Below are 55316 nucleotides of genomic sequence, written 5' to 3'. Positions count from 1 at the left end.
ACGAACTGGTCAGGCGCTTTCTGCGGGCAACCGGGGACTCCCGCAAAGTCGTTCCGGACGTGCACGCACGCTACTTCGGCGCGGTGCTCGACGATCAATCGCTGACCCCCGGCAAGCACCCGCGCCTGGGCGCGATTCGTTTCGAGGACTGGCTCGCCCGGTCCTGACGCCGGGATTCGCCCTCATTAAACAGACGCATAAGGAGATTTGCCATGTTCACCCGATATCTTCTGGCCGCTGCTTTCGCAGCGCTCTCGATCACCGCGTCGGCCGCCGACAAGCCCGCGGGCAAGGTGACGGTCGTGTTCGACCGGCCCATTCCCAATATCCCCGGCAAGAGCATGAAGGGCGTGGTTGTCGAATATGGGCCCGGCGCCGCGTCGCCGGCCCACACCCATCCGAAAACGGCCTTCATTTATGCAACGGTCCTGGAAGGCTCGTTTCGCATCAAAATCAAAGACAAGCCGGAAAAGATCTACAACGTCGGCGAAAACTTTGTAGAGGAGCCGGGCTCCGTGCACGAAGTCAGCGCCAATGCCAGCGATACCCAACCTGCGCGTTTGCTGGCGGTGTTCGTCCTCGACTCCGATGAAAAGGTGCTCGTCACGCCCATCGGCAAGTGACTTCACACACGCGCTGATTGACACGCGATAGCCGGGCGGCAGGCCACTGCCGCCCTTTGGCTGCTGCGTTTCCCGGTATTGAACAGGTAATGAGAGAAATGAACTCGCTCCAGGACAAGGCCGCCATTGCCGCCGGCGCAAGCGCCGAAAGCCCTGTCGCCGTGACGCGCCGCAGCAAGAAAAAAACCATCGGCCGATTGCTGTGCGTCGCCGCCGTTCTGGTCCTGGCTGCCGGAGGGGGCGTGGCTGTTTTCAGCGGCGCGACCTCCACCGATAACGCTTATGTGCGCGGCGACGTGACCTCGCTCGCCGCCAAAGTGGCCGGGTACATCACGTCGGTAGAGGTCGAGGATAACCAGACCGTCCGGGCGGGTGATGTCCTGTTTCGCATTGATGATCGAGACTACCGCGCTCGGCTGGCGCAGGCCGTGGCGAATGTCAGTGCGGCCCAGGCTCGCCTGAGTCATGTCGATGCCCAGACCCAGCTTCAGCGTGCCCTGATCCGCCAGGCCGAAGCCCAGCGACGCTCAGCCGCCGCCGAGATGAATCTGGCGACCAAGACCCATGATCGCAACCGCAAACTGATCGTCAGCAACGCGGTCAGCCACGCCCTTGTCGATGAAACCGCCGCCGCACAATCCAGAGCCGAGGCGACGGTATCGGCCGCCTCGGCATCGGTCGAGGCGCAACAGCAACACATCGCCGTGCTGGTTACCGAGCGCGAAGCAGCCGTTGCGGCGGTGAATCAGGCGCAGGCGGCGCGGGATCTCGCCCAGATCGATTTCGACAGCACCGTGGTCCGCGCGCCTGTCGATGGCGTTATCGGTAATCGCCAGGTTCGCGTGGGTCGGTATGTGACGACGGGCGTGTCGTTGCTCGATATCGTGCCGGTCCATGATGTGTGGGTCGTGGCGAACTTCAAGGAAACCCAACTCGAGCATATTCGCCCCGGTCAACGGGTTCGCATCACAGTTGACGGCTATCCGAACGAGGCACTTGAAGGCGTGGTCGACAGCTTTGCACCGGGCAGTGGTTCGGCGTTCAGCCTGCTGCCCACGGACAATGCGACCGGTAACTTTGTTCGTGTCGTCCAGCGGGTGCCGGTGAAAATCCTGTTGGCCCACAACCCGTTGCCGGGCCGCATCGTGCCGGGCCTGTCTGCGCGGGTCGAGGTTGCGCAAGGAAGTGGCTCGTGAGCCCGGTGGCCACCGCCACGCCGGGCAATGCCAGCGTGACGAACGGCCTCCTGCTCATGGCGGGCATCCTGCTTGCCGCGCTGACGGAAGCGCTCGCCGGCACCGTCCTGTCGCTTGGCCGCAGCGACATCATCGGCGATACCTATGCAACGCCCGATGAGTTCGCCTGGCTGGATATTGGCTACACCGCGTTCAAGTTGATCGGATTCATGACCGCTCCTTGGTTGGTGAGCCGTTTCGCTCCGCGTCAGGTCCTCATCAGCGCCACTTTGGTCATGGGCCTGGCGTGCGCCGTTGCCGCCATGACGGCTCGGCTGGATCTGCTGGTAGCGCTTCGAGTTATCCAGGGCTTCGCCGGCGGCACGCTGCTGGTCGGGGGGCAGGTGATCATCTTTCGCGCCTGGCCGCGAACACATCAACCCATCCTTCAGGCGCTGTTCGCCATGGGCGCGGTTGTCGCGCCCGCCACCCTTGCGCCGGCCCTTCAAGGATGGTTGATCGATAGCCAGTCCTGGGCCTGGATTTTCTTCAGCGTTGTTCCGCTCGCCCTGGCGGCCAGTGGACTTTTGCTGACCGCCGACGCCCCGATGCCGACCAAGACACGGCATCGTCCGTTTAACGGGGTTGGCTCCTGCCTGATCTGCGTCACCTTGTTGTGTTTTACCTATGTGCTCAGCCAGGGCAGCCGATGGGACTGGTTCGAGGAACCGCGCATCCTGTGGCTGACCGTGATGGGGGCTGCCGCGCTGCTGGCTTTTCTAGGTCAGCAGCTGTTGAGCAAAGGCCAGGGTGTGCTCGATTTCACCCTGTTCAAATCGAACGATTTTACCTTCGCCTTTATCGTCAGTTTTGTCGCCGGTGCGGCCTTGTTCGGCAGTGCGTTCCTGATTCCGGCGTTTGCACTGTCAGTCCTCGCGTTCACACCCACCGATGCCGGCCAGCTGCTGTTGCCCAGTGGCGCCTTTTTTATCGGGGCGTTGCTGATTTCGGCCTGGCTCATGCAAGCCCGCCGCGTTCCGCCGTTCGCCACCGTGCCCTTCGGCATCCTGATGATCATGGTTGCGATGTGGATGCTGTCCGGTTCCACCCGTGAAAGCGGCGCCGACGACATAATGGCGGCCATCCTGTTGCGCGGGTTGGGTCTTGGTTTTCTGTTTCTGTCGATCACCCTGATCGCGTTCAGTGACCTCAACAGGCGCAACCTCGCCAGCGGCATAGGGCTTTTCAATACGGGGCGCCAGTTGGGTGGCCTGATGGGCGTCGCAGGGCTTCAGACGCTGATCGAGCATAACGTTGTCGCCAACTCGGTGGTCCTTGGCGCCAGCGTCACTCCGGGCGGGGGCGCGGTCATCGAGCGACTGACTGCCACGACAGCGATGTTGTCGGCCAAAGGAATGGATGCAGTGGCTGCGGGTCGGGCGGCGATGAGCCTTCTGGGTCGTACCGTCACGGGTCAGTCCACCGTGATTGCTTTCGACAGCGCATTTGTTGCCGTGACGCTACTTTTCGCAGTCGCCGCGCCCATGCTGGTCGGCATCAAAATCGGGTTGGGGCGATACGCGAAGCGGCGTGCTGCGGTGTCACCTCAATGAAGGCCACTCATTTGTTTGACGCAAGAAAAAGCCCGGCTGATTAGGCCGGGCTTCTCGTTGAGTACCGCGATAGAGCCATTCATTCATACAGCGCGGCTTTCGATCAGACGGTCGGAACCACCTTCGGCAACGCGGTTTTCGATCAGACGGTCAGAGCCACCTTCGGCAACGCGGTTTTCGATCAGACGGTCGGAACCACCTTCGGCAACGCGGTTTTCGATCAAACGGTCGGAGCCACCTTCGGCCACACGATTCTCGATCAGACGATCCGAGCCACCTTCGGCGACGCGGTTTTCGATCAGACGGTCGGAACCACCTTCGGCCACACGATTTTCGATCAGACGATCCGAACCACCCTCAGCCACACGGCTTTCAATCAACCGATCCGAGCCGCCTTCAGCGACAACCGGGTGAGCGGACGAAGCGGCAAAAGCGTTAACTGCAAAAACCGAGAAAGCGATGCTGAGGAAGAGTTGGCGTTTCATGGTGGTGTGCTCCGGGGTGTAGTTGTTTGGTATGGAGGCGATGTTACGCCGCACAATTTTTAAGAGAACTTCATTGAATTAATGGTGACCATTGACGAAACCAATACATGGAAGAAGGTCCATGTTGTCCCAGTGATGGCATCTGGCTACGCGTTGCTTGATTGGATCCACAGTGGCACCCTCAGCGCCCGTTGCACCAAGGAGCCAGGTGATCAAGGAATGAGTGGATACGTACCCAACCCCCCGAAAAACTTCCGATACGACGAAGCCAAACCCGTCGACATCCACGCCAGACGCTGGGCCGAGTACGAGAAATACGGCAAGGCACCGGCGGCAGCGAAGGAGAAAGTCCGCGTCGCATTGCGCATCGGCGTGTTCTTCGACGGGACGCTGAACAATGCGAGCAACTCGGCTTCAGGATTGCTGTGTGGCGCCCATCATCCGATTTTGCCTGCGGATGTAGATGCGAGCTGCAAGCCGTATATGGCGGATCCGGAGGGGAGTTATGGGAATGATGTGAGTAATGTTTCGAAGTTGTTTGACCTCTATCCGGAATCGAAAGACGTACAGGGCGCAGGCTCGGTCAAACTAGCGTTGCGAAGCCTCTACGTTGATGGGATAGGCACAAGCGCCGGAACCGAAGACAGCCTCCTGAATGCAGCCAGTGGGCGGGGAGCAACGGGTGTAGCGAGTAAGGTGCAGCAAGCGTTCGCGGACCTGAAAACATTGGTCAAGCGAGTAATCGAGAGTAATCCTGACAGCGAAATCACCTCGCTCACCTTTGACACGTTTGGTTTCAGTAGAGGCGCCGCTGCGGCACGGCATTTTGCAAACGAAATCGTCCGTTGCAAACAAGGGCCATTGGGAGAAGTGTTTAGAAGTAACCCCAAAGGTTTCAGCTCCAGCTTTGGCAGCCAATACAACAGCGAAATCATCATGGGTTTTGTCGGCCTGTTTGATACTGTTCCCTCTGTCGCGGGCTTTACAAATATGGGCGATATCAAAAGCCCGGTGGCTCCTGGCATTAACCTGTACCTGGACCGAAAATACTTCACCGATGTCGTGCAACTGACGGCTCGTGATGAACATCGTGCGAATTTTGCGTTGAGTAGTGTCGTTCCTGCGCATCCGGAAATTCCCCTGCCCGGTGTGCATTCCGACATTGGAGGTGGTTATCGCGAGGAAGTGGAAGAGTGTGTATTGGTGAGCCCAATGCAGGCCCTCACAATCAGTAAAGGTGAAGACATTCGTACCACCTCCATTTATCGAGACGCCCTTCAAGAGAAAGCCAAGTGGATTGCTAACGGCTGGCCAGATGCAATGCTGGAGGTTGTTACTCCCGCGCCATCTGAGTTACCGGTGGCGGAACAAGATCGTTTGGGGGGCAAAAAAGTCCGAGCCTATGCGGGCTTGCAACTAAAAAGATCGGTGAGTGGAAAGTTGTCGGTGGTATCTCTGCGCTTGATGCACAAGTTGGCGAAGGAGAAAGGCGTCCAGTTTGATGATGTTCCGCAAACTCCTGAGTACGCTGTCCCGGCAGAGCTTCAATCGTTTTGTGACAACGTCCTCGCAGGTCAGTACAAACCATCACCTGAAGAAGAAAGGTTGCTTAGGCTTAAGTACATCCACATGTCTGCTAACTGGAACAACCCGATTGGCGGCAGCCGCGAACGTGGGATGAAAATCCGCTACACCAATGCTCCAACGGATGACGGAGTCCGTGTTCGCCACCCACATATTGCTGACCCAGGCTGGAGATTATTTTGATGCGAGCAATCGTCATTTTGTTGTGCGCATTGCTGGCGACAGGTTGTCAGGCAACTGAGCCATTGTCGGGCAAGGACGATCCGAAAAATCCTTGGTGGAGTCTCAGTTTCAACGAGCCGTTCTACATGAAGGTTTGGGTAGAGGACAGCGCTGTTGAAGACATCAATGGCAAGCTGTTCAACCGCACGGGCGGAGGTCGTGCATCCGGGGGAGAGCCCGAGAATGGAACCGAAGCGGCGCGTGGATGGGGTGAGCATATCGGTGGCAGTATTCGGGGAGTGGTCGGCGCTGACTTGCCTAAGCGCATATACGTACGTTGGCAGTCCATCGTCGAGCCACAAACCTATCATGCGTGGGTGGATATTCCCGAAGAGGCGCGTCAAATGATGCACGCCTCTGTGAACGAGCGTTGCGCGACGAGACCGCAGGAAGCTGCCAATTACCGGGCGGCGATGTATGTCGGATTGGCTCCCGGCGGCATTGTGCAAGTGTGGGTAGAGGATAAATGCCTGAAAACGATCAAGGTCGCACGGGCCCAGGCTGAGATAGAACCGTTAGGACCGAGTCAGGGAAAGAGCGAAGGGAAGTATGCCTATCCAGTCAGTGAAAAGGCGAAGCGCTACATCGAACAATTCGGCATCCCGTACGGCAGTTGGTAACCCCCCCCACACAAACAAAAACGGGCGCCTATCAAGGCGCCCGTTTTCATTTCGGCATAACGCAATCAAGCCTCACTAATCTGACTGACACTCGTCACCTGCCCATTCCAGACCATCTCGTAATGCGCCGCCTGAATCACCGATAAAACCGGTTTCGGCGTCATCAGCGCCCAGCAATCACTGCCGTGCCTTCGCACCGAGTGGTAACGAAGCCCAGGACACCCCGCCTCTTTGACTGACTTCCCTAAACGACGGGAGTGCGTGTAATCGTCCGGATCGTAAACAGGGTCGGTAATCGAAAGGGATGTCGCATCTTTCATCCCGACCTCTACAAAAGAGCAGGACAACCCGCGGAAAACGAACCGCTCGTAGTTGAGGCTCGGGACATTCGACCAATACAGGCTCTGATGATGCTTCACTTCTGCCAGTGCCGTTTCCAGGGTGTCCGCCAGATACAACACTCCAAAACTGCCATCGCTGAACCGCGAGCCTGCCGGGTTGACGTGGGTAAAGGGGGCCGTCGCATAAGAGCAGCCCGGAATGCCGAACGGAATTTCACTGCGGCGAATCAGCTCAAGGCGACCCACTTCATTTTTCAGCCTCGGGTTGGTGAGCTCCTGGATCTGATACAGCACTTCAAACGCGTCCGCGTCTGCCACGTCATCAAACAATGCCACCGGGGGGAACTTGGAATTGACCAGTCGATAGGCCTGCAATGGCTCGCCGGCAAGTGCTGCCAATTCGCTCAGCCTCACCATTGCGCGCCCCGCAGCACGTCGATGCGCCGGAAGGTTTCATACAAGGAAATCATATCGCCCTGAGCCATGATCTCGAGCGGGGAGCGGCCGTTGAAGAATTCGTTGTCGTTGGTCATCGACGGGAAGCCGTAGACGTTTTCCGGGTTGTCGAACACCAGGCGCAGCGCCGCGTGGATGTTGAGCACGAAACTGATGCGCTGCATCTGGTCCGCGTCCAGCGCCACCGCCCACTCGGGATCGCGTTGGCGGGCGCGGGTGTAGGTGCTGCGGGAGATGCGCAGGATTCGGCAAGCCTGATCGCTGGAGGCGCGCCATTTATCGAGAATGCCGACAGCGGCGCGCAGGCCGGTTACGCACTGGCTTTTGGTGAAGGCTTGTTGCTGGAGGGCAACGGCCATGTTCATGACCTCAAATTGAATCTATAGATTCAAAATTAGGTAAAAAGCATCTGTAGAGCAAGTTCGTTGCGACCAGTGGTGGCTGCTATCGTAATAAGCCTTCCGGTCACACGAATTCAGAGGAGGCGCACCATGGACTCTTTTACCGGCGGTTGCCTGTGCGGCAATGTGCGAATTGTGGCATCCGGGCGGCCATACCGGGTCGGCCTCTGTCACTGTCTCGATTGCCGCAAGCATCATGGCGCGCTGTTTCACGCCTCCGCGATATTCCCCGAGAGTGCGGTGACGATCACCGGCGAAACCCGCGACTATGCCGGGCGTTTTTTTTGTCCGCGCTGTGGCTCCTCGGTTTTCGCCCGCACCGACGACGAAGTCGAAGTGAACCTGGGATCGCTGGATGCCCCTGACCAACTGACGCCCACCTATGAAAGCTGGATCATTCGCCGCGAGCAGTGGTTGCCGCCGTTTCCGCTGACCCGACGCTACGAACATGACCGCGAAGGCTCGGGACGTTTTGAGGGGTAGCCCCGAAACCTGTAGGAGCTGGCTTGCCAGCGATGAGGCCCACGAAATCAACGCAATGTTCAAGGCCCAATCGCCAGCAAGCTGGCTCCTACAGGATCTGTGTACTTCGGCAGGCATCAGAGTTGTGAATGCCACCGACCAGACACCCCGGAACCTGTAGGAGTTGGCTTGCCAGCGATGAGGCCCATGAAATCAACGCAATATTCAAGGCCCAATCGCCAGCAAGCTGGCTCCTACAGGGGTTGTGTTCTACCAGCGGCATCAGCGTTGTGAATGCAATCGACCAGGCACCCCGGAACCTGTAGGAGCTGGCTTGCCAGCGATGAGGCCCACGAAATCAACGCAATGTTCAAGGCCCAATCGCCGGCAAGCCGGCTCCTACAGGGGGTGTGTTCTACCAGCGGCATCAGCGTTGTGAATGCCACCGATCAGACACCCCGAAACCTGTAGGAGCTGGCTTGCCAGCGATGAGGCCCACGAAATCAACGCAATATTTAAGGCCCAATCGCCAGCAAGCTGGCTCCTACAGGGGCTGTGTTCTTCGGCAGGCATCAGCGTTGTGAATGCAACCGACCAGGCACCCGGGAATCTGTAGGAGCTGGCTTGCCAGCGATGAGGCCCTCGCAATCAACGCAATATTCAAGGCCCAATCGCCAGCAAGCCGGCTCCTACAGGATCTGCGGTGTCACGAAACCAGTGATTGCAGCTTTTTCATAATCCCGACGCTTGGATCTGTGTTTTTGGCTGAGCCGGATTGTTCGTTGTCAGATCCATCTGTCACCACACCCGCGAGGATTTCAGCCAGGTTGTGGAAATGCCCGGTCTTTTTCTCGGCGGGGTCCAGGCTCGAGCTCTGATTCAGCGCCGCCTCCAGCGACAAATGCTGGGACAGCCACTCCGGCTTGGCTTTCTCTTCGGGGCTCATGTTGTCCATGAAATCCAGGGCGGCGCGGGCCCGACCGTAAGGGTCGTTGATAAACGGGTCTTTCCAGTTTTTTTGCTGGTCCGCCGGGCCACTGTAGTAACCGGTGGCGAGGCGCGCCTGTTGGCGCATCAAGGCTTGTGCCGAGGCTTGTTCCTCTGCGGTGAAGGTCCCGCCCTGATTGGTGGCGACGGCGTTCAGCGAGCGTCGATCCAGATCGCCCATCAGTGCATTCCGGTCTTCATCGCTGCTGGTGTACGGTTTGCCGCTGGCTTTCATCAGCGCGTATTTTTCATCCATGCGCTTGCGGGCATCCACGGCCACTTCGGCAAACGTCTTGTCCTTGGAGCTGGAGACCGCGCCAGGCTTGGAGGCACCGAGGACGAGTGCGTCGGCGTTCATGCCCGAACGCACCGGAAAGAACGGCGCGTTGCCGGCGATCGAATTGCTGTAGGCGGTGGAGGTGCTGGACAGGCTCACCGAATCGTCGTTCGGTGTCTTGGCCGGATCATCCTGAGCCACGCGTTGCTGTTGCGCAGCCGCCGCAGCCTTCGCCTCGGCGGCAGAGGTGTAGGCCGACATCGCCGCATTCGTTGAAGTCGAAGTTGAAGCAGTGATCATTGTTCTTCCTTGACGAGAGCGGCTCGCAAATGGCCGCATTGGATCGCTTTGTATCGGACAAGATACGCAGTATTTGTGAACCTATCACTCATGCATGCGTATCAACACAACTGGCGAGTCAGCGGGTAGGTGACAGCTCGTCGCTGGCCAGGGTCCGATCCACCAGGCGCAGACTGTTGCGTCCGCCGCGCTTGGATTCGTAAAGCGCGGCGTCGCCTTGCTCGATCAAGGCGGCCAGGCTCGACGGCGGCTGGTCGAACAGGTTGGCGCCGATGCTCAAGGTGACCGGTTCAGGCGTGGTGAATGCCTGTGCGGCGGTCTGGTGAAACCGGTCCCGCAGCGCGTTGCCCAACCCGACGACTCGCTCACTCGATGCGTCATTCAGCAGGATGACAAACTCGTCACCGCCCAGCCGGGCCGCCAGTGCACCGCCGGGCAAAACCGCCCGAATCATCTCGCTCAGCGAAACCAGCAATCGATCGCCGGCCGTGTGGCCGTAGAGGTCGTTGACCAGTTTGAAGTTGTCGATGTCGATCAGCAGCAGCGCGCCCGGTCGCGTGCCCGAGACGTTCTCCAGCAGGCGCGGTGCCCGCACTTCGAGGGCGCGGCGGTTGTACAGAGCGGTCAACGGATCGCGTGCCGCCAGCCGTTCAATCCGTTTCTCCCGCCGGTAGCGTTCGGTGCCGGTCATCGAGAGCGCGATCAGCATGATCGCCATTGCACCCTCAACCAGCGAAATCTGGATGATCTCGCCACGAAAGGCCGCCAGATCGATCAGCGTGCCTGGCACGACCACCGATATCGCCTTGGCCAGATAAAACAGCCCGTGGGTCAGCAGCACATAACGCAGTTGCACCGCGCCCACGCTCAAAGACTTGCCATGAGGGCGCAAGAGGAAGCTGGCCCTGAGCGTCGGCAGGGCGACCAGCAGCGAATTGGCCACCAGCATGATTTTCGACCACGACGCTTCGTCCGGCAGCAACAACATGGCAAACCAGGCTGCAAAAATCAGGTACCAGGCACGAGACAGGCGCACCTGCGTAAAACGCGCGACGCCCAACAGGAACAGAAAGTGCGCCGTCACCAACAGGCCGTTGGCGAACCAGATACCGATCAGCAATAGGCCACTGATGCGCAGCAAGGCGAGGGTCGAACCCACGGTGATCGTGGCAAATCCTGCGCTCCAGAACAGCAGCGAGGGTTCGCGAATGCTGCGCCACTCGATCGCCAGATACAGCGCGGCGGCGGCTGCGAGGGCGATAGAGAGTGTCAACATCGTTGGAGGGTCGAGCGCCATAGCCGGACGGGTCTGCCTGATCTGCGGGAGAGGGCTGTGATTGTAGCGTTCAAGACTGTTTTTCGCAGGGCTCGTCATCCGTATATCGCACTGTCGATTTCCCGGCGTCTCGTTCGACTACGGTTAAGGAATGCGCCTGATCGTCGGTGTTTCCTGCAAGAGCGCTGTCACGAAGACCAACCGGGAGAAGACCATGCGCACGCTCACTGTTGCCGCTTTCATCAGTCTTGATGGCGTTATTCAAGCACCCGGCGGACCCGAAGAGGATCCCGGCGGCGATTTCCGTTTCGGTGGCTGGATCGTGCCTTACGCCGACGAAGCCTCCGGCCAGGCCATCAACGAGCTGTTCGCGCAGCCGTTCGAGTTACTGCTGGGGCGGCGCACCTACGACATTTTCGCGGCGTATTGGCCCGGCAAAAACGGCCATCCCATCGGCGACCTGTTCAACCGCGTGGCCAAGCACGTCGCCACGCATCGACCCGATACGCTCGACTGGCAGAACAGCCGTGCACTGAAAGGCAACCTTGCCGACGCGATACGCGTGCTCAAGCAGCAGGACGGCGCCCGTTTGTTGACCCAGGGCAGCAGTGATCTGGTGCGCCAATTGCTGGCCGCCGGGTTGGTCGACGAGCTGCGGTTGATGACGTTTCCCGTGGTCCTGGGGCGTGGCAAGCGCTTGTTCGGCGACGATGCGCTGGCGTCGGCGTTCACTCTGGCGCACTCGATCACCACGCCAGCGGGTGTATTGATCAGCCGCTACGAACGCAGCGGCGAAGTACGTACGGGAACGTTCGAAGACGTTGACTAGGAAAAACCGCCACCTTCTTTTGGAGAACAAAAATGGTCAGCAAAAACACGATTTGCCTGTGGTATGACGGCGCCGCGCTGGACGCCGCGACGTTCTACGCCGAAACATTTCCGGACAGCGCGGTGAACGCTGTCCACCGCGCCCCCGGCGACTATCCGGCGGGCAAGAAGGGCGACGTCCTGACGGTCGAGTTCACGGTGATGGGCATCCCGTGTCTCGGGCTGAACGGCGGGCCGTCGATCAAGCACAACGAGGCCTTCTCGTTTCAGGTGGCGACCGACGATCAGGCCGAGACGGACCGCTTGTGGAACGCGATAGTGGGGAACGGCGGCGAAGAAAACGTCTGCGGCTGGTGCCGGGACAAGTGGGGTTTGTTCTGGCAGATCACCCCTCGGGTGCTGACGGCGGCGATCACCGATCCCGATCCCGCCGCGGCCAAGCGTGCATTTGAGGCGATGATGCAGATGGGCAAGATCGACGTCGCGGCGATTGAAGCGGCGCTCAGGGGTTAGCCGGGTTAAACAAGCCACGAGGGTGAGTTTCACCCTCGTGCCACCGCCGGCACCTCTGTTTGCTTCTCGCCCGATGAAACATCGTGCAGGGAGATCTTCGAAGTTTCCGGCAACGCCAGGCCGCCAACCAATGCCAGCACTGCAATCGCAATCAGATAGAACGCCGGCGAGAGATTGCTGCCGGTGGTACTGATCAGCCAGGTCGCCATCAGCGGCGCGGTGCCACCGAACAGGGTGTAGGCCATGTTGTAGGTGATCGCCGATGCGGTGTAGCGAGTGCGCGTCGGGAAGGTTTCCGAGAGCAGGGCGGCGGTCACCACGTTACACAACACGGCGCCAATCGCCAGGAGCATGACGCCAACGATGGACGCTGCGAACGAGCCGGAACTGGCCATCATGAACGATGGATACACCGCCACGATTAGCAGCGCGCAGGCCGTCATCACCGTCATGCGCCGCCCGACCCGGTCCGAAAACAAGCCGGCCAACGGGCACATCAGTGCGGCGAAGATCAGTGCAATCAGCGACACCAGCAACGCCGTTGCGCGACTCAGGCCGCCCGCGACCTGCAAGTAAGTCGCGAAGTAGGTGGTGAACATGTAGAACGACAGGGCCGTCAACGAGATGAACGCACCCAGGCAGCAGATGGCCGAGCCATGGTTGCGCAGGGTCTCTTTGAGCGGTGAGTGCGCGACGGCATGTTGCTGGGTGACGGCTTGGAACGCCGGGGTTTCATCCATTTTCCAGCGCAGGTAAAGACCGACCAGGCCCAGTGGCGCGGCAATCAGGAACGGCAGGCGCCAGCCCCAACTGCCCATGGCTTCGGCCGACAATGACGCCTCAAGTGCGTAAGCCACCACGGCTGCCGATGCAAACGCGGCAAAGGTCGACACCGGAATGAAACTGCCATACCAGGCTCTTTTATCGCTGGGGGCATGTTCCATCAGATAGGCGCAGGCACCGGCATATTCGCCGCCCGCGGAAAAACCCTGGGCGCAGCGGATCAGGCTCAGCAACACCGGCGCCGTGACACCGATGGCGGCGTAGGTCGGCAACAAACCGATCAGGGTCGTCGCGCCCGCCATCAGCAGGATGGTCATCGCCAGGGTACGCTTGCGACCGATCCGGTCACCGAGCATGCCGAAGAAAATCCCGCCCAGAGGCCGAAACGCAAAGGCCACGGCGAATACCGCAAAGGTTTTCAGCAGCGCAGCGCTGGCATCGCCGCTGGGGAAAAACTGTTGGGCGATGGTCGTCGCCAGAAAGCCGTAGACGGCAAAGTCAAACCACTCGACGAAATTGCCGATGCCGGCGGCGACAATCACTTTTCTCAGGGTTTGCGGGCTGACCTGCTCTGTCGCGGCGCTTGTCATGCTGAACCTCGATGTCTCATGGGTTTAGCGTTCGATTATCGCGGCAGTCGCTGAAACGTCTCAGCTCAAAAGTGTCGTCGGCATAGTCAGGACCGACTCAAAAGTGCGCCCAGGCCTCAGCGCAAACTCCACGACACCCCTACATACGCCGCCATACCTTCGCCCGGCGTCGACCGTGCCGCGTCCAGACCTTTGTCGTCGTAGCCCGGCGTGACGGTGGCGGCGTAGTGCTTGTTGGTCAAGTTGCGTAGGTCCAGCCAGGTCTGCCAGTCGCCCTTGGGGGCGTTGTAGCCCACCGTCGCGCCGAACAGTGCGTAAGGGTCGGCGTAATAGCTGTTGGCGTAATCGACCGCAGTTTTCGACACCCACTGCGAATTGAGCCCGGCGAAGAAACCCTGGGGCCAGTCGTAGCGCAGTTCGCCCTGGTAGTAGTGCATCGGCAAGCCCGGCAGGCGGTTGTCGCCGAAGCGGTCGTCGTCGCGGTAGTGGAAGTCGCTGAAGGTGTAGCTCTGGCGCAAGCTCAGTTGGCCGCCATCGCCGGACGACCACAGGTTGCTTTGCAGGCTGGCTTCCACGCCTTGGTGCACGGTCGGGCTGGCGTTGAGTTCGTAAGGCGTCACGGCATTGGCATCCGGCAACACCGAGAGCAATTCGTGCTGCACCTGAGCGTAGTACCAGGCCAGGCTCCATTGCCCCATCGTGCTGTCGCCGCGGCCGCCGAGTTCCAGGGTGGTCGCGGTCTGGTTTTGCAGCTTGACCGGATCGCGCTGGGCGCCTGTGGCGACACCGCTGCCTGCCGGGAAGCGAATGTTGGAGCTGTAGATCAGCGACCACGGGTGCGGCGCTTCGACCGAGCGGCTGAGATTGCCGAACAGCTGCAAGTCCGGTGTGAGTTGGTAGCGCAGGCCCACGCGTGGTGCGTAGTCCCAGTCGTTGAGGCTGGTTTTGCCGCCACCTTCAGGGAAGGTCACGGCGCTTTCGCGGCGGGTGTAAATGGCGGCGAGGCCGGTGGTCAGCCACAGGTCGTCGGCGATCTCCAGGTCATTGCCCATATGCAAGACCGTGTCTGAACCCTGGTAGGTGAAGTTGCGAATGGGCGTGCCCGGCGCATAGCCGGCGGTGTTGCCGGTGGGGATGCGCACTGATTCGCTGGCGCCGGCATTGGGCAAGTGCTTCGTCACGCGCAGGCCCAGCGTGCTATGGCTTTCCAGGCCCCAGAGGGTGTCGCGACGCTTATAGTCGAAGGTGCCGCTGACGTCCGTGTACGCCACCTTCAAGCGGTTGGGGCCCTCACGCAAGTCCATCGGGTAGTCATGGTAGACAAGACCGGTCTGGATACTCGAATCGTCATCGATGTAGTAGGTGGTCTTGTTGCCGAAGAAGGTGCTGCCCGGTTGTTCGCGACGGTCGTCCCGCGCCACGTAAGCGGGGTTGGCGGCCCGTGGGTCGTGCTCGATGGAGTGCTTGGTCACCCGCCCGGCGAGGTCGTTGTCGGTCTGGCGATAGCGCAGGTAGAAACGCGTTTCCAGCTTCGGGTTGAAGCGATAGCCGAAGTTGGCGATGACGCCCTGGCTCTCGCTGGCCGTGTGATCCTGATAGCCGTCGGCGCGCGCATCGGTCGTGGACACGTAGTAGTCGAAATCCCCCAGCACCTGCCCGGAACTGACCTGACGCTGCTGATAACCGTGGCTGCCCATAGCGTAGCGCACTTGCAACAGCGGTGCGTCGTAGCCGGTGTGGCTGATGTAATCGATGGCTCCGCCCAAGGCCAGCGCGCCCCTGTCGAAACCGTTGGCGCCGCGCAGCACTTCCACATGATCGAGCCACAGCGGCTCCAGCAACTCGTAGGGCGTGCCGCCCGGGCCGGTCAGCGGCAGACCGTCGAGCATGGCGTACAGCCCCGAGGCATGGGCGCCCGGTGCACGGTTGATCCCCGAGCCACGGATCGAAATCTTCACCCCTTCATTGCCCGCAGACTGGGCATAGACCCCCGGCTGATAGGCCAGCACATCCTGGTTGCTGGCCACGCGGCCCTGAAGGGGGCGGCGCATATCGACCACATTGGTGCCGCCAGGCACCTGGGCAAGCCGGGCCTCGGCGTCCTCGATCGTCTGGTCTTCGCCGCGCTGCTCCTCAGCCTGAATCAGCACCTGTCCCAGCTCCAGGCCTTGGGCCTCCTCGGCCATGGCCGGACAGGCAAGCGCCAGCCCCAGCAGCGCAGCGGGCAGGGAATTGGGCGAGGGCATGAGAGAACTCCAGACAGATAGAAACGGGCAGTGAGAACTGCGACGTATGAACTAACGAATGGAACACATGGCAATTTTGCTTTTTTGCGAGGTCAACGTTCATCCGTTTCGGTGCAGCCATCCTGACCCTGCGCCGACAGGCTGCCGCACAAGAGAAGTGCGCCTATCCACGAATGCCTGCTGCGGTGGCTTTCCTGTTCGTGATCACGTCACTTTTGCTCGGCGATCAATCCTGAAAGAACTTCAGCTGAGGTGGTGGTGTGCCGAAAATGGTGGGTCCAGAGGCTGATACCCAGTTGCCCGGAGCGGTCCAGGGATGAACCCACCGTGAGGTCGGTGACGAGCGTCGGATAAAGGCCGGCGTCAAACAGTGCAAAGCCTGCGGCCAGGACACAGGTATCCGTCTGGATACCGCAAACCAGGACGCGGTCCGGCTTCAGGCGCTTCAAATAGTCCATGGTCTCTGGCGACGGTGCATAGCCGTGCTTGACGAAAACCTGCTCTGTTTTTACCGCGCTGCTGTCGAGCGCCGCAGGGTGCCAGCCGAGCTGTTGATGGAACGGCGTGCGCTGCTCGTCATGCAGCTCAACGGTCGCCACCGCCGGGACAACGTCCGCGAGTTTTTGAATACCCTTCACGAGCCATTCAGGCGGCGAGAAGGTGGATTGAACATCCACAACGAGAAGAACTTGGCGCATGGTCTGGATTCTCCATTCGGCGCGCTACATTATCACCCCGTGCACTCAGCGCCAGTGCACAGCAGGTGTCTGATTGACAGGACTGCTACTCATATCAAGGAGACACCAAGATGGTCGAAGAGATTTTGAAATCGAAGCTGGTCAATTTTCTGGTGCCCGACGCCCGAGTGGACTACGACACCGTGAGCGATCTGTACGACGAGGCGGGGAGTGGCGATGTGGACGCGCTGGCCGATGTGCTTGAGGTCTTCAGGCACGCATACGGAGGACTTTGGGTTGGCGGGAAGGTGGAGGTGACTCACTCCGTGGTTCGCTTGAGCGCCAATGCCCTGAACCGTGCCATTCAGGATGGAACGATGGATATTGAACTCCCGCTGACATTGGTCCGCAAGGTCAGCGTGGAAGGTGGGTTTGTCACGAAGATCGTCCGACTGGACACCGACGTTGGCAGCGTTAAATTCCGCTGTTTTGGTGCGAAGGACGTCGCCTCGCTGATCGAGAGAATGACCCACTCGACAGCTTCGATCCTCGCTCGGTAAGCAGGCGTTGTGGAAGGTGCCAGCGCCGCTGGAGAGTGGCGACAATGCCACTCTCGTTCGCCAGCCTGTGCAGTGTTGGTGTGGGGCAAAAACCCTGTGCAATGCTGGCCTTGTCACTGGCTTAACCCAACAGCTGCTCGCCGAGCAAAACGACCGCGAAGATGATCATGGCCGTTCCGGAGAAACGACTGACACACCGGGCCGCGGCGGGGCGTGCTTGCAATACGGCCTGTGAGCCGAATCCCACGAGCAGATAAATCACGCCACAACTGACCGTGTGGATGAGCCCCAGCGCAATCATCTGCATCGGCACAGGCCAGGCCGCTGCCGCGTCGGTGAACTGAGGCAGCAGCGCCAAAAACAGCAAAAACACTTTCGGATTCAGCCCGCTCACACAAAGCCCCTTGATCGCCCAACGCTGCCAGGAGCCCGGCGCCTGAGCATCATCTGAGTGCGGCGTAGCGGGGCGGGCGAGCATGTTGATACCCAACCACAGCAGATAACCGGCCCCGGCAACGGTCAGCACCGACAAGGCAACGGGGTGGTTGGCCACCAACGTGCCGACGCCCGCGGCAACGATCATCGTGGCAATCAAATGACCGGACAACAGCCCGCCCACGGCGGGTATCACGACCCGGCCCTTCAACCCCGCCGAAATCGCGTAAGCCCAATCTGCCCCCGGCGTGATGACGAACAGAATCGACACCGCCCAAAAAGCCACGAAAACACTCAAGGTCATGGCGCTAACCACTTCTGCTGCTGATACACCGTGCTCTGCATCGTCCTGCTCCGAAAAATATGGATGCGAGGAAGAATAAGGAAATCTTGTTAGAATTTACTTTCAAAGATGATCATCAGAGTGCGTAGAGTTGGGAGAAAATTCGAAATGGACAGGATTGATCGCAATATTCTTTCTGAGCTGCAAAAGGACGGTCGCCTGTCGGTCACCGAACTCGCCGAACGCGTGGGCCTGAGCCTTTCCCCTTGCCATCGACGTGTTCGAGCATTGGAGGAGTCGGGTGTGTTGCTCGGCTACCGAGCCCAATTGGACCCAAGCGCATTGGGCCTTAACTTTTCCGCAATGGTGTTTGCCACGTTGCGCGAGGGCGACCGCAAAGCGGTCGAGGCGTTCGAGACGGCGCTCGTCGACATCCCGCAGGTGGTCGATGCCCAGCGGTTGTTCGGCGAACCGGATTATCTGCTGCACGTCATCACTCAGGATTTGCCGGCCTTTCAACGGCTCTACGATGAAAGCCTTTCGACCTTGCCCAATGTGCAGCGGCTGACGTCGACGCTGGTCATGAAACGGGTGGTGCAGGACAGGCCTTTGCCCCTGTGATGAGAGAGGCGGGGGAATGGGAAGCACACGATCCCGCGTGGATTTCAGGATGGTCGATGAACACGTAATGCTGGCTTAATTCATGTCCGGTGTTATCGCCTGCGTCGGAACCTGACGACGGGTTGCTGACGACTCAAATCCCATCGTAAGAGCCATTTGCAGCGACTACACTCCAGCCCATGAAACGCTATCTGCGGTTTTGCATCATTTTCATGATCAGCCTGGCGCTTCCCCTCAGCGGGATGGCGGGCGTTCAGGCACCGACAGAACCGTGCCCCATGAAGACGATGGGCATGGCGATGATGGACGGCATGGGAATGGACTGCTGCAACGACATGAAAAGCCCCACCGAGCACGGCAAGCCTTGCAAACCAGGCCAGGAATGCAAGACGGGCGGCATGCTGCAAGTCTCGATTATCAAGCCTCCCGTCACCGTATTCAGCCCCGTAGCGCTTTCCTTCTTTAGCGATTCCCTGCCCGTGCAAACCCCGTCCGGGGTATGGCGACCGCCCCGCGTTTGATTCCTGTCCCACATCGAACCTCATTCCGCATTAGCGGGATGACCTGGCTGTGCGCATGTCTTTTGACGCGCGCAGTTGATGATCACAGGAATCGTAGACATGAACTCCAAGTGCTATTGCACAGGCTGGCCCCTCGTGGTCGGCCTGGCGGCAAGCGTACTGGCATTGCCGAGCTTCGCTGCCGCACTGACACTCGATGAAGCGTTGCGGCTGGCCGAAAACAATGCGCCGTCACTGACCGCACAAGACGCCAGGATTCAGGCTGCCAGCAGCGCAGCCATCCCGGCGGGTGAACTACCTGATCCCAAGCTGCTTCTGGGGGTGCAGAACTACCCCATAGGCGGTCAGGATCGCTGGAGCCTCGACGAGGATTTCATGACCATGCAAATGGTTGGGGTCCGGCAGGAGATGCCGAATAGCGACAAACGCAAAGCCCGTATCGAGGTCGCCGATGCGGCTGTTGATCGCGCCGCCGCCGAGCGTCGGGTCGAACGTCTGAAGGTCCGCCAGTCCACCGCGCTGGCCTGGATCAGCAGCTATTCCATCGAGCGTAAAGATGCGTTGTTCCAGGACTTCTACAAAGAAAACCGCCTGCTGAGCGATACCGTCCGGGCCAGGATTGCTGGCGGCCGCGCCCAGCCCGCCGATGCGGTGACACCCAAGCAGGAAGCCGCTCAGTTGGCAGAGCAGCAGGACGATCTGATTCTGCAGCGAGCCCAGGCCCGAGCCGCCCTCAAACGCTGGATTGGCTCAGCCGCCAACGACAAGCCTGTGGGCAGCCTGCCTGAATGGCCCGTCGATACCTCAAGCTACTCCCATCAACTGCAACACCATCCGGAGCTGGCAGCGTTTGCGCCGATGACCCGCGAAGCGCAAGCCAGGGTTCGTGAAGCCGAGTCGGAGAAGCAATCGGATTGGAGTTGGGAGCTTGACTATCAGCATCGTGGCCGACAGTTCGGCGACATGGTCAGCGTGCAGTTTTCCTGGGATCTGCCGTTGTTTCCTGACGCTCGCCAAAACCCGAAAATCGCAGCCAGACACGCTGAACTCAACCAGCTTGAGGCCGAGCGCGAAGCCTTGTCACGCGAGCACACCCAGCAACTGGAAAACCAACTGGCTGACTACGAGCGCCTGAATCGTGCCGTGCACCGAAACCATGAAAGCCTGTTACCGCTGGCCAAGGAAAAGGTCGAACTCAGCATGGCCAGCTACCGGGCCGGCAAAGGCGATTTAGACACCGTTGTGAGCGCCCGACGTGAACTCATCGAAGTTCGGCTCAAACAAATCGACGTGGAAGAGCAGCGCGCGCTGACCAGTGCACGTTTGTATTTTGCTTACGGGGAGGCCAGCCGATGAAACTTGAAAAATGGAACGGGGCATTGCTGGTTAGCCTTTCGCTGGCATTGGGTGTTGCCGGTGGTTACGGGGTCGCGCACCAGCGTATGAGCGCAGCGCCAAATGCCGTGGCGGAGCAAGACATCAATGCTGTGCCCGAACGCAAAGCCCTGTATTGGTACGACCCGATGTACCCGCAGCAAAAGTTCGACAAACCGGGCAAGTCCCCCTTCATGGACATGCAACTGGTTCCCCAATACGCCAGCGGCGCAGGAGATCGGGCGACTGTCAGTATCGACCCGGGGCTGACCCAGAATCTCGGGCTGCGTTTTGCGACTGTCACCCGTGGAACCTTTCATTCCAGCCTCGACGTGACAGGTGTCCTGGCGCTCAACGAACGTGATGTTGCGGTGATTCAGGCACGCACCGCTGGCTTTGTGGAGCGAGTCTATGCCCATGCTCCCGGAGATGTGCTGAACGCCAACGCGGCGTTGGCGGATATTCTGGTGCCGGAATGGGCTGCGGCTCAGACAGAGTTCCTTGCCCTGAAGCGTAACGGCGACGCTGAGCTGCTGGCGGCGGCCCGCCAGCGACTGCAGCTCACCGGAATGCCGGCAGCGCTGATCACTCAGATAGAGCGTAGCGGTAAGGTTCAGCCGTACCTGACGCTGACCAGCCCCATCGCCGGTGTGTTGCAAGCGTTGAACGTACGCACGGGCATGACCGTGGCGACGGGCGACACGCTGGCACGCGTCAATGGCTTGAGCAGTGTCTGGCTGGCCGTGGCCGTTCCAGAGTCGCAGACCGGATCGATCACAGTGGGGCAGACGGCCGAAGCACGGCTGCCAGCCTTTCCGGGGACTGTGCTCAACGGCGAGGTCAGCGCTATTTTGCCCGAGACCAGTGCGGACAGTCGCACCCTGCGTGTGCGGGTGGAACTGCCCAATCCGGACGGACACCTCAGGCCGGGTTTGACGGCGCAGGTGCGCCTGAACCGTTCGAGCGAACACAGTGTGTTGTGGGTGCCAAGCGAAGCGGTTATTCGCACGGGGCGGCGGGCCTTGGTGATGCTCGCCGAAGACACCGGCCACTACCGCCCGGTAGAGGTGCAACCCGGACAGGAAAGTGATGGCAAGACGGCCATTTTGAAAGGACTGGAAGAAGGCTGGAAGGTGGTTACGTCTGGCCAGTTCCTGCTGGACTCGGAGGCCAGCCTCAAGGGTATTGTTGCCAGCACTGAGGACGAGTCGCCACCCAGCGCAGCAGCCTCCGGTATTCATGAGACGGATGGGGACAAATCGGGGAGCCAGCCATGATTGCGGCCCTGATTCGTTGGTCAGTCGCCAACCGGTTCCTGGTGCTACTGGCGACACTGTTCGTCACGGCGTGGGGCATATGGTCAGTGCAGAGCACACCCATCGATGCGCTGCCGGATCTCTCGGATGTTCAGGTGATTATCCGCACTCCCTTTGCGGGGCAAGCGCCGCAGATTGTCGAGAACCAGGTGACCTATCCGTTGGCCACCACCATGCTCTCAGTGCCGGGAGCCAAGACGGTGCGTGGTTATTCCTTCTTCGGTGACAGCTTCGTTTACGTGCTGTTCGAAGACGGCACTGACGTGTACTGGGCCCGTTCGCGGGTGCTGGAATATCTGAGTCAGATACAAAGTCGGTTGCCGGCCAGCGCCAAACCGGCGTTGGGACCGGATGCAACGGGGGTGGGCTGGATCTATCAGTACGCACTGGTGGATCGCAGCGGTGGACACGACCTGGCGCAACTGCGCGCGCTTCAAGACTGGTTCCTCAAATTCGAACTCAAGACCCTGCCCAACGTTGCGGAAGTGGCCACGGTGGGGGGCATGGTCAAGCAATACCAGGTGCAACTCGATCCGCTGAAACTGGCCAGCCTCGGCATCACTCAGACAGAGGTGACCGAGGCTATCGGCAAGGCCAATCAGGAAACGGGTGGCGCGGTACTGGAGATGGCAGAGACCGAGTTCATCGTGCGCGCTTCCGGTTATCTGAAGACGCTCAATGACTTTCGGGCGATCCCGCTCAAGTTGGGGGCGGATGGTGTGCCGGTGACCCTTGGCGATGTCGCCACTATTCAGTTGGGGCCGGAAATGCGGCGGGGCATTACCGAACTCGACGGCGAGGGCGAAACCGTCGGTGGCGTGGTGATTTTGCGCAGCGGCAAGAACGCTCGCGAGACCATTGCGGCGGTCAAGGCCAAGCTCGACGAACTGAAAAGCAGCTTGCCGGCCGGAGTGGAAATCGTCACCACCTACGACCGCAGCAAACTGATCGACCGCGCGGTGGAAAACCTCAGCCATAAGTTGATCGAAGAGTTCATTGTCGTCGCGCTGGTTTGCGGGATCTTCCTTTGGCACTTGCGCTCATCACTGGTGGCGATCATCTCCCTGCCGGTGGGCGTGCTGATGGCCTTCATCGTCATGCGTTACCAAGGGATCAACGCCAACATCATGTCCTTGGGCGGGATTGCCATCGCCATCGGCGCCATGGTCGATGCTGCCGTGGTGATGATCGAGAATGCCCACAAGAAGATTGAGGCCTGGCACGCGGCCAATCCGGGGGAGGAACTGAAGGGCGAGCGTCATTGGCACGTCATGACCGAAGCAGCGGCAGAGGTCGGCCCGGCGCTGTTCTTCTGTTTGTTGATCATCACGTTATCGTTCATTCCGGTGTTCACCCTGGAAGCTCAGGAGGGGCGACTGTTCGGACCGTTGGCGTTCACCAAAACCTATGCGATGGCCGCGGCGGCGGGGTTGTCGGTGACCTTGGTGCCCGTGCTGATGGGGTACTGGATTCGCGGGCGAATTCCCGGTGAGCAACAAAACCCGTTGAACCGCTGGTTGATCAGGATCTACCAGCCGGCCCTGGAGGCGGTGCTGCGCCGTCCCAAAGTCACCCTGCTGGTGGCTCTGGTGGTGTTTGTCAGTGCGCTATGGCCGATGTCGCGCCTGGGCGGTGAGTTTCTCCCGCCTTTGGACGAAGGCGATCTGCTCTATATGCCTTCCGCTCTCCCGGGGTTGTCGGCACAGAAAGCTGCGCAGCTGCTGCAACAGACCGACCGCCTGATCAAGACGGTGCCCGAAGTCGAGCACGTGTTCGGCAAAGCGGGGCGTGCCGAAACTGCCACCGACCCGGCACCACTGGAAATGTTCGAAACCACCATTCAATTCAAGCCACACGAGCAATGGCGGCCCGGCATGACCCAGGAAAAACTGGTGGAAGAACTGGATCGCGTGGTTCGGGTTCCAGGGCTGACCAATATCTGGATACCGCCGATTCGCAACCGTATCGACATGCTTGCCACCGGCATCAAAAGTCCGATCGGAGTGAAAGTCGCCGGCACCCAGTTGACGGACATCGATGCTGTCACCCAGGCGGTCGAACGGGTGGCCAAAGGCGTACCCGGTGTCAGTTCAGCGCTGGCGGAACGCTTGACCGGCGGCCGCTATATCGACGTGGATATCGACCGCAAGGCCGCCGCTCGCTACGGGCTGAATATCGCTGATGTGCAGTCCATCGTGGCCGGCGCTATCGGTGGTGAAAATGTCGGGGAGACCATTGAAGGGCTCGCACGTTTCCCGATCAACGTACGTTACCCACGGGAGTGGCGTGACTCGCTTGGTGCCCTGGAGCAATTGCCGATCTACACGCCGTCAGGCATCCAGATCACCCTGGGGACAGTGGCCAACGTCAAAATCAGCGACGGCCCGGCGATGCTCAAAAGTGAAAACGCGAGGCCTTCAGGCTGGGTCTATATCGATGTGCGTGGCCGGGACATTGCCTCAGTGGTCGCTGATTTGCGCCGCGCCGTAAATGAGCAGGTCAAGTTGCAGCCTGGCATGAGCCTGAGCTACTCAGGACAGTTCGAGTTTCTCGACAGAGCCAATGCACGACTCAAACTGGTGGTGCCAGCCACGCTGTTGATCATCTTCGTGCTGCTTTACCTGACGTTTGCGCGCTTCGATGAGGCGTTGCTGATCATGGCCACGCTGCCATTCGCGCTGACTGGCGGGGCATGGTTCATCTATCTGTTGGGATTCAATCTGTCGGTCGCCACCGGTGTCGGCTTTATCGCCCTGGCCGGTGTTTCTGCCGAGTTTGGCGTGATTATGCTGCTCTATCTGAAAAACGCCTGGGCAGAACGTGAAGACCTCGGCGACAGCACTGAGCGCGGGCTGGTTGCGGCGATTCGTGAAGGCGCTGTGCAGCGTGTTCGCCCCAAGGCCATGACCGTGGCCGTGATCATTGCCGGCCTGTTACCCATCCTGTTGGGCAGCGGAACCGGCAGTGAAGTGATGAGCCGCATTGCCGCGCCCATGGTCGGCGGCATGATCACGGCTCCCTTGCTTTCCCTGTTTGTCATTCCGGCAGCCTATCGCCTGATGCGCCGCCGACATCTCGTCATTGAATCCACTCACCTTAAAGGAAACGTCGTATGAAACTGACCCATATTGCAGTGGCAGGTGCCTTGGTTGCATTGTCTTTCTTGGCTCGTGCAGAGGACATGCCGGGTATGAAAATGGACGGTATGGAGGGCATGCAGACAAAAGAGACAACGCAGGCGCCCGTCGCTAATGCCAGCGGAACGATCAAGGCTATCGATGCTGCCAGACACACGGTGACCATCTCCCACGGCGCAGTACCCGCCGTGCAATGGCCGCCGATGACCATGGCCTTTTCCGTGACGGATGATCAGCTCGCCGGGCTGTCGACCGGAGACCGTGTCTCGTTTGTTTTCCAGGTCGAGGGTGGCCGCGCGACGATTGTTTCAATCAAAAAATAGGGCCGCGGTGGTGCAAGTGGCCGGCACATTTTGTGTGCCGGTCGTAAGGACAGCTGACTTCAAGACGTGCGCGACTCACGTGTTGCGCTGCTCAAACCCATAGCCGTTACACCGATGCGCGAGAACACCAGCCACACAAACAGCAGCACACTGCAACCAACAAGAATGGAAGCGACGCCAATCAACGGCTCAATGGCCGCGACGCCCTTGAGCCGCAACGTCAGTGCGCCGAGCATTACCGGGACGCCAATGTTGTACATCCAGAACTGTGCGGCAGCCGCGCGCCCTTCGGTGATTGACGGGTGCGCTGTGCCGATGATGCCGAACAGGGCCATCGACACCCATCCCAACAGATTGACATGAGCATGTACCGCGAAAAGCGAGTGGTCGCCGGAAGCGCCCATCGCCACGCCCAGCATCACGCCAATGGCGAAGTAGAGGGCGGCGAGCCGAAACCAGGTCCGTGAACGGGGGTTGTGATTCATGGCATTCACCTCATGCGCCCAGAGGCGCGCTCAATTGCTGAAATATAACGGGCGACCTCTTGTCGGTTGGTTGTTGCGTGCCTATTATGAGACTCAAGTCTCATGAATAGACAGAGTCTCATATATTCCATGTCGATCCCGAAGTCAACCCCGTCTGAACCCGGCGGCGATTTGCAAGGCCGCGCCAACCAGAAACTGCGAACGCGTCAGGCGCTGATCGATGCCGCCATCGCCTTGCGCGACGAGGGCCAAAACCCGACGGTTGCGCAAGTGGCCGAGCGCGCGATGGTCTCGCGCGCCACGGCCTATCGCTATTTTCCCTCGACCGAGGCATTGATCAGCGAGACGGCAGCGGATCGTGAAATGAAGCCGCTGGAGAGCTTCTGGCGACCGGGAGATGACCCGGTCAAGGGCATCGGCCTGGCCGCGAACGCGTTGAACAAACTCTTGATCGACGACGAGATCGGCCTGCACGTGATGGAACGTTCGTTCATGTCGGTGTGGCTCGAAAGCGAGACCCACGAGCCCCTGCGCCCTGGCCGGCGCATGAGCTACATCGAACCGATCGTCGACTCGCTGAAGGACGTGCTCTCGCCCCGTGCACGCAAACGACTGAAGCAGGCGCTGTCGATCGTTATCGGCACCGAGGCGTTGATCGCCGTGCGCGACATCAGTGGCGCGAGCGTCGAAGAATCACTCGACACCGCTGCGTGGGCGGCGAGGGCGCTGGTTCGACAGGCGTTGGCGGAGAATGAAGAGGCGCGGCGAAAGCGCAATTCCGTGTAGGTCGGGTTGCGGATTTCTTCTGCGCGACACTGAGTTGCCTGTGTTTGCTCAGGTAATGTAGGTGGCGGCTTTTGGCCGATAGTGGGCAGGAGTCATGCCGCAGAATAGCGATGTCAGATCTTTTTATAGTTGAACAAAAAACGGGCGCCTTCAGCGCCCGTTTTCATTCACTCCTTCGCCTGCGCCCGCAATCGCCGACCAATCACATCCATCAAGTCACAGCCGTCGCGCAACGGAATGGCAAGCAATTTGGAGAAGTCCGACAACACCACCGTGTCGCAACCAATCTCGGCACGAAAGGCGATGTTCTCCAGCACCTGAGTAACTGCGCGAATTCGGTAGTCAGCGACGGCTTGCAATACGTCGAGTGGAGCTTCGGTGTCGATGAGCAGGGAAGCCGGAACCAGGTCGATTCCAGTGAGGGGCATGTATCGATTCATTTGAAGATCTCTGTTTGATTGGCTCAAAGGCCGTCACTCAGTCGTCGCCAAACGATTTGTATGGTCAGCCCACCTCCTGCAACCACGAGCGATGAGCGGTAAAGCATGCTTGCGCTAATGTATCCGGGCTTATGGTCGGCAATGTTGCCGCCTGGCCCTTGATGAGTAGTCGCTCCTGCCTGTCCTTAAAAAGGGTGCCAGCTTCGAAAGCTGATTCGTTTGCCAGGTTTTCAAGCAGGAGTTGAGCTGTTTATCGTCATCATCTTGTCGTCGCAAAAGCCGGTAGTGAATGTCGATCAAGTCATGGATTGTGCGTTGTAGCTAACTCCGTGAGCTAAAACAGCCCATACGATCCTTGCCAATTTATTGGCCAAAGCGCAGGCAACTTTATTCGGGTGCTTTCGTATCAGCAGGTCTCTGCACCAAGTCCCCAAAGCATCGGTACGTTTATCTATGTGCACCAGAACGGCACGCGAGCCTTGAATCATAAGCTTTCGAAGGTATTTATCACCGCGCTTGCTGATGTTTAAAAGGACAGTTTGGTCGCCTGTTGAATACTGCCTCGGCACTAGTCCCAGCGAAGCGGCGAAGTCTCGCGACGAGTGAAAATTGGAAGCGTCGCCGACGTCGGCCAGCAGCGCGCTAGCGATGATCGGGCCGATGCCGGGGATGCTCATCAGGCGTGTTCCCGCATCATCAGTGTCCATTTGCTCTTTGATACTCCGGTCAATCGCCTTAATCTCGTCGTTGAGCCGTTTCATCTCTTCCAGTAGATGTTCAATAAAGGACTTCAGCTGCTGCGGTAACTCGGCGGCAGGGTCGTCTAGAATTTGGTGAACCTGATTCATGGCCGCTTTTGTTGCAGGCAATTCGATCCCGAACTCAAGCAAGAACCCGTGAATGCGATTTATCGTTTGAGTTCGGTGGCCTACCAACGCCTCCCGAAGACGGTGCTGGGTTGATAGCACCTGCTGTTCAACGGTTTTGATGGCAACGTAACGTGTTTTAGGACGGGATGCGGCTTCGCAGATTGCCTCAGCGTCGATGTAGTCGTTTTTGTTGCCGGTGACGTAAGGTTTCACATGTTGAGGCGCAATCAATTTCACTTGATGACCGAAAGACAAGAGCTTCCTGGCAAGCCAGTGTGAACCGCCACAAGACTCCATCGCTATGGTGCAGGGCTTCAGCCTCGCGGCAAACTCAAGCAAGCGGTTGCGATTGAATTTCTTGCGCAATACTTCCTTGCCTTTGGCGTCGTGCCCTATTAGATGAAAGGTGCTTTTTCCAATATCCAGGCCGAGCAAGTCCAAGATGTCCATGAGCGGTCTCCGCAAGTCAGTGAGAACCCCGATAAGTTTAGATTTAACGGGGGTCCCGTACTGGGCTGACCATCTCATTAGGGTGGCAGCTGTGCGCAGGTTGGCGAACCGGCACAGAGAACACCGGCAGACCCGAAGGCCTCCCGCGCACAGCCGCCATTACAGCGGCTTTGCGGGTGCGACGACCCCTGCAACAAAGCGTAGAGCCCTCGCATGTCGCCAAACCCGAATCGCCATTTTGGGCGACGGGGTGGACTTTAAGGTTCATCGGAACGGCGGGCAAGGTGAGGAGTTCCGAGGTTTGTGTAGGAATTTTTATAGCGTCCTAGGAGCGTTATGCCTCTTCCGTTGGCGAGTGTTATCGGCCAGAAGCAGCCACTCAAACACCGAAACCCTTGCCTAATGCCTTATCGATTAACGTAGCCTAAAGAGTTAACCGATCCGCCTTAGCCAAATACCGCTCATCGTGCAGCGGACATCGGATTTTATGGTATTCAGGCTGTATCACTCATGGAAGACAGCGCGCCGATACTTCTTCCGAAGGCCCACGAATTTTTCAGCAAACGGAGTCACCTACGTGGACGTCATCAATCAGTTACAACCCGAAGAGTGTGCAGGCATGGAGGATATTCGACGCGAAATCGATGCCCTTGATCAGGTTGTTATCAAACTGTTGGGCAAGCGTTTTCACTATGTACTGGCTGCTTCGAAGTACAAGACCTCAGTGACTTCGGTGCATGCTCCGGAGCGCTTCAAGGCCATGTTGGCGACACGACGCGAGTGGGCCGAGGCTGAGGGCCTGAGCCCGGATGCAATCGAGAAGATGTTCAGTGACCTGGTGAACCACTTCATTGCAGAAGAGATGAAACACTGGGCGGCGCATCAATCCCACACCTGACTTTAGTGTCCAAACTGTCCGCCATGGGGCGTCAACCACCCTTCCTGTCAGCTGCAATCGGCCAGAAGCAGCCGGTGGACGGAGCGATAGCAAATGAGTGGCTATGCTTGGTCTACTGCCGGAACTGATTGAGCAGATTGGGCTTTCCGTCCATGGTGTATAAACCCCTTCAGCGGTCACCCGACTGTCACAATGCCCGGCCTGGTCAGGGATAGACGACAGAAAAAGGAATGTTTTCCACCAAGCCCGTGAAGGCGTTATCACCCCACTTGGGGTCTATTTAGAGTTAGGCCCAAAGAGGAAGTCCGCCATGACTGTAGTCGATCGCCTCAGGTGTTTGCGCGTCGTTCTAGTTTTGGCTGGCCTCGCGTGCCTTGCTCTCTACCCACTTATGTTGTCCTGGCCGTCCGGCTGGGCCTGGCACATCGGTCACTCGGACTACCCGATGATGATCGTTGGTATCTACGCCACACTTGGCGTGTTCTTGATCCTGGCCGCACGCGATCCATTAGCCAATCTGAGCCTAATCTGGTTCACCGTGTGGTCTAGCGCCGTACACGGAGGAATCATGACCGTCCAGGCGGTCACCCAGCCGGGACAAATGGGGCACTTGGCAGGTGACGTGCCGGCGCTCTTCATCGTGGCGTTTGCCTTGGCCATCTTGACGCCCCGCTCGTAATTGACTGCTAGACCCCGATCACACAATGGGGCCTAAGAGCAGGTTTGACTGTCAGGATCGAGACTAGAGTCGCGTTTCTACGCAAAATTTTGGTCTGCAGATCAACCAACGCCGACAGATTTTACGTAGCAACGCAGCCTTCAAGACTGTGTCCACGCTTTTTCACAGAAAAAAGGGGGCAGAATTATTTCTGAAAAAATAAATCTGTCCCCTTTAAGCGCTTTACAGCGCTTTACGGTCTTTACGCACCTTTACGCAGTGCGCAGCGTTATGCGCCGTAGAGCGGCCAGCGTATTACCTTTCCGGGTTATGCGCCCTACAGGACTAACGATGGTTGCAATAGCGTTCGGTCAAGGACTGCACGCGGGTGACGTAGGATTGCGTCTCGGCGTAGGGAGCCCCCCGTTTCGCTCGACCACGATGGGGAATGGGGGGCGGATCTATTTTGAGCGCAGTAAATAAATCCCCCCCCATTATTCGTAATTATATCTTGTCCTCTAGCTTGGCCGCTTGAGGCACGGTGACCAGACTCTCTAATTTTTCTTTCAATTCATTCTTGGGTATCGCTTCGGACACTTTACTTACGATAGGGTGTGTTTTTAATCTAATTTCTCCAGTCACCTTTGCTAGCCTGAGGGCAATTGCCACAATCAGCGAAAGCGTTGACAGAATCTTAAGAAAAAGGAGATAGCTTTTATATGTGCTGGCAATTTTTCTAATATCCTGAATTGATTGCGCCTGATTTTCATATTCAGTAAATGCTTGTTTAAAATTCTTCACCTTTGCAGCAAGAACCTGGCTTTTTATTTTTCCAGTATCTACGTTTACTATTTCAAAATGCATAAAAATACTCGGATCTACTACAGTGCTTCTGGGTTTGGTAGGACGAATTATTTGAAACGTTTTGCAAGCATCCGCTAGCTCGGCACCTAAATTATTGGAATCTTCATCATTGTCCGCGGGAGGTGTTTGCAGGCAAATTGACGAACCGCTTAGCTCCGACGCGGCAATATTTAGATTCTGAGCATCAAGGCGACCGAAGCTTTCTTCCATGCTTAAGCTAGCCATTTTAGAATCCAAGCCAATCTGAATGAATTGGAGCATTAGCCCCATCGAGCCTATAGCTATCCAGACATAGTCGACTTTTTTCCAGCCAATATCATCCAGCCGCCTTAGATACGTACGGCTTCCAGAAACGTATAGCCAACAAAACAAGATATAAAGGCCCAAAATGCCTAATATCACGAAGAGTGTATAACCAATCATTTCGCAAACTAACGAAAAATCCATATCACACCTTTTCCTGTAGAAATAAACAGTCCTTTTTCGGCCGCGATATTGATAGCTTGAGCTCAATAAGTCCTTCGCATTAAAAAGTACAATCGAACTTTGCATTTGGACGTGGTTTTCACCGAGCAATAGGGTTGCGGTGGAGGACCAGCCCTGACATGGGGTGTTCTGCGGGGACGGCGGGCGTTCAATCGTTGGCACGGAAAGTAGACCTACTTTGGTACAAAGCAGCTATTGTCGACCGGTTGAATCCACAGCCAAAAGCGGACGTTGGTGGCAGGTGCTACGAGTTTGGCTGTCGGTGCCGGGCATAGAGTATTGAACCGCTCACTCCCGACGTTCCTCTCATTTGCAGTTCAAAAATATTCGGATACCCCTTGATCAACTCACTGAGTTTTTTATAACCATGGGTGCGGGGATCGAATTCAGGTCTCAATTTGCTGATGTTGGTGCCCAGCGCACCCAAGTGAGCCCAGCCGTCCTCGTCGGCAATGTCATCCAGGATCTTTGCAATGAAACTTACGGGTGCCTTGGGTAGCTTCTTTACCTCTAGGGTACTGGCGACTTTGACGGCCTGGATTGCGGCGGATGACTCGGGATCGGGTCGATCATGCCCATTGCTCGAAGCAACAAGCGCTTCACTGCGCAGCAATTCGGTATAGATGAACTTGTCGCAGGCTGACACAAACGGTCTTGGGGTTTTTTCTTCACCAAACCCGTAGACGGTCAAACCTTCTTCACGTAGCCGCGAAGCGAGGCGTGTGAAGTCACTGTCGCTCGAAACCAGGCAGAAGCCGTTGAAGCGTCGGGTGTACAGCAGGTCCATTGCGTCGATGATCAAGGCGCTGTCTGTTGCGTTCTTACCTTTGGTATACGCGAACTGTTGGATGGGCTGAATCGAATGGTCGAGTAGCACCTTTTTCCATCCACCCAACTGAGGACCAGTCCAGTCGCCATAGATCCGCTTGACGTTGGCGACGCCATACTTGGCGATCTCTTCGAACAAACCTTCAACAATTGCTGCGGGGGCATTGTCGGCGTCGATCAACACTGCCAAATGTTTTTGGGTGGGAGTGGGAGCGTGGATGGCCATGGGTCGTCCTTGAGTTGAGGGCTCCAACATACCGTTAAATCACGGATGAACAAAGGGGCCACGGCTTCGCGCTAGTGTGATGTTCGCGAAATAACTCTCTCCATACGTGCACTAGACTTCAGGTGCCATTCCTACCTTGGAGAACTCCTGGTGAGCGCCCTGAAAATTACGCACCGGCGAACACACGATGTAATGGAAGCTCAGGTACGTGGGTAAGTTATTTTGAAAACAGCATGATCGGGATGTCGGAGTATCGAATTCTGCACTAATACTGGAAATCAGCATGCGACATGCATTATGAGTACCTTAATATTAGGATCTAGCGATAAACATCCAGACGAAGAAAATAAGCTCTAGTACAACCAGAACGGCCAGCGCCTTATTAAAAAATTTGAATGCTTCACCTATAGGCTTTCCTGTGGCCTTTCTGTAATCGACAAATGAGTGGGTCGCGAATGCTAGTGCCGGTATAAAACCTAACAAGAACCACGCAAAATCAGCCATTAGCGACACTCCTCAACCTTTCTTTACGGAAGCTCAGATCAACTTGCAAGGCACCTGCCACGAGTTGAAAGTCCCATGACGTTCAGCGCCAAGTTGTCGCGAAAGCATCCTATTCTCGGGCTTTCAGCTCATTTCTATGCGCTACACGCGCAACTCACCCATACCCATCAGCCATCCACAGGTTGGACACGGCGAACAGAGTGGCCAACTGAGCGGTGTTCTTCATCACTCCACGATAGCGTACCTTCAGATAACCGAACTGGCGCTTGATCACCCGAAGCGCGACCTCCCCGGTACGTTTGGAACGCAGAGGGAGAGGAAATCTTGAGCAAGATCCGGTGAGCACACGATGTGATGGAGGCGAAGGTGCGTGGGTAAGTTATTTCGAAAACAGCACACTATAGTGCGTGTTTACCAACGGCTACGAGTTTGCGGTAATGTGCAAAACGGGACCGGTTAAACAATGACTTTCAATCGACCGACAGCGGTCGGTAGTCAGAGGCTGCTTTGGGTCGGTTGCGTCCTTCGCGACAGACGACATTCGACCCATTGCTGCCGGTGGCGACAGGCAGCAATCGAAAGACTTCATTCGTCACGCTACCTGGAAGCATCACGCAAGAGATGACGGCCCTGGCCGCATAACCCTAACCCTAACCCCAACCCCGTGATCACCGAGTGACTCATCCTGCCCGAGGTCGGGGTGATTGGATTCTTGAGATCGGCCTGTATGACGTCAGCGGCGATCTAGTCGTCGTAGTCACGGAGGCTGCGATGTTCAATGCGTGTCAGTTGAATGAATCTTAGGATGTCTGTGACAGCGTTCTCGGAGCTACACACAATCGATGGGAGTACGGGCTATTTCAAGCAGGGACTAGCAAGGATTAAAGCGCCAGGACTCAGGAATGCAATCGGGTGAGTAGTCCTCTTCGGCTTCTAAACAAAAGATGCAGTGATAGCATTTTGATCTAAGAGTTTTTACTTCACCCGACGCGCCTAGTCTACGCTCGCATTATTGTTACTTCGTCAGGGGCAGAGTCGAGTGGCGTTCATTTTGGCGCGATTGTAGATAAGGACGGAGGTACAGTCGCCGACGCTGTCAGCGTGTCCAATGATGCGATCGAAGATTAAAGGCTTGGTCTTTTATATAAAATCAGGATTTTGAAAAATAAAGTTAGGGTGATGGGGTAGGATATTCAGCTGTCACTTTTGGTGTCAGTTGCAGCTGAAGTAAAATCTGATAGCGGAAGGGTGATTGATTGTGTGCTAATTCCTCTTGGTCGCCATGTTTCTGGAAGTGTGAGGGGTCGATAGCTATGAGGTTTTATTTTCTGATTGCGTTAGTGTTAACTACTTTGTCGGTATGGGGTAGGGTTGTGACTGAAAGTCAGCAAGTGAATTATTTTTTGGTGGACGGTGTGAAGTATTGTTTAAATTCAGATTTGATGTCGAAAGGAGTTAGTTCTAAAGATGGGGATCAGGCGGTTTTTATCAATGGTGTAAATGTCGTTGGTAGTAATATTGGGAAGGTTAAGGTGTTTGTTGATCGCAATGATATTGGCAAGAATGACCCAGGCAGGTCTGCTTTCGAATTCATCAAAAGTTGGGGTGGGACCTTGGAGGTGGTAGAAGCGACGAATGATTTCGTGGTATATCGCTCTGATGAGGTTGCCCGCAAGAAAGAATGGATTTTTAAAGACTTGCGTGATGATGAATATTTTTACTATGACTGTATATTTCAGCTTACCTGCTCTATTAATGGGACTTATGAAGGGGGAATTGGATTGCGAGTGGATTTTAATCCTGGCGAGAAAGTACTTTCTAATAAAGAAGTTTTGGGGGTTTATCGGGCGATTAAACAAATAGTCTTCGGGGCTTTCGCGAACCACCAATGTTGAGCTCATCGCTAAAGTAGGTTTGTTGAAAATGCTACTGCCAAACTCTGCAGCAGATCTTTGGCGTCTTCTTCGAGTAAATCCTCGGTAAATGCTGCAGCGGCAAGTCTTCTGATTCTTGTATGAATTTGGGAATGACTGCTTATGGCCGATTTCTGCCTTCCACGACCGGCTGAAATCGACCCTCAACTGCCTGTCAGGACCGGTACGGAGCCTACTCAGCCATGATCAGCTTGTAGCGCTTCTGGTACTCATCATAAGGGAGGCCCTGTTGTTCAAGCTGTTTGAGCTGTCGCTGTTGGTACGCGTCTTTAGTCATGAGCGCGGCACCGGTCCCGGAATTTGACTCCTTAGCTCCCTTCAAGCCTGCGGCACCGTTTGGAAACAGCTGATTGGTCAGCTCTGTGATTTTTTTCTCAGCATTAATGAATTTATCAATGACCCGGCCGCCCCCCCAACGCGAGTCATATTCAGCTTGGCCCACCTGCTGGCCGTACTGATAAACGCGGATATCTGCATAGCTCATGTAAATAGCTAAGTCCCACGACCAGGTACCGATATAAGTCGTTGAAAGAGGACAGCTGGACGGGCTACTGCCTGGCGGAAGCCGACGCGTATGGAATCCTTTGTTTTTGAGCAGGTTTTCATAGGCAGTGTTGAATCCTTCTCGCAGTCCTTCGGCGGGGATCAGACAGATCTCTGGCGTCATCTCGGAAGACAGCTCAGCAGGCGTCACGGTTTGCTTGATGCTGCAGCCAGATGCCAAAAAAGTTGCTGCCAGGATGATCGGGATATAAAGAGTGCGCATGGCGACCTCCGTGTCATGAATGAGCCTCGGAAGGTATCACGGGTCTTTCCGGTCAAGCTGAGTTGTTTGTGGTTGTGCGTTCACGACCCATAGCGGCCCTTCGCGGAGGGCAACTAACGGTCAGAAGCAGTCACTCAGTGCGTTTACAAAAGGAGGGACGATTCAATTTCACATTCAACTGACCTTGCTGCGATACCAGACGGCAGTACGTTCATTATCAGCCTGGAATTTTCGTATTTCGAACTGCCGTGATTCGTGCAGGACATGCCTCCAGCTGCTGCAACCGTAGCGCTTGGGCGTCTGTTCGGGATAGGTACCACCAATCCAGCGAATGGATGCTTCCAGTCGGGTCCAGCCACCTTCGGCAAGCTTCGTTTCTGCTTCACGTAAACAGCAGCAAATCCCACTGCCAGGTCAATCGACTGAGCCATCCACCCGGATACCGTCGAGCGCATCTTCAAATGCTTGGCTCTGTATAAACGAAGCCATTTTAGCTCGTGCCTCAATCATGTTTTTGGCCCAACGTTGCAGATTCAGACAATGCCGATTGATGGTTTCGTAGCTTTCCTCCAGAAAACCATCCGCCGCCTGGCAGCCCGATTCAGACCAGAGATCGAAACGCTCAATGAATTGGTGAACCAGGCTATTGCGCAGGTCAACCATCTCCTTGAGATCGGCCTTCATAGCCTCGTAGTCCTCGGCTGTCATTTCCAACTGGTGTCGATGCCTGAGCCAGATCTGGTCACCGACATAGGCTTCAGTCTGTGACTCTTCTTCATTTGGGTGCGGCGGGGTCAGAAAGCTTTCGGTCAACATCCCCATCAACGTACCTATCGTCATTTTCTTTGCACATTTGACCTTATGGCGACGGATCTCAGAAATCTGATCTACAAGACCGGTCAGTTCGCAATGCACGACAATGGCTTTCAGCTGCCGTTCGTATTGTTGCAAGCGCAACAGACAGCGTCCGAGCTTGCGCTGCACTATGTGTTGAGTAGCAGGTACATCATCCGAGGGCACGGTAGTGACTTCATCCATGATTAACGACTCAGGCATAAGTGGTAGGACTGGAGCGTTCACCGCAATACGCTTGCCCTGCCAGGAAGGCTTGCAACGCGTAAATCGGACGCCTATCAAGCTCAGTGTAGGTTGAGTCAATCCGTTCGGACTATTTCAAAAGAATTAGTCGATATCTGCGTCTGTGCAGGCTTTCATCGAACAAAACCGAGACGTCTATGCGTGACGACTCGCAGCGTCGGCCTGGCTTGTGTGACAGTCGGTGCGCTTTAGCGGATGACTGAAATGAGCCCGCAAGGAGGAAGAAATACGTCATGAACGCCCTACTGGAATTACACGGTGCGCCCACAGGCAATTGCATCCGGGCAGCCATTGCCCTCGAAGAAGCGGGGCTGGCGTACACGGTTCGACTGGTGGATCTTTCAAAAGGCCAGCAAACAGGGGCGGACCATCGCTCCCTGAATCCGGCTGGAAAAGTCCCGGTATTGGTCGAACGAAAGGGCGCTGAGCCTGCCTTTGTGCTCACTCAGTCGAACGCGATCATTTTCTACGCTGCCGAAACGGCTCCAGAACGGCTCTTGCCCATTGCCGCTGGCCACAGAGCTACGGTGTATGAGCGATTCTTCTTCTTTTTGACCGATGTCATCGCACCGGGCCATTCGGCGTTTTTCCTTCGCGGCCAAGGGCTCAACGACGGCTCTGCGCGGCTGGTCGAGCGCATGTTTTCGTCAATTGAGTTGGCTGAGCAGTTCGTCAGTGCTGATGCTTATATGGCGGGAAGCTGTTTCTCCATCGCGGATATCGCGGCCTACAGCATCATGTCGTCAGTGGAGGCAGATATCCCGTGGGATCGCTTGCCCAAGCTTCGCCGCTGGTACGAAAGGGTAGGTGTTCGACCCAGTGTGGTCAGGGGATTTCAGGCATTCAGCTCGCGGTAAACTGTTGGCGTCCGGAAGTTTTAGAGGCTTTTTGCTCAACGCATGCTTCAGTCCTGATATTCGTTTGTTGAACTCGGGCTGACAGCACCTATCTAAAAATGTGGGGTAACGTCCCACACAAAGATGCTGACTGGCTCTCAGGGATCGTGCGGAAACCGCAGTTGCTGGTTAATGCTGCAGATTTATGGCCGTGCCGGTTGGCTGGCCGCTCCAATGGGCGGCCGGGAACTCACTGGATATTGCGTTCGATAGGGACATGACTGCGCAACTCCAAGCGGAGGTGCATCATGCTGATCAAGAAATGTTTGTTGGCTCTGGCAATTGGCGGGGTCCTGTCGGCATCGACTGTTCTAGTGCCTGATTACATCAGTAGTTTCTCCAGCGTGTATGCCAAAGATGGCGGCAGCGGTGGTGGTGGCGGTAACAGCGGAGGCGGTGGTGGTCACGGTGGCGGCGGCGGTGGCTCCGGTAGTGGAGGCTCCGGAGGCAGTGGTCACGGTGGCAGCGGCCATGGAGATGGTGGTGGTCATGGTGCAACAGGCCATGACGGTGATGGTCATGGTGGTGTTGCCGGGAACAGAGGCTCAGGCAACGCGCATGACAACGATGCCGCAGATGCAGCCAGAGACGCTGCCAGAAACGATGCAAATGCAGCCAGAGATGCTGCCAGAGCTGATGCAGATGCAGCCCGCGATTCTGCAAGGGCTACTGCAAATGCGGCCAGAGACGCCGCCAGAGCTGAGGCGGATGCAGCCAGGGATGCTGCAAAAGCTGCTGGCATACCAGGCGCAGATGCAGCCAGAGATGCTGCCCGGGCCGCTGCCGATGCAGCCAGGGACGCCGCCAAAGCAGAAGCCGATGCAGCCAGAGATGCTGCCCGGGCTGCTGCAGATGCGGCGAGGGACGCTGCCAAGGTAGAGGCAAACGCAGCCAGAGAGGCTGCCAAAGTTGAAGCGAGGGACGCCAGAGAGGATGTGGCGGACGCCCCGGACGCCCCGGACGCCCCAGACGCGCCGGATATCGACGCGGTTGAGGTACAAAACTAGGCCTGCACGTTCTGCAATGAACACGGCAGGCATACCCGTAGCAAACGTCCGAGAATTTGAAGGACGTATTGGCAATTAATCGCAAGCCCCGAAGCGTCACGGGGCTTGCAACTTCTTTTGACCGATTTCTGCCGGCGTTCATCGGCAGCATTGGGTCGAAAACAGCCTCTGGCTCTCATGCCTGAGGGGGCGCCTGTACCTTATAAATACCCGTCAGCGACAAAGAGTATCTGCCAATCCTCTGGCCTGCTGAGTCGCAGCCTCACGTGCATCAAGATCCACGTCTTCCCCCAGGATGGTCTTCTCCACAATTACCGAATGCACATCGGTCACGCCGATGAATTGCAGCCAGGCTTCCACGTAGGGCTTCTGGAAGTCGAAGCGTTCCGCCGGTGTGATCGACTGCGCTGAAAAATCCAGGCCTCGGGCGTACGCCACTACGGCGATTTTGTTGTGCAGCATCCCTTCCAGACCGCGTTCCGGATCGAAGCTGAACAGGATGTCTTTCTGCGATACCAGGTCGATGAAGTGCTTGAGCTTGTACGGGATGCTGAAATTCCAAAGCGGTACGGACATCACGAGTACATCCGCGTGATGCAGGTGCGCAGCCAGGTCCTTCAAGGTGTTCCAGGCCTCCTGTTGCGCTGGGCTCAAGGCAGTGCCGTTGAGTCCTGCGTATTTGGCTTCCATTGCCAGCTCATCGAATTCCGGCAACGCCATGTTCCAGAGGTCGAGGGTGATGATGTCGGTGTCCGGGGTGTTTTCTCGATAACGCGCAATGAAGCTGCGGGCGACTTCAAGGGACGCCGAGCGCTGCTTGCGTGGAGAGCATTCAATATGGAGCAGAGTAGTCATGGCACGCCTCGAGTGGTGGGGTAGGGAGGCATTGCAACATAGTTATATTTGAAATATAAATCGTAAATTACTAGTCGATTAATCACGTAAAAAACTATGTTCGATTCGCTGCTACTCAAAACATTTGTCGCTGTGGTCGACGAAGAAGGCTTCAGCCGTGCAGCGCAAAAGCTGCACCTGACTCAGTCTGCGGTCAGCGGCCATGTGCGGCGATTGGAAGAACAGATTGGTAAACCCCTGTTGACGCGTACCACCCGTTCCCAGCAACTGACGCCCGATGGCGAGCGCTTGCTCTCTTATGCGCGCACGATCCTTGTGCTGAACCGTGATGCCTGGGCGGAACTGACGCGTACGCCATTTCACGGGCGGCTGCGGATCGGAATATCCGAGGATTTTGTCGAGTCCCGACTACTGCGCGCTTTTCAGGATTTCGCGGCGCAGTACCCTGGGATGGAGATCGACGTGCAGGTGAGCATTCCCGGTACGTTGCTGGCGCTGATGAAGCAAGGGCATCTGGAGTTGGTCATCGGCTCACTGTGCGAAACCAGCGATGCGGGGAAATTGTTGTGGCAAGAGCCGCTGGTGTGGGCCTGGTCGGCGCAACCCGTCACCCGGTTACCGACGCCGTTGCCGCTGGCCCTGTTCCCCGAGCCGTGCCCTTATCGCGAGGTTGCGTTGAAGCGACTTGCTCAGGCGGGGATCGCCCAACGCACGGCGATGTTATGCAGCAGCACGGCCGGGTTGCGGGCGGCGGCGCTTGCAGGCTTCGCTGTTGCGCCCATGACACTCAGTCAGTTGGGGCAAGGGTTGGTGGTTCTTGGGGCTGAACAAGGGTTACCGGAGTTGCCGGATGCAGAGTTTCGGCTGTTTACCTCGCCTGAAGCGGATCAGGCGATGGTGGCGGCGGTTACTCAGCTCATCGTGGAGTATTGCTCCACGCGCAGGGCTTAACGGTCATTTCAAAGGCCAGGTATTGAATGCGCCTGGTCGATGACCTTCATTGGTTGCGGACGCTCAGACTTCGTTTGGGAAGCACTGAGCGAACATCCGATTCATACCTCGTCGAGGTTTTCAGCCTGATTTCTACAGCCTGGTGTTACAGGCAGATTTAACGACGATAGTAGCGGCGATCGTCCTCGTAGCGGTGCCGCATGGACCGATCCTGATGACGCTCCCAATAACGATGGCGTTCGGCATCCCGGCGGGCTTGCTCTCTACGCCACTGTTCTCTACGCCAATCGTCTCGGCGCCAATTGTCTCTACGATCATGCCAACGGTCGTCATGCCAGTATCGGTCATCATGGGCAAGCAACGGCCCTGGCTGGTTGCCGGCCATACTGGCCACGGTCGGCCAAGGGCTGCCCGCAGCCTGGGCCGGCGCCTGAACGGCCGCCACTTCAGTTGCGAAAACAGGGGTTGAGGTCTTCATCTGTGTTGCTGATGCCGAGCCCACTGCCGCGAACGCGAACAGGCCGAAGAGCACCATCCGTAGGTCATGGAATTTCATGAGCGAAGACAACCTCTGAATTGACATGTTGATGTGTAGCCATCTGGCTGCGGGAAGCCTGCGGGTAGCGCTTACCGAGCGAATGTGCCTGTCCACATAGACCTGTAAATAGGGAAAAGTTCTAGGACGCCGCTGTTTAAATAGCCGGCGGTCTCACTGTTCGACCCCTTTTTGAAGTTTGCTTTGTCCATGCCCGCTTCTGGCCGTTTTCTGCTCTGCGTGAAGTGCAGCAATAGATCATGCTTAGATGTTGGGGGGGGTAAAAAATAGTACTGGTTGCGACGGTCGATGCAGCAGGAGCTTCAGGGTATTGGCCAGGTCAATAGCGGCCCTGTATCGGAAATGCCGAGCAGCGCAGCAGGCCCAATCCTACCTGGTGCGCGGTTGAGTTTCTGAGTGTCCGCTTTTGCAAACTTGCCATTCGTCACGAGCTCGTGGCGAAGTCAGCATTGTTTCAATTGAAGAGTGACATGACCCCTTACTCGTTACTGCTCAAGCATCAAGCTACGCCAAATGATCATAGGCTTTTCTACAGGTGCGACTTCCGGTTGCAACTGCTCCTGTGTGTGTCTGTTGTGCGGTGGCGGCTCCTCTGGTTCAGGCGCTGGAGTCTGATACTTGGCGGCATGCACGTTATCTACTGACATTTTTTGTAGTGCGCTTATTTGATTGTTACGGTGACTTTGCCTTTTGATCTGCCCTGCTCGACGTACCGCAACGCCTCTGCAGTCGATTCAAAAGGGAAGGAACGATCGATGACCGGTTTGATGACGCCAGCCTCGATAAGCGAGGTGATTTTTTGCAGTTGTGTCCCGTTGGCACGCATAAACAAAAATACATAGCTCACCCCATGTTTGCGGGCTTTTCTGCGAATACCGCTGCTCAGCAGGCGCATGACTTGCCCCAGCACCCAGGACAAGCCTTGCTCTTGGGCAAATTGCGCGGTCGGCGGCCCCGAAAGGGAAATGAGTTGTCCACCAGGCTTGAGAACCTTGATCGATTTCTTCAGTACATCGGCGCCGAGGCTGTTCAACACCACGTCGAAATCGCGTAACTCGTTTGCAAAATCCTGATGTTTGTAATCGATGACCACATCCGCCCCGAGTGCTTTCACCCATTCGACATTCGCCGTGCTGGTGGTGGTCGCAACGAAGGCGCCGAGGTGTTTGGCGAGCTGGATGGCAAGCGTGCCGACACCGCCGGATCCGGCATGAATCAACACCTTCTGGCCTTTTTTCACATGGGCGGTCTCAATCAGCGCCTGCCAGGCCGTCAAGACGGCCAAGGGGATGGAAGCCGCTTCGGCCATGTCGAGATTCGAGGGTTTCAGCGCGAGCGCGTTTTCGTTCACGGCGATCAGTTCAGCAAACGTCCCGATCCGTGCCTCGGGAGGACGTGCATAGACTTCGTCTCCTGGCTTGAATCGCTTCACCGCCGAACCCGTGCGAACGACCACTCCGGCCAGGTCATTGCCCAATACCAATGGAAATGTATAGGGCAGGATCAGTTTGAATTCCCCCGTTTTGATCTTCGAGTCCAACGGGTTCACGCTCGTTGCATGCACCTGGATCAGAACGTCATGCACACCGACGGCAGGGTCGGGCACTTCGCCAATCATTCCGTTCTGCTTGCCGTAGCGGTCGATAAAAAATGCCTTCATGTTGCAGCTGCTCTTGTTGGTGGAATGAGAATGGGGCGCGGCCCCGACAACGTTGATGCGATTAGATATGCAGGCTGTCAGGAGTCGAGGAACGCCAAAGCCTTGGCCACGAAATCGGTATGGTGCTGAAAAATGCTGCCGTGCCCGGCATCCGGGTAAATGATCAGTTGCGCGTTGGGGATTCGCTTTGCCAGATCAATCGAGTTCACGGTGGGCACCATGATGTCGTTGTCCCCGTTGGCTATCAGGGTCAGCATCGGCAGGCGACTGAGATCTTGCGGCGCTTGCTTGCCCCACGCAGTAATGGCTTTGAACTGCCGCAAAAATGCGCCGGGTGTCGGGCCTTTGCTCCGGTTTTGCTGGCGTTCTTTCAAACGTTGCAAATACTCGGACGCGGCACGTTGGCCGTTGGCCGTGGTAGTAAAGAACAGGTAGAACTTGGGGTCTCGCAGCGTCAGCAAACCTTTGATCATCAATGGCCAGGTCACCGAACCGACCCTGTCGATGCCTGTGCCACCGGCCGGTCCGGTTCCGGTGAGGATCAATCTGCGCACTCGTTCGGGGGCTTTCAGAGCGATGTCTTGAGCGACGAAGCCGCCGAGTGAAAAGCCAAGCAGGTCAACCTTGTCAAAACCCAGCGCACGAATCAGGCCGATTGCATCGTCAGCCATCTCACCGACGGTCAATGGCGCGGCGCCCCCCGAGCCACCGATACCGCGGTAATCAGTCGTGATGACACGCCGGTTTTGTGCCAGGCCGTCGATGATCCTGGGGTCAAAGTTATCCAACACTGCCCCCCAATGGTTGAGCATGACCAGCGGGACCTCCGTCCTGGGTCCCAGGTCACGATAGGCGAAGGGTATCCCGCCAATCAGAACCGACTGGTTCGCCGCGCTGATAAATGACGACTGCGAACCCGGGTGATTACGTGTCGCTATAAGGGTCATGTTTACTCCGTCCGATTGCGGGGCGAGGCGGACCTGCTCGACATGGGTCAGACTTGAGTCAAATAGCGTTGCGCCACGGCGGATTGCCTGATCTGCGACAAAAGACCCTGACGCGCGGTTTGCAGGGCATCCCAGCGCTCGCCTTCATGCAACGGAGGAATGGTCACCGGCTCGCGACGGTCGAAGCCAACCAGTGCGGCATCGACCAGATCACCCACTTCCATGATTTCGCTCAAGGTGTTGATGTCGATACCGGCGCGATCCCAAATCTCCGTGCGGGTGGCGGCGGGCAGTACGGCTTGCACATAAACACCCAGAGGCGAAAGTTCCAGGCTCAGGCCTTGGGAAAGGAACAGCACAAACGCCTTGGTCGCCCCATAGACCGACATGCCGAACTCAGGCGCCAGACCCACAACCGAACCGATGTTGATGATCGCGCCTTCACCAGCTTTGGCCAGGCGTGGCGCGATGGCGCTGGCGAGCCGCACCAGCGCGGTGGTGTTGAGGGCTACCAGTTGCGCAACGCTGTCGGTGCTTTGCTCGATGAAGTTGCCGGACTGTGCGGCGCCGGCATTGTTGACGAGGATGCCGATGCGCGCGTCATCCCGCAGGCGCGCTTCGACGGTGTGCAGGTCGCTGAGTTGAGTCAGGTCGGCCTGAAGCACTTCAATGGCGACGTTGTGTTCGCCACGCAACTTCGCGGCGAGCGTTTCCAGGCGCGATTGGTCGCGGGCGACCAACACCAGATCATGCCCGCGTTGGGCGAAACGCTCGGCGTAAACCGCGCCGATGCCGGTGGAAGCGCCAGTGATGAGAACGGTAGGGCGAGTAGTCATGATGTCAGCTCTTTATCAGGAATATGGATTGGATTGATGCACAAATAAAACCAGGCTCGATCAGCCAATGCCTAGTTCGCGGCAGCGCTTGATTCGGCAAGTGTCGGGTAGTCGATGTATCCCGCCGCACCGCCGCCGTAGAGCGTGGAGGGGTCGAAGGCGGACAGTGGCGCACCGGTCTTGAGTCGCTCCACCAGATCGGGGTTGCCGATAAAAGGGCGGCCAAAGGCGATCAGGTCGGCCTTGTCATGCGTAAGGCGTGCCGTGGCCAGGTCCAGGTCGTAGCCGTTGTTGGCGATGTAAGTGTTCTTGAAGCGCTGGCGCAAGGCGTCGAAATCAAAGGGCGCCACGTCGCGTGGCCCGCCGGTGGCACCTTCGACGACGTGCAGATAAGCGATGTCCAGAACATTGAGTTGGTCGACGATGTAATCGAACTGAGCCTGTGGATCACTGCTCGATACACCATTGGCCGGCGAGACAGGCGAAAGGCGAATGCCCGTGCGATCAGCACCAATCTCGGCTGCCACCGCGGCAGTCACTTCCAACAGCAGCCGCGCACGGTTTGCGATCGAGCCGCCGTAGGCATCAGTACGAAGGTTGGCGCCGTCCTTGATGAACTGATCCAGCAAATAGCCGTTTGCACCGTGGATTTCCACGCCGTCGAAGCCTGCCACAATGGCGTTTGCCGCCGCTTGGCGGAAATCGTTGACGATGCCTGGCAGTTCGTCAGCCTCCAGCGCCCGCGGCTCGGAAACGTCCTCGAAGCGATTGTTGACGAACACCTTGGTCGCGGGACGAAGAGCTGAAGGGGCTACCGGCGCCGCGCCTTGCTGTTGCAGATCCACGTGGGAAACACGGCCCACATGCCACAGCTGCAGGAAAATTCTCCCGCCCTTGGCGTGCACGGCATCGGTCACCTTGCGCCATCCCTCTATCTGCGGCTGCGTGTAAATGCCCGGGGTATCCTGATAGCCCTGTCCCTGCTGCGAGATCTGCGAGGCTTCGGAAATTAGCAAGCCCGCGCTTGCCCGCTGGCTGTAATAGGCAGCAGCAAACTCACTCGGCACAAAGCCTTTGCCCGCGCGATTGCGCGTCAGTGGAGCGAGAACCACGCGGTTCGACAGCGTCAGGGCGCCAAGCGTGTAGGGGGTAAACAGATTCAGGTCGCTCATGGGTGTTTGTTCCGTGCCCGTTGGTAAATGGTCATATCGCTTGCGATTAGGATGATGATCGAAATCTAAGCTGTCAACGGTTTTGATTATGATCGGCATCTATGTATCATTGGCCGATGAATTTCAGCGGTAGAGAGGTATCGAACATGCGAGTGTCCAAGGCCCAGGCTCAGGCAAATCGGGAGCACATCGTCAAAACGGCCTCAGTCGTGTTTCGCGAGCGCGGATTTGACGGTGTAGGCGTGGCCGACCTGATGGGCGCCGCCGGTTTCACCCATGGCGGTTTCTACAAACATTTCGGTTCGAAGGCTGACCTGATGGCCGAAGCCTCGGCCAACAGTCTTGCGCAGTCACTGGTCGGCGCCGAAGCATTGAGCGTGAAGGATTTCATCGATGTGTATGTGTCCAGGGATCATCGCGACGGGCGCGCCACGGGTTGCACCATGGCGGCGTTGTGCGGTGACGCGGCGCGTCAGTCGGGCGATTTGAAGTCGGCTTTCGCTGAAGGCATCGAGCGCACGCTGCAAACGCTCGGCGAAAAATACCCGACCGGGCCGGATGCGGCGCCGGGGGAGGCGAGGGTGAAAATGATCGACCTGCTGGCGCGTGCGGTCGGTGCGATCATGTTATCGCGCGCCTGTCCTGACGACTCGGCGCTGGCCGATGAAATTCTGGCGGTGTGTCACGCGCAAATGACCGCATCATTATCCATTCAATCGTAGATTCAGTCGTAGAGGGGATAGATGGATGTCGCACAAAACGTGCTGACTCGCTTTCATTTCGTCGTTGGATGACACGTACTGGCTGTGCAGCCAGTCGTTCGTCGCCGTAGGTTTTCTCTCATAGCCCCTGCCGGGCGTACGCGGATCAACTACCGGAATAGCGAAAATCACCCTCTATTCAAGGCAGATTTCAGGCGTTGCAGCCAAGCTATCGAGAAAGGCGCGAATCTGCCGGGAACCGCGCAAGTGCACCACAGGAATTTGCGGGCCGATGGCCAGGCGCACCGCCTCGATTCCTGGACGGTAGCCACGATCAAAATTCCACACGAAGTTGAGAAAGGTCAGGAACGCCCGGTCGAGCTTCTCTGTACAGCCTGCTGCAAGGTCAGGGCGAGGGCGGTTCATGACGCTGCGCCTGATCACCCGGGTAAAACAGGTGAGCCGCGAGGTATCGAGCCAGATGATCAGGTCGGTCCGGGGCAGGCGAAGGTCGAAGGTTCGCCGCGCATAGTTGCCTTCACAAATCCAGGCCTCTGGTGTGAGCGCTTTGCGGACCCGTGCGCGGAACTGCTCGGCGTCGGGTTCGACCCAGCCGGGTTCCTAGAACAGCGTGTCGAGGTGCACCACGGGCAGGTTCAGGCGCTTGCCGAGGGCGCGGGCGAGGGTAGATTTGCCGCTACCGGCATTGCCCAGAATGACAATCCGTTGCATGGGGAGACTTCCTGTCGCGAAAAAAGCCGACAAGTGTGCAGGTTTTGGTTGGCGCAGTAAAAGGCGGCTTCGACGAGAGACGTCTATTGAGCGATTTCGAAGCTGCTGCTTCAGGCTGTCCGGTTCAGCACCAGCAAACGTACCGCCAGCGCCGTCATTACGACAGCGAAGCCATAAGCACCCAGGCGGCTGGAGATTTTGCCCCCACGCAGACGCCCATGTAGCTGTCCGGCACAGACGCTGAGCAGGGAATGAAAGATCAAAGCGATCAGCGCAAGCAACACACCTAATACCATCAGTTGCACAGTGACGCTGCTGGTTCCCAGGGTGACGAATTGCGGCAGGAATACCATGAAGAACAACAGCGCCTTGGGATTCAACAGGCTGTTGAGGGTTGCCCGGATGAAGATCTTGCGCCGCGATGCCAATGCAGGTTGAGCCTCAGCGTCCGCTGGTGGAGTACTCAATGCCTTCCACGCCAGCCACATCAGATAGCAAGCCCCGGCCCACCGCAGCAAATCAAATGCCGGCGCCCAACTCATCACCAACGCACCGAGCCCCGCGCTGACCATGGCAGTCATCAGCACGTCGGCCAGGGTTATTCCCAAAGCTGCGGCGAAACCGGCACGCCAGCCATGGGCAACGGCATGGCTGGTGACGATGGCCATGTTCGGGCCAGGCACGATCAGCAACAGCAGGGCGGCGACAGTGAACAGGTAAAGGTTGGTGGCGTCCGGCATAGCGCAAATTTCCCTGGATGAGAAACAAGGCTAACCGTAGTCATTGGGTTGAAGCAGATACAGTGGAGGTGGATTTGATAGCAACAGTCAGGTGTATGGCGCCCGGTTGGCTTGAGCCGCAAGCGGGTGCATCGAGCGCCCTGTGCTACATCAGTCTCGTCAGTCGGCTTTAGTGCTCGCTAAAAAGTACGCAACCAACGCGTTGGCATGGCCATGGCCCATGCCGTGTTCAGTTTTGAGCAAGGCAACCATCTCCATATGCTTCTTGCCGTTGACTGTCTTGAGCAGGTTTAGCCAGTGGGTGATTGGCTGCCCATACTTTTTTTCAATAGAGGGAAAGTACGACGCTGGTCCTTTTACTTTTGGATCGTCGGTCATGACGCAAACTCCTTTTTTGCTTGAGAACTATCGGGAGACATTACCCAGAGAGAACCACGATTACGATGACGGCAAATCCTGCGTCTTTCCGGATTCGACAGCAGTATAGAAAGTCTTTCGATGGAGGCCGATCAGCCGGTCCAGGTGTGCGGCACTAAAGCCACGTATTCACCACCCGCCGATCCAGTTCCTCCCAGTCCGCCATGCCCAGCACTCGCGTGGTGTTCAACCCGCGCAAATAACCGCGCAACTGATTGGCAGTGGCCCGCACAAGTTCCGGGTCGGGCGTGTGTTCGCCCAACAATACGGTTTCGTACTGAATCAGGTACTCGGCCACCCTGTCGCGGAAATCGGGCAAAACGGCATCGCGGATCAGGTCAAAAGTTCTCAAGGATAGATCCTCATCAATTTTTTTAGTGGTGATTCAGAGTGTGTACCCATCTGCACGGCGCGCAACTATTGCTAGAGGTAATAGTGACCATTACGAAACACAAGTTCTGCTTTGTTGGCATTAGGCGGAAAATCACCTCCAACGAACATGCACAGCAACGCAGTCCCGCTGCTGGATGAACCGAAGCTTTTATTTTCTGGATAAGACCGATGCGCTCTTTATTTGTACCCGCCATGGCGATTGGCTCTTTGTTGCTCGCCGGTTGCGCCTCCGCGCCGAACGACCCGACCCTGACCTTGCAGACCAGCAAGACCCCAGCCCAATACGCCGATTGCGTCGTACCGAAATTGCAGAGCAATGCGTTGAACCCGACCGTCTCGCAAACCCAACGCAGCTACCGGATCGTGGTGCCGAGCAAAGTCTCGGCCGACAACGTGCTGGAAGCCTACAAGGCCGGGAATGGCGGCAAGGTGTTCATCTACGAGCGGCATTTGCTGGCTTCGAACCTGCTGCCTTCAAGTTTTGAACGCGCCGCACAGGACTGTATCTGACCCCGGCCCGTAACGCTTTCTACAGAGCTCCTTTGGTTGGCCGCAACCAACCAATTTTTTACCCCGCAGCCCATTTGGTTGCGGGGCTTTTTTTGTTCTACACGAAATCCCGGGGACAGAAACAAGAACGGCGAAATACTAGCTCCCGCAAATTCGACGTCGTTTAGCTGAACTGGATATGGGATAAGCGCAAAACCTGTAGGAGCCGGCTTGCTGGCGATGGTCGTTAACGATAACGCGTAAGAGCTGGTTAAACGCGGGGTACTTGAGTCCATCGCCAGCAAGCCGGCTCCTACAGGGGAGCGCGTACACCCTCAAACAACGAGGTCGAGCGTTAGCTCGCCTTGCGGCCTGAATCTTGAGACGTTTCCGGAGCTCTTATTGACCCTTCATTCACTCGTCTGAATCGAAAGGCCAAACCGATACTTCTGGTTTGCCCCTGCTTGCAGAGATGCCTGTTCGATCACGAAGCCACAGCGTTCGAGCACTTTTGCCGAGCCGATATTGTCGACGTAAACGTTGGCAACCAGTTGATTGAGATCCCAACGCAACTGCGCTTGCTCGATCAAATGCCTCACCGCCCGCGTTGCCAGTCCTTTTGCGCAAGCACTTTGAGCAATCCGATAACCGACTTCTGCCGACCGCGCGGATGTGTCGATGTCTTTGAGGTTCGCCCGGCCCACTATTTTTCCGTCAGCGTCTACGATGACAAATGGGTGCCAGGTGCCGGCGGCATAATCAGATAAATAGGCTGCAATGTGCTCGGTGACACCTTGCACCGAATAGAAAGCAGCATTGCGTGCGTCAATGTGGCGCTCGAACCACTCGCGATTGTCCCTTTCAAACGTCAGCAATGCCTCAGCATCTGTGTTTTGCAGGGTACGAATTGTGACGGTCTCCATAAGGACGCTCCTTTTCCTGGTGGAACTACTTGGATAAGGGTGCAGAGGCACACTTGTCAGTCGTTTGCCGAGTTGGCGCCCTTACAGAATGACCTGTTGAGGAAGCAACTCACAATTCGAAAAAACCTATTGAATAAAAACTCTATAAACGGGAAGCTCACTGGCGCATTGCTAGTAACCAGTAAGTGAGTATCGCCAGTTTCTGGCTCAGGGAGCGTTGATGAGTTTTCGTCCTTTGACCGACTTCCCGCGGCAATCGAACGATTGCGATAGTGGCGCCTCTGAGCTTAAAGGGAATTCGGATACTGTCGGCATGACCTGCGCTGGCAACGAGAATACGATCGAACACTTACTGAACTCGGCGCGCAACTGGACGCACACCACCGCGTGGGTCGTTTACCGTGCCGGTGAACAGATGCATTTGGTGGGGCAGGGCGACCCACAGGCGCAGTGGCCGTCAAGTGTTGCAAATGAACAGTTCGACGCCTTTTGCCAGACCCGACACTTGCACCGCTGGCCGACCGGCAGCGGCGAAAGTGTGCTGGGCTGGCTGCTTGCGCCAATCGCCGAGGCCGAAGAACCGGCGCTCGCCGGTTTTGCACAGCGCCTGGGCATTGAGGTGCAGACCAATACCCTGGCCCGCGCGCAGATTACTCAACGTGTGCTGTACGAAATTACCTACCTGGCCAGTTCGACCCGCGACCGGTCAGTGTTCCTGGTGGGGGTTCACCAGTTACTGGCGAGCCTGATCGACGCCGAGAACTTCTATCTCGCGCTGTATGACCCGCACAGCGGCAAGATCGACTACCCGTATTACGTCGACATCATTGACGTTGATGCCGTGGAGTCCTCGCACTACGAATACCTTGACCCTTCGCATCTTTCGTTGACCGGCCAGGTATTGACCAGCGGCCAGCCGTTGCTGATCGACGCCGCCGGCATCCTCGCGGCTCAGGCCGAAGACCGTTTTTACTGCGTGGGTGATCGTCCCGAATTCTGGATGGGCGCACCGTTGAAAAATGCCTCGGACGAGGTGTTTGGCATGCTGGCGATGCAGGTCTACGACGTTTCTCGTACCTACAGCGCCGAGGACCGCGCGCTGTTTCTGGTGGTGGCCCGCCATGTGGCCATGGCACTGGACCGGATTCTGCACCGCGAGGATCTGGAAGCGACGGTGATGCGTCGTACCCTGGAGCTCTCGGCGCTCAACGACGCCTTGAGGCAGGAAGTGGCAGAGCGAGAGCGCGCCGAACATCTGCAGAGCGCGCTGTTCCAGATTGCTGAACTCTCCAGCCGGCCTGGCGATATGGCTGAGTTGTTTCAAACCTTGCATGGCATCGTCGGTGATCTGCTGTTCGCGCGGAACTTCTATATTGCGCTGTTCGACGACGCGACCAGTGAAGTGACCTTTCCGTATTATGTCGATGAGCGGCAGACGGCCTGCCCGGTGGCACGGCGAGGGCGCCGGGGCTTGACCGAGTACGTTATCCGTCAGCGTCGACCTTGCCTTATTGACGCCGACGAAGCTGAGCGACTGTCTGCGCACGGCGACATCGAACTGGCCGAGGCGTACTTCCGATCCTACTCCTGGCTGGGCATTCCATTGTTCGATGGCGATGTGGTGCGTGGCGTGCTCGCGGTGCAAAGCTATACCTCGCAAGTGCGCTATACCCTGCGTGACCAGGAACTGCTGACGTTCGTGTCCCGGCACATCGACACCGCGTTGTCGCGCCGCACGGCCGCCGAAGCGATCCATGCCGCCAACCTCAAGCTGGAAGCCCGGGTGCAGAACCGCACCCGTGAGCTCGATCACGCCAATGCCAAGTTGCAACACGAAAACTCCCACGATGCGCTGACCGGGCTACCCAATCGTACCTACCTGCAACAGCGCCTCAATCTGGCCTGGTCGCAGTTCGGCAGCGAAGGCGGGCACCTGGCAGTGATGTTCATCGACCTCGACCGTTTCAAGATGGTCAACGACAGCCTCGGCCACCATTTTGGCGACCTGCTGTTGATGCAGGCCGCCCACCGTTTGCGCGGTTGTCTGCGCGACAGCGACATGCTCGCGCGCCTGGGGGGCGATGAGTTTTCCGTGCTGGCTCCCGAGGCGCCGCTGGAGCTGGTAATCGACATCGCCGAAAGGATTCTGGTGGCGTTTGACTTGCCGTTCCTGATCAATGGCTATGAAGTGTTTTCGTCCTGCAGTATCGGTATTGTCAGCGCCGACAGTCAGTTCCATCAGGAACCCGCCGACTTGCTGCGCGATGCCGATGCGGCGATGTACCGGGTCAAGAGTGCCGGGCGCGACAGCTACGCAGTGTTCAATCAGGAAGTGCGCCGTGAAGTCTCGGACCAGGTTGAGCGGGAAGGGGCCTTGCGCAACGCGCTCAAACGCACCGACGAACTGTTGCCGTATTTCCAGCCGATAGTCAGTGTCGAAAGCGGCGAACTGTTGGCCCTTGAAGCACTGATCCGCTGGCATCAGCCGGGCGGCCGGGTGATCGCACCGGGCGAGTTTCTGCCGGATGTCGAGGGTCTGCGCCTGATTGGTCGACTGGATCTGTACATGCTGACCAGCATCGCCGCGATCCTCGCACAACCCGAACACGCCAATTGGCCTGCGGTGCACGTCAATTGCTCCAGCTACAGCATGACGCGCCCGGACTTTGCCAATGATGTGCTTGCGCTGTTGGCGCGATACGGGGTCGAGCCCTCGCGGATCTGCCTGGAGTTGACCGAAGGCGCACTGGTGGCGGAGCCGGCGATTGCCCGACTGACCATGCAGCAATTGGCTGACAACGGCATGTCGGTGGTGCTTGATGATTTCGGTGCCGGGTTTTCATCCCTGAGCTACGTGCATCAGTACCGCTTCAGCGGTTTGAAGATCGACAAATCGTTCATCCTCGAACTGACCACCAGCCCTCGCAGTCGCGCGATCGTGCGGGCGATTGTGCGGATGGCGGAATCGCTGGACCTCAGCGTTGTGGCCGAAGGTGTCGAGGATGAAGCGACGCTGGTCTTGCTACGCGAAATGGGCGCAGGGCAGGCTCAGGGTTATTATTTTGCGAAGCCGATGGGGTTGGAGGCGTTGTTGGCGAGTTCGTTGATGGTTCGTTAGGGGCTGGATCAGCCCTCAGAGGGCGTGATTGAGTCTTGAGCGGACTCAGCGGCCAGTTTCAATCGGTCAGCTTTGCTGATGTATTTAGACTTGTTTTGCGGTGCCAGCTTGGCACTGGCCTTTTTGGCGTGAGCCTTTAATAGCTGCTTTATTTTCTTCTGACGATTCATGTATTTCTACTCGGCTTGTGAATGCTTGAATGATGGCAGAGGTTTGCACACGAAGCCTAGGGGTGAGACACGGGCTTGCACCGCAATCAAACCCAATCTGATGGTTTGCGGACGATCACATTTGCGCCAGGCAAGCATGCAAAACCTGCGACAGCGACCGTGTCGCGAGATCAATCGCAAGGGCGCGTTATTTGATCTGCACGATGACCGGACCTTCCGTTACGATCGGCGGGGACGCGTGGATACTTGATGCATTTTTCTTGATCCACTCGCTTGCCACTTTCAAGCTCGCATCGCTGCCGGCCTTGTCCGTGCAAACCGTTACCGACGTACCACCATCACCCGTATTCAGCAGCGTGTAGCTTACGAGGCCCGGTACTGTCCGCAGGGTTGCTTCAACGTCAGTCTTGCGCTCTTCCAAAAGCTCGAAAAGCTGCTTTGCTCCAGTACCCAAGTAGGTTCTTATCACCGCATACATAGTCGTCTCCTATGGGGCGCCGTCTTGATGCCTGTCCAGATTCGCTGATGGCCGCTATCTCTCAGGTCTCAATTCACCCTGATTAATTAAGCTTAGCCACACGCCGGCGACTGGCGAAGTGCAACGACCACCGGCCGCTTCTGGCCGATTGCCGCCTGCCACAAAAGGCTGCGGTCAGGATATTTCCGTGATACTCAATCGAGTCAATTGGCAGGTGCCCATGATCACTGGGCGCTGGCATCGTGTTCGTGTTCGTCTGCAAATGTCATGAGCACCTCCAGATCGAGCACATCCAGTTTTATCTGGGCAATAAAAGCAGAGAAGGCCAGGTTGGCGGCGAGCAGACGTAAATCGCAGGCCCAGGCCGGTAGATGGGTGGGGCCCTGGAGCCAGCCAGATTCAAATAGAGGCGCCAGGCGTACGGTATCGGCCAGACTGAGGCGTCCGGCAAACAAATGCCCCACCAGTTCCGGTCGATTGTCGCGAATCGCGATGCGCAACAGGGTATGGACGCCCAGCAAACCCGTCAGGTAAGCGGCATCCTTGGTAAACGCCGAGCCGCCATGCAGGTCGGCGCCACGGAAGACCCGCTGGGTTGAGCGGAAGGACTCCTCTTGTGACTGGCCTGCCGCGAGAAACCCCTCGAATACCTGTATGAAATCAGCGCCGTCCAAAGCCTGCTGGACCGCAAGCACGCGCAGGGCCAGGCGGCGCAGGCGGTTGATGTCCATGCTGCCAGTGAACAGTTCTGCCAGGGTTGCAATGCCTTCCTGGGTTTGCGTCGTGCGTGGAGCCCCCAAACCCAGACTTTTGAGGTTGGGCTGGAGCGCGCCGTTTTGTGCGGTAGCAACATGCACGAAGGCCTCATGCTGCAATAACTGATTCTTGTCCAGTTCAGAGAACAGGGCACCGGTACGCAGGCGTATACGGCTTGCCCCAGCGATGGCCTTGGCAGCTAGCGTCGGGTCGAGCACGACCGTGACCCGGCCCTCGCCGAAGAAACGGTCCAACTCCGGCTGCATCCAGGCGGCGAAGACCTCGGCCGGTATCTCAGCCTGTGTCGGTGGAATCCGGGCGCCACCCAATAGGGCGTCGGTGGTGGTGAGAAAAAAATTGGCCGCGTCCAGCATGCTGAGTTTCTGGCTCGGATAATAGAAATCCGGGCGTCGGTACAGCGCGGATGAGTATTGAGTGAAGGCGGGAGTGCCAATCGCCCCCAGCATGCGTCCGGCCGTGGCATAACTGCGTGCTGTCATGGCGAGATAGTGCCCGGCTGGGTGCCCCTGATCGCAGCGTCCTATAAAGGCTTCCAGAGCGACGATGTCGGCACTGTGATCGCGGGGGCGCAATTCGACTCTGGGCAATTCGGCTTTCCCGTTACGCCAATGCGCCAGGAAAACTTCCTCGACGCCATCCGGCCAGGACAGGGCATTCAGTACGCGGATCTTGCGAGCCAGACCGGGTAGGGCGGCATCGAGTTCAGACAGGGGGGCGCTGCTCATGGAGTCACCCTTGAAAGACGAGGATCATTCGAAAAAGCTTAGTCGTTCCGATGCGGTGCGTTGTAACCGATCAGGAGGCCCCCTGTTGTTCACGGGTGACTGAACCTTCCTGCTTCTTATGTAAGACGGTTATCGACCCAAAGCTGGCGCTGGCAACCTGGCCTCTTTGGTGTGGAAAAAGAATTTCCACTCAGGGGTTGACCACGTATTTTAATACTGTACTATTCGCCTCCCGCTAACGAGCAGTTCGCTGCTGGTTCTGGTTTAAGTTGTTGATTTGGTTAAGAAAAATCATCAACTTTTAAGGTTGCAGTTTGATGAAAGGCGCTGTAGAATGCGCGCCTCGGTTGAGACGAAAGATCTTAACCAACCGCTCTTTAACAACTGAATCAAGCAATTCGTGTGGGTGCTTGTGGAGTCAGACTGATAGTCAACAAGATTATCAGCATCAC

Annotated in this window: 57 protein-coding genes and 3 pseudogenes (1 of these 60 running past the window's edge); 26 read left to right on the top strand and 34 right to left on the bottom strand. The window is 57.4% G+C overall.

Annotation, left to right across the window (positions count from 1 at the left end; all coding sequences use genetic code 11):
* The 4 genes from KGB24_RS17265 to KGB24_RS17250 form a co-directional block, all read left to right on the top strand.
* On the top strand, positions 1-167 hold the 3' portion of the coding sequence (locus KGB24_RS17265; RefSeq protein ID WP_223415383.1) for an SDR family oxidoreductase. The gene continues 577 nt to the left of window position 1, outside the view; 167 of the gene's 744 nt are visible here — the last part of the coding sequence; its start codon lies beyond the left edge, outside the window; its stop codon occupies positions 165-167.
* Between the two features lie 45 nt (positions 168-212).
* Entirely contained in the window at positions 213-623 is a 411-nt protein-coding gene (locus tag KGB24_RS17260) for a cupin domain-containing protein (protein ID WP_223415382.1), read from the top strand.
* Positions 624-721: 98 nt separating this feature from the next.
* Positions 722-1819, top strand: coding sequence for an HlyD family secretion protein (locus tag KGB24_RS17255; RefSeq protein ID WP_223415381.1), 1098 nt, complete (start codon positions 722-724; stop codon positions 1817-1819).
* Positions 1816-3411 (top strand): DHA2 family efflux MFS transporter permease subunit, encoded by a 1596-nt coding sequence (locus tag KGB24_RS17250; protein ID WP_223415380.1) that lies wholly within the window; start codon positions 1816-1818, stop codon positions 3409-3411. Before KGB24_RS17255 ends, KGB24_RS17250 begins: the two co-directional genes overlap by 4 nt.
* Before the next feature lie 83 nt (positions 3412-3494).
* On the opposite strand, the gene KGB24_RS17245 is transcribed toward KGB24_RS17250, so the two are convergent.
* The gene (locus tag KGB24_RS17245) at positions 3495-3896 is read right to left on the bottom strand and encodes a hypothetical protein (protein ID WP_008030819.1); all 402 of its coding nucleotides are present in this window, start codon (positions 3894-3896) and stop codon (positions 3495-3497) included.
* A gap of 219 nt (positions 3897-4115) precedes the next feature.
* On the opposite strand from KGB24_RS17245, the gene KGB24_RS17240 reads away from it, so the two are divergent.
* Both KGB24_RS17240 and KGB24_RS17235 read left to right on the top strand, forming a co-directional pair.
* A complete protein-coding gene (locus tag KGB24_RS17240) occupies positions 4116-5663 on the top strand; it encodes a T6SS phospholipase effector Tle1-like catalytic domain-containing protein (RefSeq protein WP_223415386.1) in 1548 nt (515 codons plus the stop codon).
* On the top strand, positions 5663-6322 hold the full coding sequence (locus tag KGB24_RS17235; RefSeq protein ID WP_008024679.1) for a DUF2931 family protein: 660 nt from the start codon (positions 5663-5665) through the stop codon (positions 6320-6322). The genes KGB24_RS17240 and KGB24_RS17235 overlap by 1 nt, the downstream gene beginning before the upstream one ends.
* 65 nt (positions 6323-6387) lie before the next feature.
* On the opposite strand, the gene KGB24_RS17230 is transcribed toward KGB24_RS17235, so the two are convergent.
* Both KGB24_RS17230 and KGB24_RS17225 read right to left on the bottom strand, forming a co-directional pair.
* Positions 6388-7080 (bottom strand): RES family NAD+ phosphorylase, encoded by a 693-nt coding sequence (locus tag KGB24_RS17230; RefSeq protein ID WP_223415379.1) that lies wholly within the window; start codon positions 7078-7080, stop codon positions 6388-6390.
* On the bottom strand, positions 7074-7478 hold the full coding sequence (locus KGB24_RS17225) for an antitoxin Xre-like helix-turn-helix domain-containing protein (RefSeq protein WP_223415378.1): 405 nt from the start codon (positions 7476-7478) through the stop codon (positions 7074-7076). Before KGB24_RS17225 ends, KGB24_RS17230 begins: the two co-directional genes overlap by 7 nt.
* Before the next feature lie 132 nt (positions 7479-7610).
* On the opposite strand from KGB24_RS17225, the gene KGB24_RS17220 reads away from it, so the two are divergent.
* Positions 7611-8003: a GFA family protein gene (locus KGB24_RS17220; protein WP_223415377.1), complete on the top strand. Its 393-nt coding sequence runs from the start codon at positions 7611-7613 to the stop codon at positions 8001-8003.
* Between the two features lie 685 nt (positions 8004-8688).
* Here the strand turns inward: KGB24_RS17220 and KGB24_RS17215 are convergent.
* Positions 8689-9546 (bottom strand): hypothetical protein, encoded by an 858-nt coding sequence (locus KGB24_RS17215; RefSeq protein WP_223415376.1) that lies wholly within the window; start codon positions 9544-9546, stop codon positions 8689-8691.
* A 118-nt stretch (positions 9547-9664) separates the two neighbouring features.
* Positions 9665-10843 (bottom strand): GGDEF domain-containing protein, encoded by a 1179-nt coding sequence (locus KGB24_RS17210; protein ID WP_223415375.1) that lies wholly within the window; start codon positions 10841-10843, stop codon positions 9665-9667.
* 193 nt (positions 10844-11036) lie between these two features.
* Here KGB24_RS17210 and KGB24_RS17205 point away from each other — a divergent pair, with 193 nt between their 5' ends.
* Together KGB24_RS17205 and KGB24_RS17200 are read left to right on the top strand one after the other, a co-directional pair.
* On the top strand, positions 11037-11651 hold the full coding sequence (locus tag KGB24_RS17205; protein WP_223415374.1) for a dihydrofolate reductase family protein: 615 nt from the start codon (positions 11037-11039) through the stop codon (positions 11649-11651).
* Between the two features lie 32 nt (positions 11652-11683).
* Positions 11684-12163, top strand: a complete 480-nt coding sequence (locus KGB24_RS17200) for a VOC family protein (protein WP_223415373.1) — start codon at positions 11684-11686, stop codon at positions 12161-12163.
* 29 nt (positions 12164-12192) lie between these two features.
* Here KGB24_RS17200 and KGB24_RS17195 read toward each other — a convergent pair whose 3' ends face one another.
* The 3 genes from KGB24_RS17195 to KGB24_RS17185 form a co-directional block, all read right to left on the bottom strand.
* Complete coding sequence (locus tag KGB24_RS17195) at positions 12193-13536, bottom strand: MFS transporter (protein WP_223415372.1); 1344 nt, start codon at positions 13534-13536, stop codon at positions 12193-12195.
* A 116-nt stretch (positions 13537-13652) separates the two neighbouring features.
* Positions 13653-15782, bottom strand: a complete 2130-nt coding sequence (locus tag KGB24_RS17190; protein WP_223415371.1) for a TonB-dependent receptor family protein — start codon at positions 15780-15782, stop codon at positions 13653-13655.
* 209 nt (positions 15783-15991) lie between these two features.
* A complete protein-coding gene (locus KGB24_RS17185) occupies positions 15992-16480 on the bottom strand; it encodes an isochorismatase family protein (protein ID WP_008035580.1) in 489 nt (162 codons plus the stop codon).
* 110 nt (positions 16481-16590) lie between these two features.
* On the opposite strand from KGB24_RS17185, the gene KGB24_RS17180 reads away from it, so the two are divergent.
* Positions 16591-17019 carry a hypothetical protein gene (locus tag KGB24_RS17180; protein ID WP_223415370.1) on the top strand — a complete coding sequence of 143 codons (429 nt, stop codon included), beginning with the start codon at positions 16591-16593 and terminating at the stop codon, positions 17017-17019.
* Positions 17020-17140: 121 nt separating this feature from the next.
* On the opposite strand, the gene KGB24_RS17175 is transcribed toward KGB24_RS17180, so the two are convergent.
* On the bottom strand, positions 17141-17758 hold the full coding sequence (locus KGB24_RS17175; protein ID WP_223415369.1) for a LysE family translocator: 618 nt from the start codon (positions 17756-17758) through the stop codon (positions 17141-17143).
* A gap of 147 nt (positions 17759-17905) precedes the next feature.
* On the opposite strand from KGB24_RS17175, the gene KGB24_RS17170 reads away from it, so the two are divergent.
* The 6 genes from KGB24_RS17170 to KGB24_RS17145 all read left to right on the top strand — a co-directional run bounded on the left by KGB24_RS17170 (position 17906) and on the right by KGB24_RS17145 (position 25029).
* Positions 17906-18358 (top strand): Lrp/AsnC family transcriptional regulator, encoded by a 453-nt coding sequence (locus KGB24_RS17170; RefSeq protein ID WP_223415368.1) that lies wholly within the window; start codon positions 17906-17908, stop codon positions 18356-18358.
* A 179-nt stretch (positions 18359-18537) separates the two neighbouring features.
* Positions 18538-18879, top strand: coding sequence for a hypothetical protein (locus KGB24_RS17165; RefSeq protein ID WP_008037830.1), 342 nt, complete (start codon positions 18538-18540; stop codon positions 18877-18879).
* A gap of 99 nt (positions 18880-18978) precedes the next feature.
* A complete protein-coding gene (locus tag KGB24_RS17160; protein ID WP_223415367.1) occupies positions 18979-20235 on the top strand; it encodes a TolC family protein in 1257 nt (418 codons plus the stop codon).
* On the top strand, positions 20232-21530 hold the full coding sequence (locus tag KGB24_RS17155) for an efflux RND transporter periplasmic adaptor subunit (protein ID WP_223415366.1): 1299 nt from the start codon (positions 20232-20234) through the stop codon (positions 21528-21530). Before KGB24_RS17160 ends, KGB24_RS17155 begins: the two co-directional genes overlap by 4 nt.
* Positions 21527-24685: an efflux RND transporter permease subunit gene (locus KGB24_RS17150; protein ID WP_223415365.1), complete on the top strand. Its 3159-nt coding sequence runs from the start codon at positions 21527-21529 to the stop codon at positions 24683-24685. The genes KGB24_RS17155 and KGB24_RS17150 overlap by 4 nt, the downstream gene beginning before the upstream one ends.
* A complete protein-coding gene (locus tag KGB24_RS17145; RefSeq protein WP_223415364.1) occupies positions 24682-25029 on the top strand; it encodes a copper-binding protein in 348 nt (115 codons plus the stop codon). The genes KGB24_RS17150 and KGB24_RS17145 overlap by 4 nt, the downstream gene beginning before the upstream one ends.
* 59 nt (positions 25030-25088) lie before the next feature.
* Here KGB24_RS17145 and KGB24_RS17140 read toward each other — a convergent pair whose 3' ends face one another.
* Complete coding sequence (locus KGB24_RS17140) at positions 25089-25514, bottom strand: hypothetical protein (RefSeq protein WP_223415363.1); 426 nt, start codon at positions 25512-25514, stop codon at positions 25089-25091.
* Between the two features lie 129 nt (positions 25515-25643).
* Here KGB24_RS17140 and KGB24_RS17135 point away from each other — a divergent pair, with 129 nt between their 5' ends.
* Positions 25644-26300: a TetR/AcrR family transcriptional regulator gene (locus KGB24_RS17135; RefSeq protein WP_223415362.1), complete on the top strand. Its 657-nt coding sequence runs from the start codon at positions 25644-25646 to the stop codon at positions 26298-26300.
* Positions 26301-26467: 167 nt separating this feature from the next.
* Here KGB24_RS17135 and KGB24_RS17130 read toward each other — a convergent pair whose 3' ends face one another.
* Complete coding sequence (locus KGB24_RS17130) at positions 26468-26740, bottom strand: hypothetical protein (protein WP_223415361.1); 273 nt, start codon at positions 26738-26740, stop codon at positions 26468-26470.
* Between the two features lie 296 nt (positions 26741-27036).
* Positions 27037-28059 (bottom strand): IS110 family transposase, encoded by a 1023-nt coding sequence (locus tag KGB24_RS17125; RefSeq protein ID WP_223415360.1) that lies wholly within the window; start codon positions 28057-28059, stop codon positions 27037-27039.
* A gap of 577 nt (positions 28060-28636) precedes the next feature.
* Here KGB24_RS17125 and KGB24_RS17120 point away from each other — a divergent pair.
* Together KGB24_RS17120 and KGB24_RS17115 are read left to right on the top strand one after the other, a co-directional pair.
* Complete coding sequence (locus KGB24_RS17120; protein ID WP_008035544.1) at positions 28637-28957, top strand: isochorismate lyase; 321 nt, start codon at positions 28637-28639, stop codon at positions 28955-28957.
* Between the two features lie 310 nt (positions 28958-29267).
* Positions 29268-29636 (top strand): DUF6632 domain-containing protein, encoded by a 369-nt coding sequence (locus KGB24_RS17115; protein ID WP_223415359.1) that lies wholly within the window; start codon positions 29268-29270, stop codon positions 29634-29636.
* A 324-nt stretch (positions 29637-29960) separates the two neighbouring features.
* Here KGB24_RS17115 and KGB24_RS17110 read toward each other — a convergent pair.
* The 5 genes and pseudogenes from KGB24_RS17110 to KGB24_RS17090 all read right to left on the bottom strand — a co-directional run.
* A pseudogene (locus KGB24_RS17110) lies at positions 29961-30032 on the bottom strand (lytic transglycosylase domain-containing protein); the annotation flags it as partial.
* 87 nt (positions 30033-30119) lie between these two features.
* Positions 30120-30926, bottom strand: a complete 807-nt coding sequence (locus KGB24_RS17105; RefSeq protein ID WP_223415358.1) for a hypothetical protein — start codon at positions 30924-30926, stop codon at positions 30120-30122.
* 283 nt (positions 30927-31209) lie between these two features.
* On the bottom strand, positions 31210-32019 hold the full coding sequence (locus tag KGB24_RS17100; protein ID WP_223415357.1) for an NYN domain-containing protein: 810 nt from the start codon (positions 32017-32019) through the stop codon (positions 31210-31212).
* Positions 32020-32331: 312 nt separating this feature from the next.
* Positions 32332-32523 carry a hypothetical protein gene (locus KGB24_RS17095; protein WP_008035538.1) on the bottom strand — a complete coding sequence of 64 codons (192 nt, stop codon included), beginning with the start codon at positions 32521-32523 and terminating at the stop codon, positions 32332-32334.
* Positions 32524-32677: 154 nt separating this feature from the next.
* Positions 32678-32812: pseudogene (locus tag KGB24_RS17090) on the bottom strand (IS5/IS1182 family transposase); the annotation flags it as partial.
* Positions 32813-33896: 1084 nt separating this feature from the next.
* Between KGB24_RS17090 and KGB24_RS17085 the strand changes: the two are divergent.
* Positions 33897-34418: a hypothetical protein gene (locus tag KGB24_RS17085; protein ID WP_223415356.1), complete on the top strand. Its 522-nt coding sequence runs from the start codon at positions 33897-33899 to the stop codon at positions 34416-34418.
* A gap of 211 nt (positions 34419-34629) precedes the next feature.
* Here KGB24_RS17085 and KGB24_RS17080 read toward each other — a convergent pair whose 3' ends face one another.
* The 3 genes from KGB24_RS17080 to KGB24_RS17070 all read right to left on the bottom strand — a co-directional run bounded on the left by KGB24_RS17080 (position 34630) and on the right by KGB24_RS17070 (position 36261).
* Positions 34630-35223 (bottom strand): Sbal_3080 family lipoprotein, encoded by a 594-nt coding sequence (locus KGB24_RS17080; protein WP_008035534.1) that lies wholly within the window; start codon positions 35221-35223, stop codon positions 34630-34632.
* 174 nt (positions 35224-35397) lie between these two features.
* Entirely contained in the window at positions 35398-35625 is a 228-nt protein-coding gene (locus KGB24_RS17075; protein WP_223415385.1) for an OST-HTH/LOTUS domain-containing protein, read from the bottom strand.
* Between the two features lie 12 nt (positions 35626-35637).
* Complete coding sequence (locus KGB24_RS17070; RefSeq protein WP_223415355.1) at positions 35638-36261, bottom strand: hypothetical protein; 624 nt, start codon at positions 36259-36261, stop codon at positions 35638-35640.
* Between the two features lie 293 nt (positions 36262-36554).
* Here KGB24_RS17070 and KGB24_RS17065 point away from each other — a divergent pair, with 293 nt between their 5' ends.
* A complete protein-coding gene (locus tag KGB24_RS17065; RefSeq protein WP_223415354.1) occupies positions 36555-37178 on the top strand; it encodes a glutathione S-transferase family protein in 624 nt (207 codons plus the stop codon).
* A gap of 396 nt (positions 37179-37574) precedes the next feature.
* A complete protein-coding gene (locus KGB24_RS17060) occupies positions 37575-38096 on the top strand; it encodes a hypothetical protein (protein ID WP_317851195.1) in 522 nt (173 codons plus the stop codon).
* 341 nt (positions 38097-38437) lie between these two features.
* Here KGB24_RS17060 and KGB24_RS17055 read toward each other — a convergent pair whose 3' ends face one another.
* Positions 38438-39079, bottom strand: a complete 642-nt coding sequence (locus KGB24_RS17055) for an FMN-dependent NADH-azoreductase (RefSeq protein WP_223415352.1) — start codon at positions 39077-39079, stop codon at positions 38438-38440.
* A 96-nt stretch (positions 39080-39175) separates the two neighbouring features.
* Here KGB24_RS17055 and KGB24_RS17050 point away from each other — a divergent pair, with 96 nt between their 5' ends.
* Positions 39176-40030 (top strand): LysR family transcriptional regulator, encoded by an 855-nt coding sequence (locus tag KGB24_RS17050; protein WP_223415351.1) that lies wholly within the window; start codon positions 39176-39178, stop codon positions 40028-40030.
* A 157-nt stretch (positions 40031-40187) separates the two neighbouring features.
* Here KGB24_RS17050 and KGB24_RS17045 read toward each other — a convergent pair whose 3' ends face one another.
* The 5 genes from KGB24_RS17045 to KGB24_RS17025 form a co-directional block, all read right to left on the bottom strand.
* Positions 40188-40586, bottom strand: coding sequence for a hypothetical protein (locus tag KGB24_RS17045; RefSeq protein ID WP_223415350.1), 399 nt, complete (start codon positions 40584-40586; stop codon positions 40188-40190).
* A gap of 661 nt (positions 40587-41247) precedes the next feature.
* The gene (locus KGB24_RS17040) at positions 41248-42246 is read right to left on the bottom strand and encodes an NADP-dependent oxidoreductase (protein WP_223415349.1); all 999 of its coding nucleotides are present in this window, start codon (positions 42244-42246) and stop codon (positions 41248-41250) included.
* 77 nt (positions 42247-42323) lie between these two features.
* Positions 42324-43193: an alpha/beta fold hydrolase gene (locus KGB24_RS17035; RefSeq protein ID WP_223415348.1), complete on the bottom strand. Its 870-nt coding sequence runs from the start codon at positions 43191-43193 to the stop codon at positions 42324-42326.
* 47 nt (positions 43194-43240) lie between these two features.
* Positions 43241-44029 carry an SDR family NAD(P)-dependent oxidoreductase gene (locus tag KGB24_RS17030; protein WP_008035520.1) on the bottom strand — a complete coding sequence of 263 codons (789 nt, stop codon included), beginning with the start codon at positions 44027-44029 and terminating at the stop codon, positions 43241-43243.
* Between the two features lie 71 nt (positions 44030-44100).
* Positions 44101-45201, bottom strand: coding sequence for an alkene reductase (locus KGB24_RS17025; protein WP_223415347.1), 1101 nt, complete (start codon positions 45199-45201; stop codon positions 44101-44103).
* Positions 45202-45347: 146 nt separating this feature from the next.
* Between KGB24_RS17025 and KGB24_RS17020 the strand changes: the two genes are divergently transcribed.
* Positions 45348-45923: a TetR/AcrR family transcriptional regulator gene (locus KGB24_RS17020; RefSeq protein WP_008035516.1), complete on the top strand. Its 576-nt coding sequence runs from the start codon at positions 45348-45350 to the stop codon at positions 45921-45923.
* A 174-nt stretch (positions 45924-46097) separates the two neighbouring features.
* Here the strand turns inward: KGB24_RS17020 and KGB24_RS17015 are convergent.
* The 4 genes and pseudogenes from KGB24_RS17015 to KGB24_RS17000 form a co-directional block, all read right to left on the bottom strand.
* Positions 46098-46634, bottom strand: a pseudogene (locus KGB24_RS17015) (AAA family ATPase).
* Between the two features lie 110 nt (positions 46635-46744).
* A complete protein-coding gene (locus KGB24_RS17010; RefSeq protein ID WP_223415346.1) occupies positions 46745-47374 on the bottom strand; it encodes a LysE family translocator in 630 nt (209 codons plus the stop codon).
* A gap of 159 nt (positions 47375-47533) precedes the next feature.
* Complete coding sequence (locus tag KGB24_RS17005) at positions 47534-47752, bottom strand: DUF4287 domain-containing protein (protein ID WP_223415345.1); 219 nt, start codon at positions 47750-47752, stop codon at positions 47534-47536.
* A gap of 154 nt (positions 47753-47906) precedes the next feature.
* Entirely contained in the window at positions 47907-48143 is a 237-nt protein-coding gene (locus tag KGB24_RS17000) for a hypothetical protein (RefSeq protein WP_223415344.1), read from the bottom strand.
* Positions 48144-48352: 209 nt separating this feature from the next.
* Between KGB24_RS17000 and KGB24_RS16995 the strand changes: the two genes are divergently transcribed.
* Positions 48353-48694: a hypothetical protein gene (locus tag KGB24_RS16995; protein WP_008035511.1), complete on the top strand. Its 342-nt coding sequence runs from the start codon at positions 48353-48355 to the stop codon at positions 48692-48694.
* Between the two features lie 389 nt (positions 48695-49083).
* Here KGB24_RS16995 and KGB24_RS16990 read toward each other — a convergent pair whose 3' ends face one another.
* Entirely contained in the window at positions 49084-49596 is a 513-nt protein-coding gene (locus tag KGB24_RS16990) for a GNAT family N-acetyltransferase (RefSeq protein WP_223415343.1), read from the bottom strand.
* A gap of 220 nt (positions 49597-49816) precedes the next feature.
* On the opposite strand from KGB24_RS16990, the gene KGB24_RS16985 reads away from it, so the two are divergent.
* Positions 49817-52714 carry an EAL domain-containing protein gene (locus KGB24_RS16985; RefSeq protein WP_223415342.1) on the top strand — a complete coding sequence of 966 codons (2898 nt, stop codon included), beginning with the start codon at positions 49817-49819 and terminating at the stop codon, positions 52712-52714.
* Positions 52715-52722: 8 nt separating this feature from the next.
* Here the strand turns inward: KGB24_RS16985 and KGB24_RS16980 are convergent, their stop codons facing one another.
* The 3 genes from KGB24_RS16980 to KGB24_RS16970 form a co-directional block, all read right to left on the bottom strand.
* Positions 52723-52884 carry a DUF2986 domain-containing protein gene (locus KGB24_RS16980; RefSeq protein WP_008035506.1) on the bottom strand — a complete coding sequence of 54 codons (162 nt, stop codon included), beginning with the start codon at positions 52882-52884 and terminating at the stop codon, positions 52723-52725.
* Positions 52885-53071: 187 nt separating this feature from the next.
* Complete coding sequence (locus tag KGB24_RS16975) at positions 53072-53362, bottom strand: hypothetical protein (RefSeq protein ID WP_008035503.1); 291 nt, start codon at positions 53360-53362, stop codon at positions 53072-53074.
* Between the two features lie 224 nt (positions 53363-53586).
* Positions 53587-54864 (bottom strand): flavohemoglobin expression-modulating QEGLA motif protein, encoded by a 1278-nt coding sequence (locus KGB24_RS16970; RefSeq protein WP_223415341.1) that lies wholly within the window; start codon positions 54862-54864, stop codon positions 53587-53589.
* Positions 54865-55316: the final 452 nt, after the last annotated feature.

The sequence above is a fragment of the Pseudomonas sp. BF-RE-25 genome (assembly GCF_019956105.1).
Lineage (GTDB): Bacteria > Pseudomonadota > Gammaproteobacteria > Pseudomonadales > Pseudomonadaceae > Aquipseudomonas > Aquipseudomonas migulae.
Note: the sequence above shows the minus strand (reverse complement) of the source record. Positions and strands in the feature narration are given on the sequence as shown.

Excerpts from the sequence above, each read along its gene's own strand:
- KGB24_RS17260 (WP_223415382.1), top strand. The coding sequence starts at position 213 with ATGTTCACCCGATATCTTCTGGCCGCTGCTTTCGCAGCGCTCTCGATC.
- KGB24_RS17255 (WP_223415381.1), top strand. The coding sequence starts at position 722 with ATGAACTCGCTCCAGGACAAGGCCGCCATTGCCGCCGGCGCAAGCGCC.
- KGB24_RS17245 (WP_008030819.1), bottom strand. The coding sequence starts at position 3,896 with ATGAAACGCCAACTCTTCCTCAGCATCGCTTTCTCGGTTTTTGCAGTT.
- KGB24_RS17240 (WP_223415386.1), top strand. The coding sequence starts at position 4,116 with ATGAGTGGATACGTACCCAACCCCCCGAAAAACTTCCGATACGACGAA.
- KGB24_RS17235 (WP_008024679.1), top strand. The coding sequence starts at position 5,663 with ATGCGAGCAATCGTCATTTTGTTGTGCGCATTGCTGGCGACAGGTTGT.
- KGB24_RS17230 (WP_223415379.1), bottom strand. The coding sequence starts at position 7,080 with ATGGTGAGGCTGAGCGAATTGGCAGCACTTGCCGGCGAGCCATTGCAG.
- KGB24_RS17225 (WP_223415378.1), bottom strand. The coding sequence starts at position 7,478 with ATGGCCGTTGCCCTCCAGCAACAAGCCTTCACCAAAAGCCAGTGCGTA.
- KGB24_RS17220 (WP_223415377.1), top strand. The coding sequence starts at position 7,611 with ATGGACTCTTTTACCGGCGGTTGCCTGTGCGGCAATGTGCGAATTGTG.
- KGB24_RS17215 (WP_223415376.1), bottom strand. The coding sequence starts at position 9,546 with ATGATCACTGCTTCAACTTCGACTTCAACGAATGCGGCGATGTCGGCC.
- KGB24_RS17210 (WP_223415375.1), bottom strand. The coding sequence starts at position 10,843 with ATGGCGCTCGACCCTCCAACGATGTTGACACTCTCTATCGCCCTCGCA.
- KGB24_RS17205 (WP_223415374.1), top strand. The coding sequence starts at position 11,037 with ATGCGCACGCTCACTGTTGCCGCTTTCATCAGTCTTGATGGCGTTATT.
- KGB24_RS17200 (WP_223415373.1), top strand. The coding sequence starts at position 11,684 with ATGGTCAGCAAAAACACGATTTGCCTGTGGTATGACGGCGCCGCGCTG.
- KGB24_RS17195 (WP_223415372.1), bottom strand. The coding sequence starts at position 13,536 with ATGACAAGCGCCGCGACAGAGCAGGTCAGCCCGCAAACCCTGAGAAAA.
- KGB24_RS17190 (WP_223415371.1), bottom strand. The coding sequence starts at position 15,782 with ATGCCCTCGCCCAATTCCCTGCCCGCTGCGCTGCTGGGGCTGGCGCTT.
- KGB24_RS17185 (WP_008035580.1), bottom strand. The coding sequence starts at position 16,480 with ATGCGCCAAGTTCTTCTCGTTGTGGATGTTCAATCCACCTTCTCGCCG.
- KGB24_RS17180 (WP_223415370.1), top strand. The coding sequence starts at position 16,591 with ATGGTCGAAGAGATTTTGAAATCGAAGCTGGTCAATTTTCTGGTGCCC.
- KGB24_RS17175 (WP_223415369.1), bottom strand. The coding sequence starts at position 17,758 with ATGACCTTGAGTGTTTTCGTGGCTTTTTGGGCGGTGTCGATTCTGTTC.
- KGB24_RS17170 (WP_223415368.1), top strand. The coding sequence starts at position 17,906 with ATGGACAGGATTGATCGCAATATTCTTTCTGAGCTGCAAAAGGACGGT.
- KGB24_RS17165 (WP_008037830.1), top strand. The coding sequence starts at position 18,538 with ATGAAACGCTATCTGCGGTTTTGCATCATTTTCATGATCAGCCTGGCG.
- KGB24_RS17160 (WP_223415367.1), top strand. The coding sequence starts at position 18,979 with ATGAACTCCAAGTGCTATTGCACAGGCTGGCCCCTCGTGGTCGGCCTG.
- KGB24_RS17155 (WP_223415366.1), top strand. The coding sequence starts at position 20,232 with ATGAAACTTGAAAAATGGAACGGGGCATTGCTGGTTAGCCTTTCGCTG.
- KGB24_RS17150 (WP_223415365.1), top strand. The coding sequence starts at position 21,527 with ATGATTGCGGCCCTGATTCGTTGGTCAGTCGCCAACCGGTTCCTGGTG.
- KGB24_RS17145 (WP_223415364.1), top strand. The coding sequence starts at position 24,682 with ATGAAACTGACCCATATTGCAGTGGCAGGTGCCTTGGTTGCATTGTCT.
- KGB24_RS17140 (WP_223415363.1), bottom strand. The coding sequence starts at position 25,514 with ATGAATCACAACCCCCGTTCACGGACCTGGTTTCGGCTCGCCGCCCTC.
- KGB24_RS17135 (WP_223415362.1), top strand. The coding sequence starts at position 25,644 with ATGTCGATCCCGAAGTCAACCCCGTCTGAACCCGGCGGCGATTTGCAA.
- KGB24_RS17130 (WP_223415361.1), bottom strand. The coding sequence starts at position 26,740 with ATGAATCGATACATGCCCCTCACTGGAATCGACCTGGTTCCGGCTTCC.
- KGB24_RS17125 (WP_223415360.1), bottom strand. The coding sequence starts at position 28,059 with ATGGACATCTTGGACTTGCTCGGCCTGGATATTGGAAAAAGCACCTTT.
- KGB24_RS17115 (WP_223415359.1), top strand. The coding sequence starts at position 29,268 with ATGACTGTAGTCGATCGCCTCAGGTGTTTGCGCGTCGTTCTAGTTTTG.
- KGB24_RS17105 (WP_223415358.1), bottom strand. The coding sequence starts at position 30,926 with ATGGATTTTTCGTTAGTTTGCGAAATGATTGGTTATACACTCTTCGTG.
- KGB24_RS17100 (WP_223415357.1), bottom strand. The coding sequence starts at position 32,019 with ATGGCCATCCACGCTCCCACTCCCACCCAAAAACATTTGGCAGTGTTG.
- KGB24_RS17095 (WP_008035538.1), bottom strand. The coding sequence starts at position 32,523 with ATGGCTGATTTTGCGTGGTTCTTGTTAGGTTTTATACCGGCACTAGCA.
- KGB24_RS17080 (WP_008035534.1), bottom strand. The coding sequence starts at position 35,223 with ATGCGCACTCTTTATATCCCGATCATCCTGGCAGCAACTTTTTTGGCA.
- KGB24_RS17070 (WP_223415355.1), bottom strand. The coding sequence starts at position 36,261 with ATGGATGAAGTCACTACCGTGCCCTCGGATGATGTACCTGCTACTCAA.
- KGB24_RS17065 (WP_223415354.1), top strand. The coding sequence starts at position 36,555 with ATGAACGCCCTACTGGAATTACACGGTGCGCCCACAGGCAATTGCATC.
- KGB24_RS17060 (WP_317851195.1), top strand. The coding sequence starts at position 37,575 with ATGGCGGCAGCGGTGGTGGTGGCGGTAACAGCGGAGGCGGTGGTGGTC.
- KGB24_RS17055 (WP_223415352.1), bottom strand. The coding sequence starts at position 39,079 with ATGACTACTCTGCTCCATATTGAATGCTCTCCACGCAAGCAGCGCTCG.
- KGB24_RS17050 (WP_223415351.1), top strand. The coding sequence starts at position 39,176 with ATGTTCGATTCGCTGCTACTCAAAACATTTGTCGCTGTGGTCGACGAA.
- KGB24_RS17045 (WP_223415350.1), bottom strand. The coding sequence starts at position 40,586 with ATGAAATTCCATGACCTACGGATGGTGCTCTTCGGCCTGTTCGCGTTC.
- KGB24_RS17040 (WP_223415349.1), bottom strand. The coding sequence starts at position 42,246 with ATGAAGGCATTTTTTATCGACCGCTACGGCAAGCAGAACGGAATGATT.
- KGB24_RS17035 (WP_223415348.1), bottom strand. The coding sequence starts at position 43,193 with ATGACCCTTATAGCGACACGTAATCACCCGGGTTCGCAGTCGTCATTT.
- KGB24_RS17030 (WP_008035520.1), bottom strand. The coding sequence starts at position 44,029 with ATGACTACTCGCCCTACCGTTCTCATCACTGGCGCTTCCACCGGCATC.
- KGB24_RS17025 (WP_223415347.1), bottom strand. The coding sequence starts at position 45,201 with ATGAGCGACCTGAATCTGTTTACCCCCTACACGCTTGGCGCCCTGACG.
- KGB24_RS17020 (WP_008035516.1), top strand. The coding sequence starts at position 45,348 with ATGCGAGTGTCCAAGGCCCAGGCTCAGGCAAATCGGGAGCACATCGTC.
- KGB24_RS17010 (WP_223415346.1), bottom strand. The coding sequence starts at position 47,374 with ATGCCGGACGCCACCAACCTTTACCTGTTCACTGTCGCCGCCCTGCTG.
- KGB24_RS17005 (WP_223415345.1), bottom strand. The coding sequence starts at position 47,752 with ATGACCGACGATCCAAAAGTAAAAGGACCAGCGTCGTACTTTCCCTCT.
- KGB24_RS16995 (WP_008035511.1), top strand. The coding sequence starts at position 48,353 with ATGCGCTCTTTATTTGTACCCGCCATGGCGATTGGCTCTTTGTTGCTC.
- KGB24_RS16990 (WP_223415343.1), bottom strand. The coding sequence starts at position 49,596 with ATGGAGACCGTCACAATTCGTACCCTGCAAAACACAGATGCTGAGGCA.
- KGB24_RS16985 (WP_223415342.1), top strand. The coding sequence starts at position 49,817 with ATGAGTTTTCGTCCTTTGACCGACTTCCCGCGGCAATCGAACGATTGC.
- KGB24_RS16980 (WP_008035506.1), bottom strand. The coding sequence starts at position 52,884 with ATGAATCGTCAGAAGAAAATAAAGCAGCTATTAAAGGCTCACGCCAAA.
- KGB24_RS16975 (WP_008035503.1), bottom strand. The coding sequence starts at position 53,362 with ATGTATGCGGTGATAAGAACCTACTTGGGTACTGGAGCAAAGCAGCTT.
- KGB24_RS16970 (WP_223415341.1), bottom strand. The coding sequence starts at position 54,864 with ATGAGCAGCGCCCCCCTGTCTGAACTCGATGCCGCCCTACCCGGTCTG.